Raw genomic sequence first — 57,671 nt, forward strand, 5'->3', positions numbered from 1 at the left:
CCGACGGCATTGATAAACACATCCTGGTCATAACAGGCCACCCCCGCATGCCGGTGCAACACCGCCAGCAACATAGCCAGCCGGTTCTGCTCCAGACCCACGCACAAGCGCTTGGGATTGGGGGCATGTGCCGTATCCACCAGCGCCTGAATTTCGACCAGCAAAGGCCGTGTGCCCTCTTGCGTGACCGTGATACAGGAGCCAGGTACTGGTGATTCATGGTGCGATAAAAACAAGGCGGAAGGATTGCTGACTTCGCGCAGACCCTTTTCGGTCATGGCAAACACACCGAGTTCATTGACCGCACCAAACCGGTTTTTAAACGCGCGAATCAGCCTGAAACTCGAATTCTGGTCGCCCTCAAAGTACAGCACGCTGTCGACAATGTGCTCCAGCACTCGCGGGCCCGCCAGCGAGCCTTCTTTGGTCACATGACCAACCAGAATCATGCTGATCCCAAGTTGCTTGGCCACCCGAGTGAGTTGCGCAGAACATTCACGCACTTGCGCCACCGAGCCTGGTGCAGACTGCAAAGCCTCGGAATACACGGTCTGAATCGAGTCTATCACCACCACGTCCGGCTGATGATGCTGCAATACCTGGCTGATTTTTTCGAGATTGATTTCCGCCAGCACATCGACCTGGCTCGCATCAAGCCCCAGGCGATGTGCCCGCATGGCAATCTGCTGCGCAGACTCCTCACCGCTGATATAAAACGCTTTGAGCGATTGTGAAACCTTGCACACGGTTTGCAGCAACAAGGTCGATTTACCAATGCCAGGATCGCCACCGATGAGCACCACACCGCCCGCCACCAGCCCGCCCCCCAGCACCCGATCAAACTCGGTAATGCCGGTCGCCTGACGGGACACATCCTGCGCTTCAACATCAGCCAGTTTTTGTAATTGGGCCGTTGGCGCCAGACTGGCAAACCGGCTTGTCGTTGCCGCTTCCGGCACCGTCTCTACCAGCGTGTTCCAGGCATGGCAACTCGGGCACTGCCCTTGCCACTTAGGCTCAGTGGCACCGCATTCGGTACAGGTGTATTGTGTTTTTGCTTTAGCCATAGTGCTTGAACGGGACCCTGGCGGTGACCGCACATAATAATTCGTAGCCTATCGTCCCCGCTGCTTGCGCAACCTCATCTACAGGGACTTGCTCACCCCATAATTCCACAATGCTGCCAACGGTTGCGTCAGGGATATCGGTGACATCTACCGCCAGCATATCCATAGACACGCGCCCCAGTGTACGGGTCAATTGACCATTAACGGCAATCGGCGTCCCTGTTGGCGCATGACGAGGATAGCCGTCGGCGTAACCACAAGCGACAATACCGACCTTGGTAGGCTGATCTGCGGTAAAGAAGCTGCCATATCCGACACTTTCCCCGGCCTGAATTGACTGCAAGGCAATAATAGCGGACTGCAAGGTCATGACAGGTTTCAGGCCCAGCATGGAAGCATACTGGTCGGCAATCGGCGAGGCACCATACAACATAATCCCAGGCCGCACCCAATCGGCATGGGTTTGCGGCTGTTGAATCACGGCGGCCGAATTCGCCAGGCAGCGCGCATAAGGCTGATTGGCCATGACCGCCTCCACGGTGTGCATGGCCTGCTCAACGCCATCCGCGAGATCCGCATTGGCAAAATGCGTCATCATGACGATCTCGCACACATTGGCGCATGCAGCAAGAGCAGATAACGCCTGCGGATACTCGGCTGGCGACAAGCCAAGCCTGTGCATGCCGCTATCCAGCTTGAGAAACACTCGAATGGGGGCACTCAATGCGGCCTGCTGCAACCAGGCAATCTGCTGCATCTGGTGCACGACAATATCCAGCCGGTACCTGTCTACCTCAAGCAATTGCTCGGGCGCAAACACCCCTTCAAGTAACAATATGGGCTGCGTATAACCCGCTTCACGCAAAGCGATGGCTTCACTAGGATTGAGCACAGCGAAAGCATCTGTTTCGCTGAGCCCTTGTGCAGCATTCAGCAAACCGTGACCATAAGCATTGGCTTTGACAACGGAGATGATCTTCGCAGCTGGCGCGTAACGTTTGACCTGCGCCAGGTTATGCCTCAGCGCAGCTAAAGACAGATGAGCAACAATCGGACGCATTAATACTCGTCCGGCATGTAAGCCGCATTGGCATAGTCGGCAAAGCGCGTATGCGCACCCATAAAGGTCAGGCGCACCCGGCCAATCGGGCCGTTACGCTGTTTGGCAATAATAATCTCCGCCGTGCCTTTTTCGGCACTGTCCGGGTTGTAATACTCATCGCGATATACGAACATGATCAAGTCAGCATCTTGTTCAATCGCGCCGGATTCGCGCAAGTCACTCATCACCGGGCGCTTATCTGGCCGTTGGTCCACGCTACGGTTAAGCTGCGAAATCGCAATCAGCGGCACATTGAGTTCTTTGGCCAATGCCTTCAGCGAACGTGAAATTTCTGAAATCTCGGTTGCACGGTTTTCGCCCTGACGGCCGGCTGGTGAGCTCATCAACTGCAAATAGTCGATCACAATCAGACCTAGTTCGCCTGTTTGCCGATGCAAGCGACGGGCACGCGCCCGCACGTCAAAACTGCTTAAACCGGCCCCTTCATCAATATAAATCGGCGCCTCGTTCAATTTGCCCAGCGCTGTGGTGAGCTTTTCCCAGTCCTCATCTTCAAGGTTACCGTTACGCATCTTGTGCTGGTCGAGGCGGCCAATTGAGCCGATCATACGCGTGGTCAACTGCGTCGCCCCCATCTCCATCGAGAAAATAGCGACCGCTTTATTGGTCTCAAGTGCCACATTCTCAGCAATATTAATTGCAAACGCGGTTTTACCCATGGACGGACGACCGGCAATAATCACCATGTCACCGCCTTGCAGGCCGGAGGTCATGGAGTCAAGATCGGTAAAGCCGGTGGGGATCCCCGTCACATCAGAATGATTTTCGCGTGAGTACAAGTAGTCAATGCGGTCAGCCACTTGTGGTAAAAGCACTTGCATGCCCAAAAAGCCCTGGCTCTTGCGGTTACCACCTTCGGCAATCTGGAAAATCTTGGCTTCGGCTTCATCCAGTAACTGCTGTGCATCGCGACCATTTGGTTGGTAAGCACTTTCGGCAATATCAGTGCCCACTGCGACCAGTTGGCGCATGACAAAGCGCTCATGCACAATTTCTGCATAGCGGCGGATATTGGCAGCAGTGGGCGTATTTTGCGCCAGCGCACCCAGATAAGCCACACCGCCAACCGTGGTCAACTCACCACTGTTTTCAAGCGATTCAGCAACCGTCACAATATCGGCTGGCTGGTTGCGCTCAATCAGCCGTGCGATATGTTCATAAATCAGTTTATGGTCATGCTGGTAGAAATCCTGCGGGGCCAGAATATCGGCAATCTTGTCCAGTGCTTCGTTATCCAGCAACAGGCCGCCCAGCACGGACTGCTCAGCTTCAATGGAATGTGGAGGGAGTTTTAAGAATTCGAGTTGTTCATCAGCCATCTGGCGATTATACCGAAAAGCTGACTGGCATTTTTGGGTTTCAGAACAGATGAAAGATTAAAAATACTTTAGCCACAGAGATCGTAGAGTAGATAGAGAAAAACCTCATGTACTTTATTGGTACGTTATCAAATAACGCTTTGTGGCAAAAAAGCAAAAAGGCTACCGAAGTAGCCTTTTCTTGTCATGCATGCAGATGCCTGATTAGGCTTCTGGCGTCACAGTCACAGTGATATCAACCACTACGTCGTGGTGCAATGCCACGCTCACAGCGAAATCACCAATGGTCTTCAGTGGGCCGTTTGGCAGGCGCACTTCAGCTTTTTTCACTTCGTGGCCTTGTGCTTGCAAGCCTTCAGCGATGTCCATGTTAGTCACGGAACCGAACAGACGGCCATCCACACCCGCTTTTTGAGCGACTGTCAGTACAAAACCAGCCAGTTTTTCGCCACGCGCTTGTGCTGCGGCCAACAGGTCTGCCTGTTGTTTTTCCAACTCGGCACGCTGAGCAGCAAACACTGCCTTGTTCGCTTCGGTAGCGCGTTTTGCTTTACCTTGTGGGATCAGGAAGTTGCGGCCGTAACCGTCTTTCACTTTAACCACGTCACCCAGGGAACCCAGGTTTGCTACTTTTTCCAATAAGATTACTTGCATGTTGTTCTCCTAAGCCGCCGATTAACCTGGGTGTTTGTCTGTGTAAGGCATCAGCGCCAGGAAACGTGCGCGTTTTACCGCGGTTGTCAATTGACGTTGGTATTTAGCCTTGGTACCAGTCATACGGGCTGGGATGATTTTGAAGTTTTCAGAAACGAAATCTTTCAACAGATCTACGTCTTTGTAGTCAACTTCTTTGATGCCTTCTGCGCTAAAACGGCAGTAACGGCGACGTTTGTACATATCTCTTGCCATTTGAAACTCCTTAAATTCTTTAATACTGTATTCGCTGTAACTCTTGTATGTGCAGTACCACTTGTGTGCTTTTTGCACTGCGCTGTGCCAGAAAACCCTTCACTTTGATCTGATCGCCGCTTTGCAATGGCAGATTGGCTTTTTCACCAATAATCACTGCGGGTAACTGACACTGCACCTTCCGATTCATCCCAGCCTCTAGCTGCTCTGAATCATGTTGCAATTGCAATTGCAACAAGGGCAAGCCCGCCGGTGTGTATCGCAACGTTTCAACTGCTTGAACCGTCGCTGCAATCACCAGCGTATTCACAACACTTAAGCAGCCGCCTCTGTGCTAGCAGCAGGTGCGTCACCAACGATGGTTTTGGATTTTTCCTCTTTCATCATTGGGCTTGGTGCGGTGACCGCTGTTTTCGTCGCGATGGTCAGGTGACGTAATACAGCATCATTAAATTTGAAGCCATGCTCCAACTCTTCCAGCACTTCTTGGCTGCACTCGATGTTCATCAACACGTAGTGTGCTTTGTGTACTTTTTGGATTGGATAGGCAAGTTGACGACGGCCCCAGTCTTCCAGACGGTGGATGTTGCCGCCATTACCTGTGATTTGTGCGCGGTAACGCTCAATCATCGCAGGCACTTGTTCACTCTGGTCAGGGTGAACAATAAACACGATTTCATAGTGTCGCATGAGATTTCCTTATGGTTAAAGCCACCTTCGGATCAAACTTAAGAATGCCTGATCAAAGTGTGGCAAGGTTGCAAAGCACGCGATTATAAACCCTTTTTTAAGGATTGATCAAGAACCGATTATGTTTTAGGCGGATTCTCTAGGGATTTGTCTTCTTTTGGCAGGTAATAAGGGTCAGCGACGTAGCCAGGCCCCTTCATGATAATGATCACGATCAGGCCTATCATGGCGGCACCGATAAAGAACCAGAAGGTAAACAGCAAGCCCAAAAACATGGAGTTGCGTTCCAGGTCATGAGCCAGCAAATCGCCTGACTGCCACCAGTCATAAGCAATGGGGGCAGCAAACACCACGCTCCCCAATAGCCACCATTTAGGCAGTTTCTTGAGCAGCTGCCATTCTTTATAGCTAGGGTAACGCACGCCACCAGGAAGTCTTTTCAAAATACCCATGAATGTCTGGACCTTAAAGCCATCTCATCACACCAGCCTTATTTTACCTTAAGGCCCCAAGTAGTAGGAAAACGATGTGGCCAAATCGTTCAACCCTTGCGCCATATCAAGTGCGCACTTTGCAAGGATTCCCACATGCATGGTTAAAGAATTGCCAGCCTATGCCGTAAAACCCTTAAACCATGAAACATCGGGCAATGCTGCCCTGCTCATTACCGTTTGAGGTCATTGCATGCTGGTACAAAAAAAACAAACCTATTGGGAAGGCATTTTGCAAGCCATACAGAAATCATATGCGATTAAACGGCATATTGAATTCTTTCAATGGCTGAAACAAGACATTCATCCACTGATGCGGCACGATGCGCTATTGGCAGCGTGGGGCGACTTCAGCACTGGCGAACTGCATTTTGATGTCTCTTCTGCAATCCCGGAAATGTCTACCCAGCGCTTACTGGAAGACTCTGCCATTGTGAACTACCTGATGTGCAACCTGTACAAACGCTGGGTAGAAAACGACGAAAAATGGTTTGTGATTAACCGTTTTGATGCCACGGGCATTCATGCACAGTCGCCCAACCCGTTCACGCAGCAGTTGATAAAAATGCATTCGCTCATGGTGTATGGCGTACGCGATACCCGTGGCAAATCAGACTGTATTTATGTGTTTTTTGACCGCACCAAAGAGTTTCATGTGCCAGACCAGATGCTGGGCATGATCATGCCGCACCTGGATGCGGCGATCCGCCGTATTGGACACCTGAAACCGGTGATTAAAGACGAGGACCTGCTGGACAGTATGGCGCAAGGCGGGTTATCAGACCGCGAGCAGGAGATTCTGCATTGGGTGCGTAGTGGCAAAACCAATCTGGAGATAGGCATGATCCTGCATATCAGTGCCAATACGGTCAAAAACCATCTCAAACGCATTTTCCAGAAACTGGATGTTTCTTGCCGGGCACAGGCGGTGGCAAAAACCGGCCTGAGCAATGGCGCCCGCAGGCCAAGCTAGACTAACCGCGTCCAATAAAGCGCTGAATCTCGCGCATCTGACGCTTGGTCGGACGCCCCATGCCACGGTCGCGCTCGGCAAAATGCTCCGCACCGCTCTCTTTCATCTGCTGGCGTATTCGTTGGCTTTCTTCAGTCTCGCGGTATAGCAAGGCGGCTTCGGGCGCGCCGCGCCGTACATTACTGAGCGCCAGCACTTCCACCTCTATCTGCATATCCTTGTTTTTAATACTCACGCGCATGCCAGGCTTCATTTCGCGTGCATTTTTGGCGCGGTCACCATCAATGCGCACCTTGCCGGCATCGACGGCGTCGGCCGCCAGACTGCGTGTTTTAAAAAAACGGGCGGCCCATAGCCATTTGTCTAGTCGGCAACCGTCGTCTTTTTCTGGCGGTGCCTCTTGCTTGCGGTGATGCGTGCGTGGCATAAATCAAAAATGTTGATGGTCTTGTTGTTGCTGGATATAGGCCATTCGCGCCTGATTACGTTCCAGCGTTTGCCGGTAGCTGGCGAGTGCAGCTTGCGCGCGTGCCATGAGCGTATCGCCCTGATAGGTGCCATCCGCCTCTTGCACGCCGGCTTCGCAGTCGGTCAGATGGGCAATGCCTTCCAGCACATGGTCAATGGCAATAATTTTGAACATGCCATTATTCACGGCCGTGACGACTGTCTCATCCAGCAACAGGTGACGCTGGTTACGTTTGGGGATAATGACGCCCTGCTCGCCGTTTAAGCCCAATGCCTGACAGACGCGGAAATAGCCCTCGATTTTTTCATTGACGCCACCAATCGGCATCACTTCGCCAAACTGGTTGAGGGCGCCGGTGACGGCCATGCCTTGCTTGATCGGCAAGCCGGTCAGCGCAGATAACAGCGCAAACAATTCGGCACAGGAGGCAGAGTCGCCTTCTACGCCATTATATTCTTGCTCAAACACCAGCGAAGCGTTCAGGCTCAACGGTGCCAACGCCCAAAAACTGGCACTTAGCCAGTTTTGCAGAATATAAATACCTTTGTCATGCGTGGGGCCACTCATATTCACTTCGCGGTCAATATTGATCACGCCACTGCGGCCAGGATAACAACGGGCGGTAATCCGGATAGGCGAACCGAAACTGGCATCGCCCAACTCGATGTGCGTGAGGCCATTGACCTGTCCGACCACACTGCCATGCACCTGAATCAATAACTCATTATCAATAATCGAGTCACGAATCTGTGTTTCAAAAAACTGTTGACGCAACAAGCGCGCAGACAGAGCCTGCTTGACATGCGCATCGGTCACGAGACGCGCTTCAGCCGCCACCGCAGCACTCTCATGCATGAGCTGGTCCAGATGCACAAAGCGTGTACTGATACGGCCTTGGTCCTCTTCCAGCCTGTGCATGAACTGCAACAACACATTGACCGCCGCACTCGTAAAATGCGGCATTTCTTGTTGCTGGCATTTACGCGCAATATAACCGGCCACCCAGGCATAATTGTCTAGTGTGGCGGCAACGCGGTCCTCAAATTCAACTTTTACCGGAAAGAAGTCAAAGAAATCCGGCTGTGCTTCAAGACAGTCGTAATAATCTTCGCGGCTGGCAATCATGACAATTTTGACATGGACCGGCAAGGCGCCATGACGATTGCCACCAGCCCCTTGCTGCGCATGGTTTGCCCAGTCTTCAATCTGCACCTCGCGGTTACGCATGAGACGGTAAAGCTTTTCGAGCAAGGCGCTGCCGTTGCCTTCGTCTTGCATCAGATCACGTAAATGCAGCAGCAACATGCCTCCATCGGCCTGGTGCACACTGCCGGCACGCAAGCGTAAGAACTCCGGCCATTGCGCCGACTCTCCTGCCGCGGTTTCCAGCATGCCAAACAAGGCGGCAAAGCCGGGGTCTTTGTCCTCAACCACAGGCTGCTTGATGCCGGAGGTGAGGTTAGCGCGCTGATCGACCAGCAGATTTACCCGAAAACGCGATAAGAAGCCGTCATTGACCAAGCCGTCAGTGCCGCTGTCGCCCTCACTGCCGACTTGCTGCCAGGCTTGCAGATACCCCAGCACCTCGGGTTTGATCAGATTAAAAAATGGCGATAACTTGGCGCTGCTTAATTGCGAGCGCAAACCATCGACGCGCTCCTCAAGCCAGGTTTCGGCCTGCGAAAAATTGACCTGGCCATTGGCATCCACCCATTGCTGCATCTCTGCCACCAGCGACTTGATAAACGATTCCATCACAGTCCGCAACTGGGCGCCCAGCCCGGCTGGCAGCTTGATGTAGTTGGCGCAGGATTGCTGGCTAAAATCATACAGCGCCACCAGGTCGGTAAGCGTGGTATCAATCCCGGTCATGGCAGAGGCTTTCATCGCCGCCAGTGTGAGTCCGGCACGACCGGAACCAGGCGTGCCCAGCACCAGCACATTACAACCATCCTGTTGCAGCGACAGGCCCATCATCAGTGTTTTCTGTGCTTCTGGCTGTAGTTTCCAGCCGTAGTCGGTCAGGCTAAGCTCACTCGCATCCAGCAGGTCGGCGGTGGACTCAAATGACATGGGTGACAGTTTGTAGGAAACGGTCATTTCTTCAGGACTGAGGACTTGCATCATTTAGGGCTGTTTCCATTGTTGTTTTGCTTGTTCATCAGAGGCACGGGCTTCTACCCAGTGTTCGCCAAACGCGCCGATTTCTTTTTTCCAGAACGGCGCATCGGTCTTTAAATAGTCCATCATAAAGGCACAGGCTTCAAAGGCTGCCTGGCGGTGCAAGCTGGTAGCGGCCACCAGCACAATCTGCGCCTGAGCAGCCAATAGGCCGACACGGTGGATGATACGCACCCCAAGCAATGGCCAGCGACTGGCCGCCTGTTGCGCAATACCCTGCAAGGCCTTTTCGGTCATGCCAGGATAATGTTCGATTAACATCTGGCTTAACTGACCTTCACTGGCGTGCTCTCTTACCCAACCGACAAAATTCACCAGCGCACCGGCTTCTGGCGAGGCTAGGCGCAAGCGCTGCAACTCGCTGGCCAGGTCAAAATCCTCAGACTGAACAGAAATATCCAGAAATGGTGGCTTGCTCAAATCAGCCTCCGGTCACAGGTGGAAAAAACGCCACCTCATCGCCTTCTTCAAAGGTTGCCATATCGTCGACCAGTTCATGATTGATAGCCGCACGCACTACCCCGCTGCCGTTAAACAGTTTTTGCCAGGTCTCGCCGCGGCCAGACAACCAGGACTTGAGTGCGACGATGGTTTCTATCTCATCCGGCAACTCTACGTCTTCAGAGGAGTAATTCACCACCTCTTTGATGCGTGCAAAATATAAAATGGTGATCTTCATGTAGGGGTGCTCTTTCCAACCTCGTCTAATTCATCCAGCAATTCCAGCGTTTCCAGACCAGCCTCTGCCAGCTCGACTTTTTCAATCTGGGCGAAGCGTCTGGAAATCTTCTGACTGCTGATATGCACGTCTTGCGCATTTTCATGCGCCTGCCGGATATTATCAGCCAGTTTTTTCATGCGGGTATCAAAGCGGTCAAAATCTTTACTTAATTTGCCCAGCTCGTCTTTGATGATATGCACCTGTTTGCGCATTTCCACATCTTTGAGCACTGCGCGTGCCGTATTGAGCACCGCCATCAGGGTGGTCGGCGACACCAGCCACACGCGTTTCTGCATCGCATAATCGACCACATCCCTATGATAGGCATGAATCTCGGCAAACACCGCTTCAGCCGGGATAAACATGACCGCGCCATCGGAGGTCTCGTTGGCGATGATGTATTTGCTGCTGATATCATCAATGTGTTTTCTGATGTCGGCCTTGAACAGCTTGGCGGCTTGCGCCTGCACCAGATCGCCCTGGCTGCTATCTATCATGCGATGGTAGTTTTCCAGGGGAAATTTACTGTCAACGGCCACTGTGCCAGTTGGCTCAGGCAAAAATAAAGCACAGTCCACGCGTGCGCCGTTACTCAGCGTATGTTGCATGGCAAAACTGCTATTGGGCAACACATTGCGGATCAGCCCTTCCAGTTGCACTTCCCCATAAGCACCGCGGCTACGCTTATCCCCCAACAGCTCCTGCAAACTGACCACATTCACACTGAGACCATCAATTTTCTTTTGGGCCTCATCAATGGTGGCCAGTCGCTCCATCACACTCACAAAGGTCTCATTGGTTTTTTTGAACCCTTCTTCCAGGCGAATAGACACCTTGCCACTCATTTCCTCCAGGCGGCCATCGACGACTTTGGTCAGTGCTTCAATGCTTTGCGTCAGGCTTTGAGTCGTTGTTTGCAAGGCGGTTTTAAGCAAGTTTTGCTGGGCAATGCCCTGCTCCGACAAGCCATTACGCAAGCTCAGGCTGAGTTGTTCAGTGCTCTGGCTCAAGTGGTCGCGCTGGGCAACCTGTAACGCCTGCATCGCTTCACGCGTCGCGGTCAGCTCTTGCGACAATTGCGCCCGCAAACGGTCTTGCTGGTCGGTATTCAGGCTTTGCAAGCGATCAGCCAGATGATTGAGTGACTGGTGCATCTCCTGCATCATCATGCGGTGTTTCTCTTCAAGCTGCTGCGCCAGTAACTGTGCCAGCGCCTGCTGCGCAGCCTGTTGTTGCCTGCGAGATTGCCACACCAGCATGGCAATAATCACCACTAATAAAAGAAGCTGAATAATTTGAAACGTCATGCAGGCATTATAGCCGATGACTGGGAGGGCCACACTGCCCGGCTGCAAATTCGGCCGCCGGGCGGCAGGCCCATCGCATGCGCCATGCGATCAGAGCAATCAACACCTATTCTTTGCGATGCCTGGGCATGCAGTCCAGACATCGCTAGCGATCAGGCCGACGCGACTAATGATGATGCGACTGCAAGCCAGGCGCATCGTGCGCTTTGGCCAGCCATTGCATTTCGGAAGGGTTGTGTTCCATATCGCCCAAATCGGCATAATCTACATGCTGGTACTGACTCAACGCCGTCAAAGAGGTTTTGGGCGCGACTTCGACGGGCTGACCAGGCTTGGCTGCCGGTTGCAGCGCCTGCAACTGTATGCTGACCGTGTGTTGTGGATAGGTATATTCGACCTTGTAGGGCAATTTTAAGGCTGGAATCCACCAGACCTGACTACGGATCCCGTTGCCCAAGGTGCCACTGTACTTCTCAATAGCATAGCCATACTGTTCGCTGGCTTCGTCTGCCACTTTTTGCAGGCTGGCCAACTCGCTATCGGTGACCAATTGCGTCTTCAGTTGCCATGTGGCTTCATCCATTTTGATCGCCAGCAGTTTTAAATCCACATCGCTGTAATCAATGGTGCGCTGCTCGTCATGCATCAGGTAAATATAGCTGAATTGCCCACCCGGTTTTTTCTGCCACAAGCTGCTGTGGTGTGCTGGCTCGCCATTTTGATACAACTGACGAATTTCCACCTCATCCTGGTCACGCATCAGCCACCATTGCAAGTGCTTGGCGGCATCGGCCTGGCATGGCAAGGCGCACTGCACGGTGTCATAGCGTGCATTGACGATCTCTTCGGCCTGCGCACCAGCGCTTGCCATCGCCATCACCAGCGCAAAACGGCCAGCGGTTTGTTTCAATCTCATGATGATTCCATTTCTTACTAAAGGCAGAGGGCAGCTTTCGCTGCCCTACTGTTAAAACAATTGATGTTCAGGTCTATTCTAAAGACAGTCGATTAAAAACCGAATGCATCTTTCATGACTTGATAAATGTAGCTTTGCTCTTGTACCCCATGGACCAGATAGGCTTTAGGGCCGACGGCATAAATCGCAACCTCTTCACCAGCATGCGTTTCAGAGCTCAGTGGCACCAGTGCCTCCTGGTGGAAATCTGGGTCCTCAGTATCTACGCCCGACATGTCGACCACGCGGCCTGCAGCAATCGCCTCATTGTAAACCGCATCACCTGGTGAGTTAGTGTGATAGCCTGGGCCGTTGGCAAAGCTCACGGTGGTGTAAGGCTTGCCATCAGCCGCCAGGGTTGGCGTGGTTTTACCTGGCTCAACCACTTTACCCAAAATCGGGTTACCACGTTTTGGATAGCCGCCTATGGTCAGGGTGTGGCTATGGTCAGCTGTGACAATAATCAAGGTGTCGTTCAGATTCACTTTGGAAGCCGCTTCACGCACCGCATCTGACAGCGCCACCGCATCTTTAAAGGTACGGTAAGCATTGCCTGCATGAGAAGCATGGTCAATCCGGCCACCTTCCACCATCAGGAAGAAGCCATTCTGGTTTTTCTTCAAAATGTCGATGGCCTTGCCCGTCATCTCTGCCAAAGAAGGCTCACCAGCGATATCGTTCGGACGGTCTTGCTCGTATTCCATGTGGGAGGGGTTGAACAAGCCCAAGACTTTATTGGTCGTGGCTGGATTCAAGGCATTGAATGCCGATTGATTTTCGATATAGACGCCACCAAACTTGTTCACATATTCTTGCGTCAGGTTACGGCCATCGGTACGGCGGCCTTTGGCGCCTTCGATATCCTTAATACTGTTAGGCAAAAAGTAGCTACGGCCACCGCCAAATACGACATCAACGCCATCGCCAAGCTTGCCATTGCCAAAGTTATCAATCAGTTGTGCGGCAATATCCTTGACGCCATTGCTAGCCGCCGCCGCTGACAGGTTAGCATTGGCTTCCCAGTCACGGTTGGAAATATGTGCATAGGTGGCTGCCGGGGTGGCATGCGTGATACGGGCAGTCGACACCACACCAGTGGCTTTGCCAGCTTGCTCGGCCTGTTCCAGCAGGGTGGTTACTTTATTCGCATTGATCACAGCAGGGTTAGCCTCATTGCGCGGAACAGACTGGTTCAATGAAATGATGCCGTCATTGGTTTTCACGCCAGAAATAATGGCGGTCATGGTCGGTGCAGAGTCAGAGGTCTGCTGGTTGGTCGAATAAGTTTTGGACAGGGCCACATAAGGGAACTCTTCAAAAGACAGTTTGTTGCGCTCACCATCCTTGCCTTTGAGCTGACCTTCAAAAATACGCGCGCCAGTGACTGTCGAAATCCCCATACCGTCGCCGACAAACAAAATCACGTTTTTGGCTTTGCGTGCATTCGGTACCAGTTTTTTACTGTCGCTCAGGCTGGCTGCGCCATCGTTGAGCCAGAACTGGGCGTTTTCCTCAGCCATCAAAGGTTGTGTCAGGGAGACTTGTGTCCCCAGCAGCATGGCCAACAGAGCAGTACGTTTTAAGTTAAACAGTTGCATGATTGTTTCCTCAAAGATATTCGTTATAAGTTATTGTGCGCGTCTACGCATGATGGCGGCAATCAAACCAAGCCCCACCAGCATCAAGGCATTGGTATCCGCTTCTGGGACTGCAGAAGCCGTTTGCAAGCTAATATTGTCTACGCCCAATTGAAGAGAACCCTGGTTGGCGACACTGGCGAAGCGCAACATGAATTGGCCACCGCCAGACAGGATGGAGGTCAGGTCAAACTGGTAGCTCAGGTAGTTGTTGGCAGCCAGCGTGCCATTGGCACCGCCCAGATACAGGCTCTGCAGGACATCGCCCTGGCTGGTAGAAAAAGGATCACTGCCCGCCTTTAAGATATCCACACGGATATGCTGGTTTGGATGATCGGTTGCGTCAACGGTGTAATCAAGGCCACCTGCATCGACAGCACTGCTGGCTGACTGATTGTTGACAAACATTTGGAAGGTCAAGGTCGCCTGGCTGACCGCCGACGTCGTAAAGTTTTGATACAAAATGTTGCTGGCCAGGCCGTTATTATCAAGCAAACCGTAATGTGTGCCCTGATAAGCGCCAACGGTGGTGTTTCCGGTGACTTCAGTCGTGGTGCCTTGCTGTGCCAGTACGCTCCCAAGGATGCCAGCTTCAGCCACTTGCCAGCCGACGATGTCATAGGCGTCTACACCCTGCACCTCGAAGCCACCATTTTGGATTAATTCAGCGGCGTGTGCTTGAGAGAGCAAAGTCGCTCCCATCAACCCAGCCATGAGCCAAGGTTTCAATGTCATCATTCATCCTCTCGCAGATGGTTATATTACGTTTTTGTACACGGTTAAGTGCCTGTCATGTCACAAGTCATTTGCTTGTGTTAGCCCATGCATTCTTGAAAAACTCTGTGTCAGACAGGTTACGGAAACATGAAATTTATGTGACATGCCTGACTAGTTTTGAGCTGTTCAACACCCGCTAAAACATTAAAAAATGTAAGCCAGTATTGGGTTCACGCAACCTTCATAAAACCATCACGCCCACTAGTCATGATGAGCTACGTTTCAGGCGCAGGACCACTGAATACCTGTTACACAGCCAGGTTAAGATTTCCGTGCTCAAGAATTGTTCTTGTGCTCTTGATATGGGGATGATTTATGAATTTTTTTCGTTTGTTACCAATTTCTGCTGCAGTATGGATGGCCTTAAGCGGATCAGCTTTCGCCGCGGCCAGCACCGCTGGTGTTGTGATCGGCTTGCATGGCGCCAAGCTTGCCAATACCCTGGTTTGCATTGACGCCAACCTGAATGCCCGCTGTGACAGCGGTGAAGTCAGCACACAGACCAATGCCAACGGCGAGTTTAACCTGGCAGGCCATGGTGCTCTGGTGGCGCAAGCAGGGAAGTCTGTGTACCGCGCAGCTGCCGAAAACACGACCGTTGTCAGTGCGTTGAGCACCGAAATCCTGGCGCTCATGGAAGGCAGCAATCTTGATTACATGACCGCACGCGATCGTCTGGCCGCCAGACTACACGTCAGCGGATCACAGCTCGAAGCTGACTTCACACAAACGAGCACTGGCGCCGACCTTGACAGCCTGATGACCGAAAACGATGAGCTGCAAAATCGCCTTGCCGAAGCGGTGCGTGAGGCTGGCAGCAAAGGCAATCTGAATAAAGCGCTGAGCAACCGTCTAAATCTGGACAAAATCGAGCATTTTGTCGTGATCTACCTCGAAAACCGCAGTTTTGACAATCTGTTTGGCAAATATCCAGGCGCCAACGGCCTGAATACACCGCAAGCTAAAGCGATCAAACAGGTAGACCGAGACTACACCACGACGCTGACCACCTTGCCACCGGCTTGGGGTGGCATGCTGGCCAATGGCCAGAAAAACACCGCTGGCCAGACCATCACCCAGGCACAAACCACTGGGGTGTGGCCCAATGCGCCCTTTCAGGTCGATGCCACGAGTGACCAGTTTGGCTATGGCCTGGTGACTGGTAACAACATCACCCGCGATCTGTATCACCGCTTTTTTGAGAACGCCATGCAAATCAATGACGGCCAGAATAACCTTTATGCGGCCTTTAGTGATGCCGGTGGTTTATCCATGGGTTATTTTGATGGTAGCAAAATGCAACTGTGGGGGCTGGCGAAAAAGTACACCCTGGCAGATAACTTTTACCAGGCCGCATACGGCGGTTCATTCTTGAACCACCAGTATCTGGTCTGCGCTTGCGCACCGGCAATTTCCGCTGATACCGTCGCCAATAACAAAGCTTCTCTCAACGTCTTGACTACCCCAGTCAACGGCGTGCCACAATTGGCCCGCAACAGCTCCATGAGCGCCTCTGCGATTGGCACCAACGCGACCAACACCTCATTCAAGAGCGGCAATATTGCCCCATTGGACTACTTTGGTGCGGGTGATGGCTATCGCGCCGTGAACACCATGCAGCCACCATTCCAACCCAGTGGCAATGCGCCGGTGACCAGCGCCTCAGGTAACCAGCTGCTGTACGCCAATCCATCGGCTTCCACCACCTTACCAGCACAAACCATCACCACCATTGCAGACCTGCTGGATAGCAAGCAAATCAGCTGGAAATGGTACTCAGGCGGCTGGAATGATGCGGTCAATGATCGCGGCAATGTCTACAAGTCAAACAGCTTTGGCGTGGCAGATGCGACCCATGGCGACTTTCAGGCCCATCACCAGCCATTTAACTACTATGCAAATTTTGACCCAGTGGCCCATGGCACCTACCGTAACAGCCACCTGCAAGACCGTGCAGATTTGTTGAATGACATTACACAAGGCACCTTGCCAGCCGTGTCGTTCTATAAACCGATTGGCAACCTGAACCAGCACCCAGGCTATACCAACGTCACCAATGCGGATGATGAAGTGATGACCATCATCAGCCAGTTGCAAAACAGCCCGCAATGGAATAACACCCTGGTATTGATTACCTATGATGAATTTGGCGGCCAGTTTGACCATGCCGTGCCTCCTAAAGGCGATTTGATCGGGCCAGGCACACGTATTCCGGCCTTGATCATTTCACCTTTTGCCAAAAAAGGCGCCGTGGATCATACCCAGTATGACACCGGTTCTGCCTTGCGTTTTATCACACACCGCTACTCACTGCCGCCATTGGACGGCCTGAAAAAGCGTGATGAAACCTTGCAAAGCAATGGTGCCAACATCATGGGCGACCTGACCAACGCCCTGGCATTCTAATCATTACAACATACGGCGCAGTTGGGTATCCCCAATTGCGCTGACTGAATCTTAACTTCTGGAGAAGAATCATGATCAAATCTTTGGGCTTTGCCACCCTGCTGGCCTTCACCTTCGCATCCAACAGCAGTGTTGCGGCCACCCCTACCATCGTGTTTTCAAGTGCTGACTATGTGAGCGAATCTGCCGCTTTCGGTAGTTACATCATCGATAACACGGATTATCTGGGTGTACGCCTTACCTTGAGCAGCAGCATGGATATTTCCTACATTGGCGGTAACTTCAGCCAATTCTCCGATGGCAATATCTTTGGGGCGATCGTCAGAGCCGGTGACTGGAATAGCAGCACCCTGGGCGCCAACAGCCTGGCACATACCGTCTTTGCAGCGACCGGTGGCGATCAACTCGCTTCACTGGGCAGCACCGTTCATCTGGCCGCAGGCAGCTATGACATCATCTTTGGTTCCGGTCAATTTGGCGCGACTGGCTACAGTGCACTGGTTGACACACAAGATGCCGCCAGTACCAGCAATATGTTCCAAAGTACCGATGCAGGTGTGACCATCAGCGCGCTGTCCGGCACGGCTGTACGCGTAACCGCCGCTGCAGTCCCAGAAGCCAGCAACACTGCGATGATGCTGGCCGGCCTGGGCTTGACTGGCCTGATGCTGCGCAGACGCCAGTCCAAATAATCACATTTCTGTGCCCAACAAAGCGGATGAGCAGCCTGTTTATCCGCTTTTTTACTCACCTCATTCACAGCCATGCTCAACTTGAAAACATTATTGCTGACCGTGCTTTGCTTCTCTTCTTTGCAATTGACAGCTCAGGAAGATGAAGCCTTAGTCCCGCCGCTGGTACAAGAACCCCAGGCGGCCATTAAACTGTCACCCACCTCACGCACTCAGGCATTGACGGCGCTGGGTAAACGTCTGTTTCATGATGCGCAACTATCGGCTTCGGGCAAGTTATCCTGTGCCAGCTGCCATCAGGCCCAGCACGCGTTTACGCCAGGCAACCCGCAGCCGGTTCAAAAGGGCGGTGACCATATACAGTTAATGGGGACGCGGGCAGTGCCTACCCTGATGTACTTGCAATCGACCCCGCCTTTCACAGAACACTACACGGAAGATGAAGGCTTACAGCCTGGCCTGGATAATGGTCCGGCAGGCGGTTTTACCTGGGATGGCCGCGTCAATACACTGGCCGAGCAAGCAAAAATCCCTTTGTTTTCGAGCAATGAAATGGCCTCGACACCGAGCCTGCTGACCAAAAGAATACGCAAGGCTTATCCCCAGGCGTTCAGCCAGTTGTTTGGCACGGCCAGCTTGCAATCCGACGCCGCCATCACGGATGCGGTTTTATTGGCACTGCAAACCTACCAGCAAGACGCGACAGAATTTGCGCCCTATTCCAGCAAGTTTGATCACGTCATGCAAGGCCAGGCCCGCTTTACCCCATTGGAAGAAAAAGGCCTGCGGCTATTTATGGATCCCAACAAAGGCAACTGTACCAGTTGTCACCAGGCAGCAGTCGTCCATGGTGCCCTGCCGCAATTTACCGATCATGGCTATGCTGCGCTGGGTCTGCCACGCAATCCACACATCGCGCAAAATCATGACCGGCACTATTACGACCTCGGCTTGTGCGGCCCGGCCAGACAGGATTTGAATGCAGAGTACTGTGGCTTGTTTAAGGTGCCGACGCTGCGCAATGTGGCGCGCAAAAAAAGCTTTTTCCATAATGGCGTGGTACACACCCTCAGAGATGCCGTGCGCTTTTATGCCGAACGCGATACCGCGCCAGAAAAATGGTATCCGCATGACCGTACCGGCAAGCGCCTCAAATTCAATGACCTGCCAGAAAAGTATCAAGACAATATCGAGATGAAAGCCCCATTTGGCCAGCAGCCTGGTGACCCCGCTCCGCTGGATGCAAAGGAGATCGACGCGATTGTGGCCTTTTTAAAAACGCTCAACGATGAAGCGCGCACTGGCAGCCGCCTGGCCAAAGCACCATAACCGCAGCGCGCTATCCCAAAAAGACAAAAAGAAAAAGCCCCGACGAGTCGGGGCCAAAGAGACTTTAAACTTGAAAAACACGCCACAATTACACAAAAGCATCCAAAATGCTGACAATGAGCAGGATGAGCAATCCAAACCATAATACTTTTAGATTAAACCCTGTCATTTCTTGTGTCCTTGCGATGTGTGTAGAATACTTGTCTGGTTAAGCCGCCACAATGGCCCGTTCGGGTCATCTGTTTCAACCTCCGACCACGTCAGGCCAGACTGACAAATCTGAGCATGACCGCCATGGCTGATTAATGTTTTTACCGAATATCCAGACATTGCAGCCCTTAAACCCACTCCCGTGCCCGACACTCGCTTTTAAGGTAGGCATAGTAAACCGGCGCAGCGACGATGCCCGGCAGCCCAAAGGTGGCCTCCATCAGTAACATGGCGACCAGCAACTCCCAGGCGTGCGCGCGGATTTGCCCGCCAACAATACGCGCGTTTAAAAAGTATTCCAGCTTGTGAATGACGATGAGAAAAGCCAGCGAGCCCATGGCGATCACAAAGGAATGACTGGTACTGACTATGACAATCACGGTATTGGACATCAGGTTGCCCACCACAGGCAGCAAGCCAACCAAAAAGGTAATCGCAATCATGGTCTTGGTGAATGGTAGATGTACACCGCACAACGGCAAAATCACGATCAGGTAAATCGCGGTCAGGCTGGCGTTGACCGCGGAAATTTTCACCTGCGCAAACACGATATTTTTAAACGCCAGCGCAAACAGCGTGATGCGATTGAGCAGGCTTTGCGCAAGCGGTTTATGGTTACCGTGTGTTTGCACATCATGCAAGGCGACCATGGCCCCGATCACCATGCCGATCAGAATATGCGCCAGATGATGCCCGGCCTCCTTGCCCAGCAATTGCCAATCTGCCGAATGTGAACGTAACCACTCAATCACGGTTTGCTGCAAGGTAATCGCATCATCAGGCAAACGCTCGTTGAGCCAGGGCGGCAACACTTTGCGCGAGTCTTCAATGATTTTAGCCAGTTGATCAAACAACATGGCCAAACCGCCGCTGTCACTGCGGATCAGCGTTACAATCCCCATGCCCAAGGCAACCAGCAGGCCGATCACTAGCGTGGCAATCAGCATGACTGCCAGCCATTTGGCATATTTACCCGGCAATTTGCGTGCAATCAGCGGCGAAATGACATGAATCAGCTCAAACACCAGCATGCCGACCAGTAACGCGGGCAATAATTGCACCTGCAATACCAGCCACATTAACCCTACCATGAGCAAACAGGTGGCAGTATCCAGTCGTTGGGTTTGGTTCACGTCGAACTCCGGTTCCTCAGTTGTTCAGTCTATTGCGCGACTAAAACTTGGCGCGTATTTGTTGGGCGGCATCCATGGGCAGCTTGAGTAGAAAATGCACAGCCTCATCAAACTGCTTGTCCAGAATTTCGCCCTGGCACTTTTGTACTTCGCGGGTCAGTTCATCTACCCGTTTATAACTGGTTGAGATCTTCAGTTGCACCATCTCGACGAAAGGCATGTTTCCGGCTTGATCCATGGCCTGCTTGGCCGTGCCACCATACGCCCGCACCAAGCCGCCAGTGCCTAAATTGATGCCACCATAATAGCGCACCACCGCCACACAGCAATTGACATAATTCTGCCCATCCAGCATTTGCATGATGGGTTTACCCGCCGTGCCTGCCGGCTCACCGGCATCTGAAAACCGCGCGACGATGCCCTCTGGAGTTTTCATGCGAAACGCATACGCCAAGTGGCCGGCAGTTTGATGCTCGCTGGCAAACTGACGTAAAAACAGGGCCAGTTCGCGCTCGTTTTCACAGCGCTTGGCGCGGGCGATAAAGCGGGATTTATTGATGGTTTGATCGGCTTGACCGAGTTGGCTAAACGTTTGCATGACACAGACTTCAGGATAACCCCTGTATTCTACCATCTGCATCGACGCTAATCCGGCTGCTGGCGGGCTGTTTGGGCAAGCCGGGCATGGTCATCACGTCTCCACAGATAGCGACGACAAAGCCTGCACCACGCGACAAACGCAGCTCTCGCACATGCAATACATGATCCGCGGGCACATTGCGCAACTTGGGGTCACACGAGAACGAATACTGCGTTTTGGCGACACACACCGGCAGGCCCTGGCTGACTTCTGCCAGACGGGCAAGTTGCTGTTGTGCCAGCACACTAAAGGTCACCCCGCTGGCGCCATAGAGTTTTTGCGCAATAGTGTCTAGCTTTTCAGTCAGGGACAAATCGTCTGCATACAATAACGAAGGCGTCGATGCTTGTTGGGCCTGGTCAGCCACCGCGTGCGCCAGCGCAATCGCCCCGGCGCCGCCCTGTGCCCAGTGATGGCAGACATGCAGACTGGCGCCCAAGGCTTGCACGGCTGCCTGTACTAACGCGATTTCGGCCTCGGTATCCGCGGTAAAATGATTCAGCGCCACCACCACCGGCAAATTGAAATGCTGGCGTAAATTCGTCACATGCTTGCGAAGGTTGGCCACGCCTACCTGTAGAGCGGCAAGGTTTTCGCGGTTCAAGTCCGCCACATCCACCCCCCCGTGATATTTCAAGGCGCGCACCGTGGCAACGATCACCGCCACATCCGGCCGCAGGCCAGACTGGCGGCATTTGATATCCATGAATTTTTCTGCACCGAGGTCGGCACCGAAGCCAGCTTCAGTCACCACATAATCCGCCAGGCGCAAGGCGGTCTTTGTCGCCACCAGAGAATTACATCCATGGGCAATATTGGCAAACGGTCCCCCATGTACCAGCGCCGGCGACCCTTCCAGGGTCTGTACCAGATTGGGTTGAAAAGCATCTTTAAGCAAGGCAGCCATGGCGCCCTCAGCCTGCAAGTCACTCGCCAGAATCGGGCTGCCTGCTGCACTCAAGCCGACCTGAATCCTTCCCAGTCTAGACGTCAAATCGGCCAGATCGGTCGCCAGGCAAAAAATGGCCATCACCTCACTGGCGACGGTGATATCAAAGCCGGTATGGGTATTATTTTCCAGCGTGAGCCGTCTTAAGGCGCGATCATTCATATCTATACAGCGGCGCCAGCTGACGGTGTCAAACTGCAGCGCATTGCCCTGATATATATGGTTATCTACAAGGGCAGCCAGCAAATTATTGGCGGCACTGATGGCATGAAAATCACCGGTAAAATGCAGGTTAATATTTTCCATTGGCACCACCTGCGCGTAGCCGCCGCCGGTCGCCCCGCCTTTCATCCCAAACACCGGGCCCAAAGAGGGTTCACGCAAACAAGCCATTGCCTGATACCCGGCCTGATTCAAGGCATCGGTCAATCCTATCGTGGTCGTGGTTTTGCCTTCGCCTGCCGGGGTCGGATTGATCGCCGTGACCAGGATCAGTTTGGCTTTGGCAGGTTGCGCCTGCAAGCGGTTGACGGTGGCCTGCGTCAGTTTGGCCATATGCTGACCATAGGCATGCACATCGTCCGCCACCAGCCCAAGTTTGCTGGCTATGTTAACGATGGGCGTTAGCGTGGCGGCCTGGGCGATCGCGATATCACTGAGCATGTCTCTTCCTGACTGACTTCACGGTTAACGCTTGCTTTTGCCATTCCCCATGATGGAGCCTAGCACGCCACGGATAATCGCCCGCCCTAGTTGTGAACCGATGGCGCGCGCGGCTGATTTGGCCGCAGACTCCAGCACCGAGTCTGAGCGGCTGGTTTTACCGCCTAGAATGCCGCCCAAATCAAAGCCTGAACTTTCTTCCTGTTGTTGTGCCTGCGTCGCAGCACTGGCCTGCTCTGCCCGCTGTTTGAGAATCTCATACGCAGATTCACGATCCACCAGCTTGTCGTAAACACCCGCCACCAGAGACAGCGCCATCACCTGCTTGCGCTCCACATCGGTCGCCGGTCCGATCCGGCTCTCGGGTGGACAGACAAACACGCGCTCAACCGGCGTCGGCGCGCCTTTTTCATCCAAAAATGATACCAGCGCCTCGCCCACGCCTAACTCGGTAATCGCTGTGGCGACATCCAGCTTGGGATTGGCACGAAAGGTTTGAGCCGCCACTTGTACCGCTTTCTGGTCGCGCGGGGTAAACGCGCGCAAGGCATGCTGCACCCGATTACCCAATTGACCCAACACCACATCTGGAATATCCAGCGGGTTTTGCGACACAAAGTAGACGCCCACGCCTTTGGAGCGCACCAGGCGCACTACCTGCTCGATTTTTTGCATCAGAATGGTCGGCGCATCATTAAACAGCAAATGCGCCTCATCAAAGAAAAACACCAGTTTTGGCTTATCCAGGTCACCGACTTCAGGCAGTTTTTCAAACAACTCGGAGAGCAACCACAGCAAAAGCGTCGCATACACACGCGGCGAATTCAGCAGCTTGTCCGCAGCCAGAATATTGATAAATCCCAATCCTTTGCCATCGGTTTGCATCATGTCTTCGAGATTCAAGGCCGGCTCACCAAACAGCACATCGCCACCTTCTGTCTCCAGTTGCAACAAGGCTCGCTGAATGGCACCAACACTGGCGGTAGAAATATTGCCGTACTGGGTCTGATAGGTGGCGGCATTTTCGGCACAATGTTGCGCCATGGCGCGCAAATCCTTTAAATCCAGCAGTAGCATGCCATTGTCATCGGCGATTTTGAAAATCGCATTCAAGACACCGCCCTGCACCTCATTAAGGTTCAGCATGCGTGCCAGCAGCAACGGCCCCATCTCACTCAAGGTGGTGCGCACCGGATGGCCTTTTTCACCAAACATATCCCAGAACATGACTGGATAGGCTTTATTCGCATAGCCAGTCAGCGCCAGCTGCTGCACACGCGCCTCCACCTTGGCGTTGCCACCGCCAACCTGACTCATGCCAGACAAATCGCCCTTCACATCAGCCATAAATACCGGCACACCAATGCGCGAAAACTGCTCCGCCAGACTTTGTAGGGTCACGGTTTTGCCCGTCCCGGTGGCCCCGGCAATGAGGCCATGACGGTTGGCCATTTTCGGCAGCATCACACTTTCGATGTCATTATTTTTTGCGATGAGCATAGGTTGAACCATGGAATGCACTCTTAACAATTAAAGTTAAGTTGAGTATAGGGGATGGCTCTAAAAAGGGGAAGATTGTTGTTTTGCCTTAAAGGAGAAATCGTTTAAAAAACTTTTAGCCACAGAGAACACCGAGAAAAGCGATGAGTGTGCACCACAGTAAATCAGAACATAGCGGATTGATGCTGCTCCCTCTGTGTTCTCTGTGGTTAAAAAATGTTTTTATAAGAACTATCAAAAATCCCCACGTCGGGCTTTTTCCATCAACTCAATCAAGGCATTTTCAAGCTGTTGTGCCGAGGCTTGCGCCCTGGCGGTGGGATGCTTGATATTTTTCAAGTCATGCGTGGGTCTGTCCAGCCCCAGGTAAAGTTGCCGCTTGCCGTGCGCATCCGGCTTTTCATAAATGGCCAGGCGGCAAGGCGCAAACACCAGAAATTCGGGGTGATCGAGGATAATTTCGGTGCCCATGCTCAGGTTACAAAAGGTGCGGACTTCTTTGATGCCTTGCGGATCCTGGCCGCGTTGTTTCATATGGTCACCAATCGGGAAGTTTGCAGGGTTTACAAAATTCATGCCCTCAGAGAGCGATTTAAGGCTATCCACCAGATCCTGGTAGCTCACGTCAGGCTGCACCGGCACTTCATAAATGGCGTTATCGAGATCGACGTCTGGCATGCCATGACCAATGACACGGACATGCGCCGGCGCGGCCCAAACCGAGCAATGGATCAAAAAACAGAGGCAACACCATCCCTTGAGGTGACTTAAACGCATGAAAGACCTCTCTATCTGTGAAGACTATGCAGCATTACAGCATGCCGCTACGCAGACCAATGTGACGCGCATCACAAGTCCTGATGCAAGGCCCGTTGCACACTGCGCTTGTCATATTGCGGTGACAGCATGGTAATAAAGTTAAGCATGTAATCACGCAAAAAAGCATCCCTGCGCACACCCAGATAAGTGGTGCTGTCAGGAAATAGATGGCTGCAGTCCAGGCTTTTTAGCGGTGCATCGCGGGTTTCCTCATAAGCCATATTGGCAATCAACCCAATACCCAGCCCCAGATTGACATAGGTTTTGATCACGTCGGCATCAATCGCCGTAAACACCACATTGGGCTGCAGACCGGCATCGTGAAAGACTTTAGACACCAGTGTGCCGCCAGTAAAGGCAAAGTCATAGGTGATCAGCGGATAGTTGACCAGATCTTTCAGGCTGATGGTTTTCTTTTCCAGCAAGGGATGTTGCGACGGCACGACCAGGCACCGGTTCCAGCTGTAGCATGGCAAGCACGACAAACGCTCATCCTTGCTGATGTTCTCGGTCGCAATGCCGATATCGGCTTCTCCGGCAGCAACCTGTTCGGTGACTTGCGACGGGTTGCCCTGATGAATCGTCAATTTCACATTGGGATACTGCGCCATGAACTGCTTGACCGCAGCAGGCAGGCGATAACGCGCTTGCGTATGGGTAGTGGCAATGGTCAGTTCACCACTGTCTTCGCGGCTGTATTCGTCGCCCACCCGTTTGATATTCTGCATATCCAGCATGACACGTGCGGCCAGCTCGACAATTTTACGGCCAGGCTCAGTCACGCCGATGAGGCGTTTGCCATTACGCTGAAAAATCTGCAATCCCAACTCTTCTTCTAACAGCTGGATTTGCTTGCTGACCCCAGGTTGGGAGGTATGCAATGCCTCAGAGGCAGCAGAAATATTCAAATGCTGCCGCACCACCTCATGCACATAGCGTAACTGGTGAAACTTCATAGACCACCCTTTATAACCAAAAGCTATATCATAGAAGAATTTATTATTAAATCAACACTTAAAAACTTGTTATGATGCCGCGCTTAACTTTTCAAGATACTCCTCATGGAATTCGGATACATATTGGCAGGCTTTGTCGTGGGCTTTTTGGTTGGTCTGACGGGCGTTGGCGGCGGCTCATTAATGACGCCGATTTTGTTGCTTATTTATAACATCAAGCCCGCCGTCGCCGTAGGGACAGACCTGCTCTATGCCTCGATCACAAAATCTGTGGGGATTTTTGCGCATGGCAAACTGGGGAATATTGACTGGCGTATCGTCAAACGCTTGGCCATGGGTAGCGTTCCAGCGTCTCTGTTAACCCTGTGGGCCTTGCACAGCATGGATTTACAGTCAGGCGAAGTGGTATCCACAATCAAATTCTGGTTAGGCATTGCCTTGATGGTAACCTCAGCGGCCGTGCTGTTACGTAACAAATTAATCGCCTTAGTCTCCAAAGACGAATGGATTCCAGCCCATTACGTACCTCCGGCCACCGTATTACTCGGGGTGGTACTGGGCGCACTGGTGACGCTGACCTCGGTCGGTGCAGGCGCGCTTGGGGTAACAGCGCTGATTCTGCTATATCCCAAGGAGAAAATCACCACGATTGTCGGCAGTGATATTGCGCATGCCGTCCCGCTGACGCTGGTGGCCGGTCTCGGCCATGCTTCCCTGGGCACCATAGACTACCAGTTACTCGGCACCTTGCTGATCGGTTCCATACCGGGCATTTACCTGGGTAGCCATATGAGCTCACGTGTTGCAGAACACTGGGTACGTATTGCCTTGGCTATGATATTGATTTATGTAGGCTTTAAGCTAGTTTTCCATTAAAATACTGCCTCTTCGCTTTTTGCGAACAAAGTGACTCAAGCATGTACAAATACGATCCTATAGACCAACAAATTGTTAATGAACGTGTCGCCCAGTACCGCGACCAGACCCGCCGCTATTTGGCAGGCGAACTCACGGATGAAGAGTTCCGCCCACTGCGTCTGCAAAACGGCCTGTATATTCAGCGCCATGCACCGATGCTGCGGATTGCCGTACCTTACGGACTCATGTCCAGCAAACAATTACGCAAACTGGCAGACATTGCCAAGCGCTATGACCGTGGCTATGGTCACTTTAGTACCCGTCAGAACTTGCAGCTCAACTGGCCCAAACTGGAAGACACCCCAGAGATTCTGGCTGAACTGGCGACCGTAGAAATGCACGCGATTCAAACCTCAGGCAACTGCATCCGTAATATCACGACCGACCAGTTTGCCGGCATTGCGCCAGATGAAATCATTGATCCGCGCGCCATCGCTGAAATCATGCGCCAGTGGAGTACCTTTCACCCTGAATTCGCCCTGTTGCCACGTAAGTTCAAGATTGCCGTCTCAGGCACTCAACAAGACCGTGCGATTGTGCAGGCGCATGACATTGGCCTCGAATTTTACAAAGACGCACAAGGCCAGATGGCGATCAAAGTCTGGGTGGGTGGTGGCTTGGGCCGTACACCGATCCTGGGCACTGTGATTCGCGAACATCTGGAATGGCAACATGTGTTGTCTTACTGCGAAGCGGTGATCCGTGTCTATAACATTCACGGCCGTCGTGACAACATCTACAAAGCCCGCATCAAGATTCTGGTGAAGGCGCTGGGCATTGATGAATTCAGACGCCAGGTAGATGAGGAATGGGCCCACCTCAAAGACGGTCCACTCACCATCACTCAAGCCGAACTAGACCGCGTGGCGCATTACTTTGAGCCCATGCCATACAAAACATTACCAGCGCATGATGCCTCTTTTGATGCTGCCGTAGCCAGCAATCCGGCATTTGCTGCCTGGGTCAAACGTTGTGTCCACGCACACCGTGTTGCAGGCTATCGCGCGGTGACCTTGTCACTGAAACCACACGGCAAAGCGCCTGGGGATATCACCAGCGAGCAAATGCACGTGGTGGCTGACTTGGCCGATGCCTACAGTTTTGGCGAGCTGCGCTCCTCTCACGAGCAAAACCTGATCCTGGCCGACGTGCAATTGTCCGACCTATTTGCCGTGTGGGAAAAAGCCCGCGCAGCCGGTCTGGCCACGCCTAACATCGGCTTGCTGACGGATATTATCTGCTGCCCTGGCGGTGACTTCTGCAGCCTGGCCAATGCCAAATCGATTCCGATTGCCGAAGCCATTCAGATGCAGTTCGACAATCTGGACTACCTGTATGAAATCGGTGACCTTGAGCTCAATATCTCTGGTTGCATGAATGCCTGTGGCCATCACCATGTCGGCCATATCGGCATTCTGGGTGTGGATAAGGATGGTTCGGAGTGGTACCAGGTCACCATTGGTGGCAAGCAAGGCAATGATGCCAGCATAGGTACCGTGATCGGCCCTTCATTCTCGGCAGAAGAAATGCCAGGCGTAGTCAAGCGCCTGATTGAGGTCTATGTGCGTGAGCGTAGCGACGAGGAGCGTTTTATCGACACGGTACGTCGTTTGGGCGTAGCGCCGTTCAAGGCCCACGTCTACGCTGAGAAGGAGTCTGCATAATGAGTCAATTAATTCAACTGGGCAGCAACGGCCAGGCCAGCATTGTGGCAGATACCTGGACCCGCGTGGTCCCACCGGCCCCGGCTGAAGAGTCTGTCCGCAAGCAGGCTGGGAAAGTCGTGCTGTTCAAACTGACTGGCGAGCAAACCTATAGTCCAGAACAAATTGCGAATACGCAGATTCCAGCCACGGGCAAAATTCTGGTGCCGCTCGCTGTCTGGCAGGCCCGCAAGGCAGAGTTGCAAGCGCGCCTGGCGGCTGGCGAGCTCGGCATTGTGCTGGCCACCAACGAAACAGCCGAGACACTGCAAGCCGAATTTGCAGATTTGAATACCTTGCCAATCATTGCGATTTATGTGGAACGCTTTGCCGATGGCCGCATTTTCACCTTGGGCAACTGGCTACGCACGCGTTACGGGTTTAAAAACGAATTGCGCGCGATTGGCGATGTATTGCGTGATCAATTGTTCTTTCACAAGCGCGCAGGCTTCACCAGCTTTTTAATTCGTGCTGACCGCTCGGCCGAAGATGCACTGGCCAGCCTGAATGACTTCAGCCAGCCCTATCAGGGCGCGGTAGGTGATGTGCCAGTGTGGAGAAGGATACAGCGCGCATGAGTTTCGGCGTCAGCATGCTCAAACCGGCAGCCAGCAATCCTGCGACACGCCCTGAGCTGACAGAAGCCCTGGTTGCTTCTGTCCAGGCCAAGCGCGTCCAAGTAGTAGCCCTGCTTCAGTCTGCTGCGGCAGAGTTTCCGGCCATCACTTTTGCCAATAGTTATGGCGCTGAAGATATGGTGTTGACTGACCTGATCGCCAAAGAGGCCCTGCCCATCGAGATTTTTTCACTGGACACGGGTCGACTGCCCGCAGAAACCTACACCCTGATGGGGGAAGTTGAGCACACCTACGCCACCAAACCGGTGGTGTTTTTCCCCAAGCATGAAGCCGTAGAGCAGTATGTGCGTAGCCAGGGCATCAATGCCTTCTATGACAGCATAGAACTGCGTAAGGCCTGCTGCCATATGCGCAAAGTGGAGCCGCTGCAACGTGCACTGGCTGGCAAACAAGCCTGGATCACCGGCATGCGTGCTGAACAAGCCACCACCCGCAGCAATTTGCCTGTCCGTGAATTTGACGCAGGCAACAAACTGGAAAAATTCAACCCGCTTAGTGACTGGACAGAAAAAGAAGTCTGGGCCTATATCCGGTTGCATGAAGTGCCTTACAACGCCCTGCATGACCAGTTTTACCCCAGCATTGGCTGTGCACCTTGTACGCGTGCCGTCGCCATGGGTGAAGATATCCGTGCCGGTCGCTGGTGGTGGGAAGATCCGACCAGCAAAGAGTGCGGTTTGCACGTAAAGAAATAGTTAACTGCCGGTAAAACGTTAAAGCAGTAATGAGCGTGTATCTACGTTGATCGGCGGTAAAAATTTGATTGGTAATAAATTAAGATGACAACGAAACAACCTTTATCACATCTCGACTGGCTCGAAGCTGAAGCCATTCATATCCTGCGTGAAGTGGCTGGTCAGTGCGCCAACCCTGTGTTGCTGTTCTCCGGTGGCAAGGATTCGTTGTGCATTTTGCGTCTGGCAGAAAAAGCCTTCCGCCCAGGTCGCTTCCCTTTCCCGCTCATGCATATCGACACCGGTCACAACTATCAGGAAGTGGTCAATTTCCGTGACCAGCGCGCTGCCGAGCTAGGCGAGCGCCTGATTGTGCGTTCAGTGGAAGACTCCATGAAGCGTGGCACTGTGGTGCTGAAAACGCCGGATGAGCCACGCAACAAACATCAGTCGGTGACCCTGCTGGAAGCCATTGAAGAGTTCGGTTTTGACTGCTGCATCGGCGGCGCCCGCCGTGATGAAGAAAAAGCGCGCGCCAAGGAACGGATCATGAGCTTCCGTGACGAGTTTGGCCAATGGGATCCGAAAAACCAGCGCCCGGAATTATGGAACCTGTACAACGCCCGTGTGCACAAAGGGGAAAACATCCGCGCCTTCCCGATCTCAAACTGGACGGAAATGGATGTCTGGCAATATATTGAGCGTGAAAAACTGGAGCTGCCTAGCATCTACTTTGCCCACCAGCGCGATGTGGTGATGCGTCATGGTGCGATTTTCCCGGTCAACGTGCCGCTGACTTCTGGCGAATTGATCAACCAGCCCAAGGCCGGTGAAGAAGTCATCAACATGCAGGTACGTTTCCGTACCGTCGGTGACGTCACCTGTACAGCGCCCGTCATTTCTGATGCCGATGATGTGAGCAAAATCGTGGTAGAAACCGCCACCACCACCATTACCGAGCGTGGCGCAACGCGTCTGGACGATCAAACTTCCGAGGCTTCGATGGAGCAGCGTAAGAAAGAAGGTTATTTCTAATATGACAACACAACACAACGACTCTTTGCTGCGCTTCATGACCTGCGGCAGCGTGGATGATGGCAAAAGCACGCTGATTGGCCGCTTGCTGTATGACACTAAAACCATCCTGGCAGATACGCTCAACAACATTGAACGTACTTCGAAAAAACGCGGTATGGAAGCCGTGGATCTCTCCTTGCTGACCGATGGTTTGCAAGCCGAGCGTGAACAAGGCATTACCATTGATGTGGCTTACCGCTATTTCAGCACCGGCACCCGCAAATACATCATCGCCGATGCCCCTGGTCACGAACAGTACACCCGCAACATGGTGACCGCCGCATCAACGGCTAATCTGGCCATTATCCTGATCGATGCGCGTAAAGGCGTACTGACCCAAACCCGCCGCCACAGTTATCTGGCGCATCTGGTCGGCATTCCCCATATTGTCGTGGCAGTGAACAAGATGGATCTGGTCAATTATGACCAAGCCGTCTTTGACAAAATCAAGGCGGATTACACGGCATTCGCCACCGAGATCGGTCTGGCGCAAGCGCGTGACATCAAATTCATTCCCATGTCTGCACTCAATGGTGACATGCTGGTAGACCGTCTGGAGAATCTGAACTGGTACCAGGGCGAAACCTTGCTGGAGCTGCTGGAAGCGGCCCCGGCTTCAAATAGTGAGGCATCAGAAGCCTTCCGCTTCCCGGTACAGTTTGTCTGCCGCCCACATGACTCAGCCAATCCCGACCTGCATGATTTCCGTGGCTTTATGGGGCGCGTTGAGTCCGGCGAAATCGCCGTCGGTGATGCGGTCACAGTATTGCCGAACGGTTACCAGTCTAAAGTCAAGGCGATTCAACTGGGTGCCGAGCAACTGCAACGTGCGCAAACGGAGCAAAGCGTAACCCTGCTGCTTGAAGATGAGATTGATACCTCACGTGGCGATATGATCGTGAAAACCAGTCAAGCGCCTGAAGCCGTCAAACACATTGAAGCACATGTCTGCTGGCTGTCAGAAACCCCATTGTCGCCGGCACGGACTTACATAGTGCGTCACACCACACGCGAATCCAAAGCGAAAATCGGCAGCATTCAATACAAGGTGGACGTCAACACGCTGGAACAACAGGCGACTACTGACCTCAAAATGAATGATATCGCCCGCGTAAGCTTTAAGCTGGCGCAGCCGCTGATGGTAGACAGCTATGATAAAAACCGTGCCACCGGCGCGTTTATCGTCATTGACGAGAGCACCAACAACACGGTTGGCGCAGGCATGATTGTCTAAACCAGCGCAAGCGGATGTCACACCAAGCCATCCATCGTCAATTTGGCTAAATTGCAATAAAATATCGTTTTGGCCCTAAAAGCCCACAAAGGATTTAAAACATGACTTATGTAGTAACCGAAAATTGTATTCAGTGCAAATATACCGACTGCGTAGATGTGTGCCCGGTAGACTGTTTTGTTGAAGGCCCTAACTTTCTGGCAATCAACCCGGATGAGTGCATTGACTGCACGCTGTGTGTGGCCGAATGCCCGGCAGAAGCCATTTTCTCTGAAGATGATGTGCCAGCCAACCAGCAGCACTTTATCGAACTCAATGCCCGTCTTGCAAAAGTCTGGCCGACCATTACCGCACGCAAAGAACCCTTGCCGAATGCCGATGAAATGAATGGCAAATCCGGCAAGACTGAACTGCTGGTCGAATAAGTTTTTCTGGCCTTGAGGTCACAAAAAAGCCGCTTTTTAAAAAGCGGCTTTTTTATTGCGACTGGCATCCAAGTGCTTAACTGTCCATGGCTATGAGCAGTTTTTTAACTGGTGCATAACTGCGCCTGTGGTCAGGCGTGACGCCATGTAAGGCCAGTCGCTCAAGATGCAACGCGGTGGGATAGCCTTTATGCTGGGCAAAGCCATACTCTGGATATTGCGCGTCTAATTCCAGCAATGAAGCATCTCTAGCCGTCTTGGCCAAAATAGAGGCTGCCGAAATTTCAGCCACTTTGCTATCGCCTTTGACAATGGCCTCACAAGGGATCTGGAATGCAGGTTTACGATTGCCGTCCACCTGGATCAGTGTGGCCTGTACATCAAACTGGTCGCACATGGCCTGGTAAGCACGCTGCATGGCGAGCAGGCTGGCCTGCAAGATATTGATCCGATCAATATCTTGCGCACTGACGCTGGCAATGCCCCAGGCCAAAGCCTGTTGTTTGATGGTGATCGCCAGTGCATCACGCTTGGCTTCAGATAACTTTTTCGAGTCTGCCAGGCCTGCGATAGGTCTGGACGGATCCAGAATGACTGCGGCGGCATACACTGCGCCAGCCAAAGGCCCCCTACCTGCTTCATCAATACCACACAGGATATGCATCACAGTTAAGCCTGTAGAAATTGTCTGATCACAGCCGCCGCTTTTTGCGCGCTGTTTTGCTTGAGCTGCGCGTGAATATGGCGATACTTTTCTTGTAGCGCACTCAAGCCAACTTTATCAGCCAGCAGATTGTAGAGTGTTTGCGCAATGCGCTCCGGAGTCGCGTCATCCTGTAACAATTCAGGCACAATAAACTCACCAGCCAGGATGTTAGGCAAGCCAACATAAGGCTGCAGACGCATACGTTTAAGCAATTGCCAGCTCATATTAGACATCTTGTAGGTAATGACCATCGGCTTCTTGAGCAACGCGGCTTCCAAGGTTGCTGTGCCTGAGGCGACCAGCACCGCATCTGCGGCTGTCATCGCATCATGTGCGTGGCCGAACATGATTTGCAGGTCTATGCTGGTCTCAGGTTTTTGCGTTAATAACTGGTGCCAGGCACTGGTAAAAATATCACGGGTTTCTCGCGTCACCAATGGCACCAGAAACTGCGCTTGCTGGCCGTTTTCACGCATCAGGCGATCAAATACAATCGCTGTTTCCAGAACAAGTTCTGCATGAAACGTCACCTCTGACTGGCGGCTACCAGGCAGCATCGCAATCACCACTGTGTCTTTTTTGAGTTTGAGTTTCTCGCGGGCTTGCTCAACAGGCGGCTCCATCGGTAGCGCATCCGCCAGAGGATGGCCGATATAGGTGACAGGCACGCCGACCTGCTGGTAAAGCGCAGGTTCAAACGGAAACAAGGCCAGCATATGTGAAACCGCCCGCTTGATTTTGTGAATCCGGTTTTTACGCCACGCCCAGATAGAGGGGCTGACATAATGCACAGTCGCGATGCCCTTGGCTTTGAGCTTACGCTCCAGCCAAAAGTTAAAGTCTGGGGCATCAATACCGATGAATACATCGGGCTTTTCAGTGAGAATCTGCTTGTACAACTGGCGGCGTAACTTGAGCAGGCCCCATAGATGCTTGAGCACTTCAAGATAGCCACGTACCGATAAACGTTCGATCGGGAATAAGGATTTGGCACCCAGGCTCATCATTTTAGGACCCGCAATGCCAAAAATCTCGACGTCAGGTTGCGCTGCTTTCAGCTCCTGAATCAAGTGATAGCCCAGCAAGTCTCCGGAGGCCTCTCCCGCCACCATTGCAATCTTAGCCATAATGTGTGTGAATTAACGGACAATGCCGCGCGTGGTCTGCGCGAGAAAACGGGTCATCAAGCCAATTTCCGGGCAGGATGTTTCCATGTCAGCCAAGGCCGCTTTTGCTTCTTCTAACGACAAGCCTTGGCGATAAAGCACTTTATAGGCGCGCTTGATTTGCTGTATGGTCTCAGCACTAAAGCCTCTACGCTTGAGGCCCTCGGCATTAATCCCATGCGGCTGCGCGTCATAACCCGCAGCCGTCACATAGGGCGGAATATCCTTGAACACCACAGACCCAACCGCAGTAATAATATGCTCACCGATCTGGCAATATTGGTGGATTAAGGTAAAGCCGCCAAGAATGGCATGATCATAAATAGTGACATGCCCTGCCAGCGAGGAGTTATTCGCCATGATGGTATGGTTGCCAACGATGCAATCATGGGCGATATGCACATAGGCCATAATCCAGTTATGGCTGCCGATTTTGGTCGTGCCTTTGTCCTGAACCGTGCCACGATTAAAGGTACAAAACTCACGGATGACATTGTGATCACCGATTTCAAGCAGCGTAGGCTCATCCTTGAATTTTTTGTCTTGTGGCTTTGCCCCTAGCGATGAGAATTGAAAAATCTCGTTATGCTTACCAATGGTGGTGGGGCCTTCAATCACCACATGTGAGGCGATTTTGGTACCCGCATCAATACGGACACCCGCACCTATGGTGCTATACGCGCCCACTTCGACCGAGCTATCCAGCTCGGCTTTGGGATCAATAATTGCGGTAGGATGAATCAAACTTTGCATGTTTCGCCTGCTACGCCCTCATGAGCGCAGTATCATATCGTTATTTTTCAATGGCTTTCAGGATACACATCATGTTGGCCTCGGCCACCACTTCGTCTCCTACTTTGGCCACGGCGACATATTTCCAGATACCCTTCAGGATACGGTCAATTTTGACATTGAGCACGATCTGATCACCTGGGGACACCGGCTTTTTAAAGCGCACATTGTCTATGCCAGCAAAATAATATACGGAGTCATTGGTCGGCTTGGTACCCATCGTTTTAAAAGACAGGATGGCTGCCGCCTGCGCCATGGCCTCAACAATCAAGACGCCAGGCATCACAGGGTGGTATGGAAAATGACCTGGAAAATAAGGCTCGTTGACCGAAACGTTTTTGACGGCGGTGATCTCTTTACCCAACTCCATAGACAGTACGCGGTCAACCAGCACAAACGGATAACGGTGCGGTAAATGTTCTAGTATCTCATGAATATCCATGCTATTCATTGGGTTCTCAGCCATAGTCTCTCTCAATCTTTTGAATGTCTCTGTATATTGCTAATTGCTTGCTCAAGCTGCTTGAGCTTGAGCTGATATTGTTCCAGATGCCGGATATTGGCCGCGGTCCGCAACCAGTCTGCATGTTTTTGGAATGGCATGAGCGCCGTATAAGTGCCTGCCTGCTGGATAGAGCGCATAATCATGGAACCAGGCGAGATGGTGACACCATCTGCAATCTGCAGATGGCCCAAAATCATGGCCGCGCCACCGATTTTGCAATGTTCACCGATCACTGCACTTCCTGCGATGCCCACGCAGCCAGCAATCACCGTATGCGCGCCAATGCGGACATTATGGGCGACCTGTATTAAATTGTCCAACTTCACACCGTCTGCAATCACAGTGTCATCCAAAGCGCCGCGATCGACTGTGGTATTTGCACCGATATCCACGTGATTTCCGATCACTACCCGGCCTATCTGCGGTATTTTAACCCATTCGCCCTGCGCTTCTGCGTAACCAAAGCCATCATTTCCAATAATACAGCCAGAAAACAAATGGCAATGGCTGCCAATCTGGCTGCCATGCTTGACCACCACACGCGGTTCCAGCACGGTATGCGCACCAATGCTTACATCGTCTTCGATCACGCAACCGGCACCAATTCTGACCCCTTCGCCCAGAACAACGCGGTCACCAATATAGACCTGCGCCTCAACGGTTAACTCGGACCCATGCTGCACCCCTTGCCCAAGCACGGCGGTTGCATGAATCTGGTTCTGGTAAGTACGCGGCGGATTCAATAGCGCGGACAGCCTTGCGAAGTAGGCATAAGGATTATCCGTCAGAATACACGGCAGAGCCGTTAAATGCTGATGCTCAGGCCGTAAAATGATGGCAGATGCCTGGGTGGCCTGTAAGGATTGCGTGTATTTGGTATCGTTAAAAAAAGCAATGCTGCCTGGCTGCGCCTGCGACAAGGAAGCCATGCGAGACACGGTCAGGGCGCTCGCATGTTGTGACTGCTCGCCTAGCCATAGCTCACCTCCCAGAGACGCAACAATCTCTTGTAATGTATAGTGTTGCGCCATAAAAAAACAACCCTAGAAAACAACTTTAGAAAAATAACTCGGAAACAACATGACTGAGCAGCGTACAACCCAAAGCCAGGCAAAATCTCTATTTTTTACCTAGCAATTTCAGCACTTTATCCGTGATATCAATACGCTTGCTGGCATAAGCAACTCCACTGTAGGCGACTAGATCATAGCCTTCGTTCTCAGCCACAGTCTGCACCGCTTTATTGATACGTTCTTGCAACAAGGCCAGCTCTTCATTTTTGCGCAAATTAATATCTTCACGCAATTCACGCTGCTTGCTCTGAAATTCAAGGCGTGAATTGTTCAATTGACGCTCTTTCAGGCGGCGATCTGACTCAGTCAAATTTGAACGATCATGATCGAGCTGCGTTTCCAACTCACGAATCTGTTTTTGCAGCTTATCAAGCTCGAGTGAGCGCGGACTAAACTCTTTTTCAAGCTTTTTACCCGTCTCGGCGGTTTGCGGTGCCTCTTGCAGAAGCTTGTCCACCTGTACATACCCGACTTTGTAATAATCGGCGGCTTGTGCATGTGCACAAGACAATACAATCGCTAGCACGCTAAACCAGATGCTTCTCATGAGAGTCCTCCTTTCCGCGCCAGCATGATGAGTGATTTGACACAGCATGCGTTAGAACTGCTGTCCAAACTGGAATTGCAGCACTTGTGTGTTGTCATAACTTTTACTATTCAAAGGCTTGGCCAGTACCAATTTCAACGGTCCAAATGGCGACACCCAGGTCACGCCTGCACCGGTTGAGAAACGCAAATATTCCGAGTTAATCGGATCATCTTGCCCGTAAACTCCCCCCGCATCCAAGAACACACTCAGACGGAACTGACTAGACTGGGTGACGAACGGCACTGGCATAAACAATTCCGCATTGCCTAAAACCTCTTTGGTGCCGCCCAGCGCATACGTTGAACCTGACGTTGGGTTTATACCTCTAGGGCCTAATGAAGAGTTCACAAAACCGCGGACACTGTTTACACCACCCAGATAAAAGTTTTTAAAGAAAGGATAGTTTTTACCACCATAACTGTTCGCATAGCCAACTTGCCCGTTTAGCATGAAGGTAAAGTTATCATTTAACTCTTTATACCAGGCATGCTGGTAAGTGGTTTTGTAATACTGCAGATTGAGCCCCGGCACACTGACCTCGCCAGAGAGTCTTTGTAACACACCGCGGTGCGGGAAAAGAATGCTGTCTCTGGAGTCAAAGGTCCAGCTGGCATTGGCCACTAAGGAGTTGCTGTCACAGCCACTGGTATTACCGCAGAAGTTAATGTATTGGATCGGACTGCTGCTACTCAAGCTGACATTGGTAAAGTCTAGCGTCAGCCCGGCATTGACAAAGTCCCTTTCTGACAGCGGCATACCAAAGTTAACACCCACGCCATAAGAACGGCTGCTATAGGTACCCACATTTAACAAACTACTATTGGTATTACCAGTGTTGACGTCACGCCGGTAAATATCAAAACCACGACTGATCCCGTCTGGGGTGAAGTATGGGTTGGTATAGGATAACGAGTAGGTTTTATTGTAGTTACTGGTATTAACCACCAACGCGACACGGTTACCGGTGCCGAGGAAGTTCGGCTGGTTGACGTTGAAGCCCAGAATCACGCCACTGCTACTGGACAAACCAGCACCGAACTGGACACTACCGGTGGCCTTTTCTGCAACCGTCACGTTCATATCGACCTGATCATTGATGCCAGGGACAGAAGGCGTCTCCAGCTCGACCGTGTCAAAGAAGTTCAAGCGCTGGATACGCTCTTTTGAACGCTTGATTTTATCGCCTGCATACCAGGCAGACTCCAGTTGACGCATCTCGCGTCTGACCACCGCGTCACGCGTACGTGTGTTCCCTTGTACGTTAATCCGTCTGACATAAACTTTACGGCCGGGATCAACAAAGAAGGTAAATGCAACAGTATGCTCTTGCTTGTTGATCTCGGGCACAGCGTTGACATTAGCAAAGGCATAGCCTTCTTCGCCCAGCTTGTCATTAATGTTTTTGCTGGCGTCGGTGACTTTTTGGCGATTGAATACTTCGCCATCCTGAATATTAATCAGTTTGCGCAGATCGTCTTCTGGCAGCAATGTCTCGCCAGCCAGCTTGGTTTTGCTGATATTGTATTTATCACCCTCGGTGATATTGATGGTGATATACACGTCCCGCTTGTCTGGCGAAATGGAAACTTGCGTGGAATCAATCGCAAACTCCAGATAGCCCTGGTTCATGTAAAACGAACGTAAGGCTTCCAGGTCCGCCGTCAGCTTTTGCTTGGAATACTGGTCATCCTTGTTCCACCAGCTCATCCAGTTTGGAGTCGTCAGTTGAAAGTTGGCACGCAAGTCCTGCGTGGTAAACAAATGATTACCCACGATATTAATATCGCGGATTTTGGCTGCAGGGCCTTCGGTAATCTCAAAGCGGATAGCGACGCGGTTACGCTCCAGCGGACTTGCCGTGGCTTTAACCTCTGCGCTGTACTTGCCTTGCGACAGATACTGGCGCTTGATTTCCTGTTCTGCGCGATCTAACTGGGCTTTATCAAAAATCTGCCCTTCGGCAATGCCGATCTGCTTCAGGCCCTCTTTGATTTTGTCCGTTTGAAACGATTTGTTTCCGCTAAAATCAATTTGTGAGATAGAGGGACGCTCCTGAACGGTGACAACCAGGACATCGCCTTCATTTTCAATACGCACATCCTTGAAAAATCCGGTGGCATAGAGGGATTTAATCGCTTGCGCAGCTTTTTCATCACTCATGACATCGCCCACCTGCATGGGCAGATAGTTAAATACAGTCCCAGCCTCGGTGCGTTGCAAACCTTCAACGCGGATATCTGAAATGACAAACGGTTCTGTGGCGTAAGCGCTGAAATGCATCACCCCAGCTAACAAACCCAACCACAATTTGGAACTTGATTTTATTCTCATTAACTATGCTTTCAACCAATCAGGTAGCGATTAATGTCGTTAAAAAAAGCAATTAACATTAACGCGCCCAATATACCCAAACCCAGTCGCTGACCAATCGCCAGCACACGTTCAGGTAACGGTTCTCCTCGTATCAACTCCGCCATATGATACAACAAATGACCGCCATCCAATACTGGAATCGGTAGCAGATTCATGACGGCAATACTGATACTGAGCAAAGCAATAAAGCCGATGTAAGGTTTAATGCCCATATCGGCCGACTCACCAGCCGCATCGGCAATACTGACCGGGCCACTGATCGCCTTGAGTGATGCCTGACCCGTGACCATTTTTCCCAGCATTTTGAGGGTGAAGGCAATGGTCTCCTGCATTTTTTCCAACGCCCGGCCCGCCGCCTGCATCAGACTAAAGTGCCTGACCACTTGATAAGGCGTCAAATCCACTGCTGCCATATCCACAGCCGCCCCCAGACGGCCAATTTTCTGACCACCTTGCAGAGTCAGTTCTGGCAAAAGTTTGACTTCATAGGATCTTTCAGCCCGCTGGTATTCCAGCTTTAGCGCTTGCTCGGGACTCGCACGGACCAGTTTGACGAATTGCTGCCAGTCTGCAATCGGCTTTTGATTCACCTTGAGGATACGATCCCCAGGCTGCAAGCCACTTTTCTCAGCCACCGAGCCAGGCAAGACTTCCCCAATCACTGCTGGCACCGTCGGCATCAATACGGCCAATCCCACTTTCTGCATCACCTCGCCATCTGGCTCGCCCGCTAACTGTTGCAGCGGCAACTGATGCTGATGCAGCTCGCCTTGCGGGGTTTTAGTCACGACACGCAGGCTATGGTGTGCCATCCATTGATCCAGCATTTGCCACTGCACCTCTTGCCATGTCGCCACCGCTTGACCATCCAGCGATACAATCAGATCGCCTTGGCGCAGTTTGGCGGCCGCAGCCAATGAGCCAGGCTCGACCGGACCAATCAAGGGTTTTAGGCCAGTCTCGCCTTGCGCAATCAATCCCCAATAACACACGAATGCCAGGAGCAGATTGGCCAGCGGGCCGGCAAATACGATCCACATTTTGGCCGCAATGGACTGACGATCAAAGGCCTGCGACCAATCCACATCGGGACGAGAAGGCATTTCAGTCGCTTCACGGCTATCCAGCATTTTGACGTAGCCGCCGAGCGGGATCCAGGAAAGCACCCATTCTGTGGCCTGGGGATGGGCTTGAAACTTGAAAATCGGCCGACCGAAGCCGATGGAAAATTTCAGGACACGCACGCCACAACTGCGGGCGGCCAAATAGTGGCCAAACTCATGGATAGTCACCAGCACGCCTATGGCGACAATAAAAGCCCAGACCGAAGTCATACACTCGCCACCTTGCGCAAGGGGCTGACCGCCTGCGCAGCCAGCGCATGCTCGACAAACTGTCTGGCTTGCTGATCAACCGCCAGCAATTGCTCAATAGAGCTGACTGTTTCGACCGGCAGCGATTGCAAGGTACGTTCTATCAGGCATGGAATATCCAGATAATGGATTTTTTCCTGCAAAAAGGCAGCGACCGCCACTTCGTTGGCGGCATTCAGGATTGCTGGCGCCGTGCCGGCTGCAGCCAAGGCCTCATAAGCCAGACGCAAACAGGGGAAACGTTGCGTATCAGGCGCCTCGAACTCCAGCTTGGCGACGTCAATCAAACTCAAGGGTTTGACCCCAGAGGCAATTCGGTCTGGATAGCCCAAGCCATAGGCAATTGGCGTACGCATGTCTGGATTACCCAGTTGCGCCAGAATGCTGCCATCCACATAAGAGACCATAGAGTGAATCACACTTTGTGGATGCACAACGACTTCTATCTGATCTGGACGCGCATCAAACAACCAGCGCGCCTCAATCACTTCCAGCCCCTTGTTCATCAAGGTTGAGGAGTCTATCGTAATTTTTGCACCCATCACCCAGTTCGGGTGCTTGAGCGCCAAGGCAGGCGTCACTTCCTGCAATTGTGTCTGTGTATACCCGCGGAACGGGCCGCCTGACGCGGTGAGAATAATCTGATTCACACCGACATCTGCCAGCGCTTGATAGCTCTGACGCGGCATGGCCTGAAAGATCGCGTTATGCTCGCTGTCAATCGGCAACAAAGTGGCCTGACCTTGCGTGACAGCATCCATAAACAATTGGCCAGCCATCACCAGGGTTTCTTTATTTGCCAGCAGGATTTTCTTACCCGCACGCGCCGCGGCCAAGGCAGGCAACAATCCGGCAGCCCCGACCACGGCCGCCATCACGATGCTGACGTCTTCATGCGCAGCGACTTCACTCAAACCATCTACGCCAGACAATACCTCCACCGGCAGTTGCTCGGCAGCCAGGCATTGTTTTAGTTGTCGCGCGGCTTCCGCATCCTGCATCACAGCAAATCTTGGCCGGTATTGGGCACACTGTTGCAACATGAGGTCGACCCGACTGTGTGCTGCCAGCGCGAACACGCCATAGCGCTCAGGATGCTGGGCAATCACATCCAGCGTCTGCTGACCGATGGTGCCAGTGCTGCCTAGTATGGTGACGTATTGCAAATCAACCTCTTAAAATGAATGAGCTTGCGCGCAGAAGTGAAACCAGAACAGCAGACACAGCCCGACCGGCAACGCTGGCACAACGCCATCGACCCGATCCAGCAAGCCGCCATGCCCAGGCAAAAACTGTCCACTATCCTTGAGGTTGGCTCGGCGCTTGAAAAATGACTCAAACAAATCGCCATAAATACCCACCACCGTCACCAGCCACAAGCCTGGGAAAATCCAGCCTGTAGCCACCCAGCCGCTGCCATACAAAATCCCCGCATAGCCTGTGACGGCGATTAACGCCCCAAGCACGCCTTCCCAGGTTTTGCCTGGACTGATGGCTGGCGCCAGTTTGTGACGGCCAAATTGTTTACCCGCAAAATAAGCCGCACTGTCAGCCAGCCAAATGGTGGAAATAATCACCAGCAGCACATAGGGATTCACCGCTTTTGCGACAACCAACGCCATCCATAACGACAGCATCAGTCCGGCACCCACCCATGCATTCACAAAGGCACTGTTAAAAAAAATATTGAAGTACAAGGCCACTGGCACAATCAATAGCCAGAATAGGCTGGCAAGTGCAAAGACCTGTAACGATTGATAAAAAAACCAGTGAAAGCCCAAGTTAAGCAGACCAAACAACAGGATTACGCCTGCCAGACTAGAAATTGCCAGATACAGCGCGGTTTGCACACGATTAAACTGCAAAAAGCCAGACCATTCACGCAGGCAGACTAGCGACAACCCCAACATAATCAGGGCCCAAGCCAGCAATGGCAGCAAAAATAAGGCTGGCAAAAACAATCCCAGCAAGATAACCGCAGTCACAATTCTTGTTTTTAGCATATCCTTGCTTTTAGTCTCTCTAGGCGTCGCTACCATCAACCAGTTGCTCACTGGTGCGGCCAAAGCGGCGTTCACGTTGACGGTATGAAGAGAGTGCGGCTTCAAAGGCGTCATCATCAAAATCGGGCCACAAGGTGGGCGTAAAGTACAATTCCGTGTAAGCCAACTGCCAGAGTAAAAAATTACTGATGCGGGTTTCACCACCAGTGCGGATAAACAAATCCGGCTCTGGCGCATATGGCATGGAAAGGTAAGGCAGCAGATCACACTCCTCGATCTGCTTGAGGTCGGGCCGTGTCTGCATTAACTGGTTCATGGCATTGACCACATCCCAGCGCCCACCGTAATTGACAGCAATCGTCAACACCAGTCCGGTATTGGCAGCCGTTTTCGCTTCGGCCTCGATCATTTTTTGCTGTAATGCCGCGTTAAAGGCACTACGATCACCAATCAGTTTCAGGATCACGTTGGCATCATGCAGTTTCTTGACTTCGCGGTCCAGGGCCTCCAGAAACAGGCTCATCAAAAAAGTCACTTCCTCCTGCGGGCGGCGCCAGTTTTCACTGCTAAACGCAAACAGGGTGAGGTAGTTGATTTGCAGCCGGACACAGGCCTTGACCATGGCGCGCACAGATTCCAGGCCACGTTGATGCCCGGCGACACGGGGCAAAAAACGTTTTTTGGCCCAGCGCCCATTGCCATCCATAATGACGGCGACGTGCTGGGGCACTTCCTGAACAGGCGGGACTTCTTTGGTAGAGCTGGAGAAAAAACCCAAAACAGTTTCCGTTCGCGCAAATGGCTGTTAAACAGCCATCAGGTCCGCTTCTTTTTGTTGCAGAATTTTATCGACTTCCGCCACAGCTTTGTCTGTCATTTTTTGCACTTCCTCTTGTGCGCGGCGCTCATCATCTTCAGAAATGGCTTTGTCTTTAATCAGTTTTTTCAGAGCATCGTTTGCATCACGGCGCACATTACGGATCGCCACTTTGGCGCCCTCGCCTTCCTGACGCACAATTTTGGCGAGGTCGCGGCGACGCTCTTCGGTCAACATAGGCATAGGTACGCGAATCAAATCACCATTGGTGGCCGGGTTCAGGCCTAAATCACAGTCTCTAATCGCTTTTTCAACTTTGGCAATCATGTTTTTCTCATAGGGCTGCACATTCAAGGTACGTGCATCACCCAAATTGACATTCGCAACTTGATTGACTGCCACCATAGAGCCGTAATACTCCACCATCACATGATCCAGCAAGCCGGTGTGTGCACGGCCAGTACGGATTTTTGCCAGATCCACTTTCAGGGATTCCAGCGATTTATGCATTTTCTGCTCGGCAGATTTTTTAATGTCTTCAACCATTTGATTCTCCAATCGACACGCGGGGCTTAAGCCATCACGCGTGTACCTTCATTTTCACCCAGAATGACACGCTTCAACGCGCCTTCTTTAAAGATACTGAATACCGCAATCGGCATTTTCTGATCTCGGCACAGCGTAAATGCAGTTGCATCCATCACTTTGAGGTTTTTATTGATCGCCTCGTCGTAGGTCACCATATCATAACGGGTCGCTGTCGGATCTTTTTTCGGATCTGCCGTGTAAATGCCATCGACCTTGGTCGCCTTCAATACAATTTCGGCATCAATCTCAACGCCGCGCAAAGCAGCTGCCGTGTCCGTGGTAAAAAACGGATTCCCGGTACCCGCGCCAAAAATCACCACCTTACCTTCTTCCAGGTAACGAATGGCTTTACCGCGGATATAAGGCTCAGCGACCGCCTCAATATTCAATGCACTCTGCACACGTGCTGGCAAGCCTGCGTGCTTCATGGCATCCTGCAAGGCCATCGCGTTCATCACCGTGGCCAGCATACCCATGTAATCCGCAGTTGCCCGGTCCATACCCTCTGCGGCAGGGGCAACACCGCGAAAAATATTGCCACCGCCGATGACTATGCCTACCTGTACGCCCATACTGACGATTTCTTTGACTTGCGCAACAATAGCCGTCACTGTTTCGCGATTAATGCCATATGCGTCATCGCCCATCAGCGCTTCACCTGATAACTTGAGTAATATGCGCTTGAAAACAGGTTGTGCCATAATTATTTTCCCAAACTCAAAAATGTGCCTATTTAATCACAAAAACGTCATTTTTTGGATGTTGCAGGCGCAATTAGAAATAAAACTAGTGATTCGCGGTAAAACCACAAGGCTGATCCATAAAAACCAAAATTCAGCCATAAAACAAAATTCAGCCATAAAAAAAGTGGAATCCTAAGATTCCACTTTTTGTGAGACGCTACTAGCCAGTCAATTAGACTTTTGCAGCAGCAGCCACTTCAGCCGCGTAATCGACTACGGCTTTTTCAATGCCTTCACCCACGATGTACATGCTGAAAGAAGCCACGCTTGCCCCTTTGGATTTCAGCAATTGCTCAATGCTCAGCTTGTCATCTTTCACAAAGGCCTGGCTCAGCAAAGTCACTTCTTTCAAGAACTTCTGCACCGTACCTTCTGCAATTTTTTCCAGCATGGCTTCTGGCTTGCCAGCTTCTTTGGCTTTTTCGATAGCCACACGACGCTCGGCTTCAATCAGCGCAGCATCCACACCACTGGCATCCAGCGATTTTGGTTTGGCTGCAGCAATATGCATTGCAATGTCTTTACCCAGCGCTTCGTCACCACCCACCAGATCAACCAGCACACCAATTTTGCTACCATGCACATAGCTGAACAATTGGCCTTGTGCTTGTGTACGCACAAAACGACGTGGGGTGATGTTTTCGCCAATTTTACCAACCAGTTGCGCACGCACAGACTCCGCTGTTTCGCCACGCAATGGTAAAGCCCCTACCGCGTCAATGTCAGCAGGATTGTTTTCGTTCACAGTTTGTGCCAAGTCGCTTACAAACTTGAGGAATTCTTCGTTCTTGGCGCAGAAGTCAGTTTCAGAGTTCACTTCGATCAGTGTACCCAGTTTGCCATCAGCGGTAATGCTGATGCCTACGGTGCCTTCTGCAGCCACACGACCAGCCGCTTTGCTTGCCTTGTTACCAAAGCGTACACGCAGAATTTCTTCCGCACGAGCCATATCGCCTTCAGCTTCTGTCAAAGCCTTTTTACAGTCCATCATTGGGGCATCGGTGCGCTCACGTAAGTCTTTCACCATGCTTGCGGTAATTTCAGCCATTTATTTGCTCCTTTTATTCAACGACCTGAGCGGCCGCCATCAATATTCTTTTCACTATACAGAGACTGTGTGACAGCCAGATTGCGCCAGACACCAGCGCATTTACGTGCCCATTCTGTCAGCCTATGCAACAGAAGACACAATAGAAAAAGGGGCGATGCGCCCCTTTTCATGCCACCGGGAATTACTCAGCCACTGCCTCAGCAGGTGCAGCTTCTTCCTGTGCAGCCTTCACGATTTCAGAAATCGCGTTTGCACGACCTTCCAACACGGCATCAGCCATGCCACGTGCGTACAAGCGGATTGCGCGTGAAGAGTCATCGTTACCAGGGATGACATAAGTGATGCCATCTGGTGAGTTGTTGGTATCCACGATACCAATCACTGGAATACCCAGTTTACGTGCTTCAGTAATCGCGCCGCTTTCATGACCAACGTCGATCACAAAAATCGCATCTGGCAAGCCACCCATCTCTTTAATACCACCGATGGAACGCTCCAGCTTTTCGATTTCACGCTTGATGCCCAAAGCTTCTTTTTTACCGAACTTGTCGATGCTGCCATCAATCATCATGGCTTCAAAGTCTTGCAAACGCTTGATAGATTGCTTCACGGTTTTGAAGTTGGTCAGCATACCACCCAACCAGCGATGGTTCACATACGAACAACCAGCGCGCTGTGCTTCTTCTTTCACGATATCGCGGGCTTGACGCTTGGTGCCCACAAACAGAATACGGCCCTTGTTTGCTGCCAAAGTGCGCACATATTTCTGTGCTTCTTCAAACAGTGGCAGGGTTTTTTCCAGGTTAACAATATGAATTTTGTTACGATCGCCAAAAATGAACTCTGCCATTTTCGGGTTCCAGTAACGAGTTTGGTGACCAAAGTGAACACCGGCCTCCAACATTTGACGCATAGTCACGGACATGATTTTATCTTTCCATTCAAAGGGTTATTCATAAACTTGCAATCAAAAACACCGTATTTAACGGCACCCAATGTGATTGCAAGCAAGTGTTTGACAAAAAAGTCAATCCAAAATTATAGCGCTTAATCCGAATACTATCAAGCACTTAAGCATTTCCAGCTAAGCTGGCGTCCCCGTCAGGACTCGAACCTGAAACTAGCCCTTAGGAGGGGCTGGTGATATCCTGTTTCACCACGAGGACAGCGGCGCTATTTTAAACGCTTGTCTGCAAAACGACCACCCTGTTATTCAAAATCGCTGACGCCTCCCTCAGCCAGCTTGCCGAGCCCGATGGCTGTGAGTAACATGCACCTACAAACTTTCTAACTGACAGACAGAGATATGGATACTAACTCTATCAATCGTTATGCCTCGGCGATACGCGAGGCAATTGTTGCGCATGAAGCGGATATCGAATGCCTGGACCGCGAAATAGGCGATGGCGACCACTACATTAATATGAAGCGTGGCTGTGAAGCGATTGCAGGACTGGCAAACGAACTCAATGGCCTAGACGCATCTGATGCCCTGAATAAAATTGGCATGAAATTACTGAGCACCATAGGCGGGGCATCTGGGCCGTTATTTGCAAGCTTTTTTATGGCCATGGGCAAATCGCTTAAAACCAGTGAAGCAATCAGCATCAACCACCTTGCCGCCGCATTTGACGCTGGTGTACAAGCCATTATGCAACGGGGCAAAGCCCAGACCGGTGAAAAAACCATGCTGGATGTGCTGGTCCCCGTCGCCCAGACCTTTAAACACATGGCAGAACAAGGCCACACCCGCCCGGAAATTGCAGCCGCCCTGAAAAAGACAGCCAGTGAAGGTCTTGAGTCCACGCGCAATATGCTGGCCACCAAAGGTCGCGCGGCTGGATTGGGTGAGCGCGCCATTGGTCATCTCGATGCGGGGGCAAAAAGCTGCCAGGTCATGATTCATGCAGTATGCGATCTCGTGCTTGCCGGTTAAGGGCATTGCAGATCAAGTTTGCCCCACTCACCCCTCTACGCGGCGCACTGGGTATCAGGCTTAGCTTAGCCAGCTGTGCACGGTTTTAATCACGGAGCGAAAAATGAAAAAATTTTTAAATCAGGTTGACCAGATGCTGACTGAAAGTCTGACTGGCTTTGCCACTGCACATCGCGAGCTGGTGCAAGTGCAATTTGAGCCGACCTTTGTCAGCCGCAAACAAAAAGCACAAAACAAGGTCGTGCTGATTTCCGGTGGCGGTTCAGGCCATGAACCTTTGCACGCGGGCTATGTGGGCAAAGGCATGCTGGATGCCGCCTGTCCAGGCCAGGTATTCACCTCACCTACCCCAGATCAGATGCTGGCGGCAGCCGAAGCGGTGCATGCGGATAAAGGCGTCCTGTTTATCGTGAAAAACTACGCCGGGGATGTCATGAATTTTGAAATGGCGGCTGAAATGCTGCCGTTTGAGCATGCCACGGTGCTGACCTCGGATGACTGTGCCGTCGTCAATAGCACCTATACCTCAGGTCGCCGCGGCGTGGCAGGCACCGTCATTGTCGAAAAATGCGTCGGTAGCCTGGCGGAAAGCGGCGCTGACCTCGCTGCCTGCAAGGCGCTTGGCGATAAAATCAATCTACGCACTTCCAGCATAGGCGTCGCCCTGACCAGCTGCACGGTTCCTGCGGCAGGGAGACCCACCTTCGATATCACTGAAGCTGAAATTGAAATGGGGGTAGGCATCCATGGTGAACCAGGTCGCCGCCGTGAAGCCATGCATGCAGCAGACGCCATCGTCACGGACATGGTCGCCGCGATTGTGCATGATATTGAAGCCAAGCAACTGCCTGGTGCGGGCGATATCCTGCTTTTGGTGAATGGCCTGGGCGCGACACCGCTAATGGAGTTATACCTGATTTATCACGCAGCCGCAGAACAGCTGACCGCCAAAGGTTATCAAGTCACCCGCAGTCTGGTTGGCAACTACACCACCGCCATTGACATGGCAGGCGCCTCAATCACGGTTTGCCTGCTGGATCAGGAAATCCTAAAGCACTGGGACAGCCCAGTGCATACCGCTGGCTTGCGCTGGGGCTGCTAACACGATTAGCTACCTTAAACGCTGACCATAGTCAGTCCGCTCACAGGCAGCAAAGGCACCTGCATTAATTTATTTTAAATCGCCACTTTCTCTCACATTATGATTGCTTCCTGCTTGCGGCAGGTGTATGTTAATCCAAGGGATGCAAATCCACTGTTCATATCAGTGTGGACATAACAATAAACAAAAGCAGTATATTTGAGTGATGATGCATGGCAGCAACAAACCTGTGGCAGACTTCCTGAATTCAGATTCAGTCTCGGCTTCATTTTTCTGCAAATCAGACTGGACCGCCTGATGAAGCGCCTGCTCAACCACAAACAATCGCTGACGCTGGATGTCATGTTGCAAATGGCGATCAGGGTCAGCATCGTCATCGTCGCGGTCAGTGCGCTCACTTACTGGCACATCTACAAAACGCTGGTGGCCTCCACCATTGATGGCCTAGAACATTACATTCAGGAACGCGGCCAGCGTGAAAGTGCCATTTTCAAGTTGGCCGAGTCCAATCACCAGATTTTCAGGGCCACCTTTCTCGCGCACTGGCAACAAGATTTTTTCTACAATGACCGCTTCTTCTGGCAAGTCTTCCAGCGCATGCCAGACCACACCATACACCTGCAAAAAAAAGCCTACGATGGCTTTTATAATCAATCCGGCCTGATCAGCAAAGACGTCACCGCATATATCGGCGCCAAGGCCCCGATTGCCAATAAGGATTTCAGGAAGAAATTACTTCTGTCGTATGTCATGGTCGATCACTTTGGCACGTCGTGGACCAAGCAGTTTGCCAACCTGTATGTCTCCATGCCAGAAAATGTCAATATTGTGTACTGGCCAGGCATGCGTTGGGCTGACAACGCCAGTAGCAAACTGGATGTTCTCACTGAAGAGTGGGTTTACATCACCACCCGGCAGCGCAATCCTGAGCGCAAGAGTGTCTGGACTGGCCTCTACTTTGACCCGACCGCCAATGAATGGATGGTGTCACTGGAGACCCCTATTGATATCACTGAGACAAACACGCTGAATGTGGGGCATGACATTTTGCTCAATGCCCTGTTTGACCGCGTGTTTAATGACCATCTGTCAGGGACCTACAATTTTATCTTCCGCGAAGATGGGCGCTTGATTGCGCACCCGGCCAAAGAGACAGAAATGAACCGTACACGGGGCATGCTGATGATCCCTGACCTCAAAGACGGGCATTTGAGCCAGCAGTTTCAGGTGCTGACTCAATCCATCAAAAACAGGCAGCAGGCTTATTTTATTGTTGAGGATGATGACGCATTTCTGGCAGCCACACAAATAGAAGGCCCTGGCTGGTGGTTTGTCACGGTCTACCCAAAATCTTTATTGTCTGCACCGTCCATGAGTGCCGCCAGGTTTATCCTGATTGTCAGTGTACTGGCATTGGTGATAGAGCTGATCATGCTGTATCTGGTGATGAAGAAAAAAGTCATTCAACCGCTGGAGACGTTTATGGCGGCCTCCAGCGCCATTGAAGCACAGCAGTATGAAAAAATCACCAACCATACCCTACCCTTGCCCTTTAAGTTGCAAAACGAGATTGGCAAGCTGGCGAGGATGTTCAAAAGCATGTCTGGCAGCTTGCAACAATACCGCAATGAGATGCAACGCCTGAACCATTCGCTGGAAGATCAAGTAAAAATCAGAACCCGGGCGTTGCAGCAGGCAAAAGACAAAGCAGAAAAAGAGGCTACCATAGACAGCCTGACGCAAATCCCCAACCGCCACTCTTTTTATAACCGTGCCAAAGCCATACTGCAACAAGCAGACCATACCGGTGCACCACTGTGCTTCCTGATGCTGGATATTGATTTCTTTAAAGTGATCAATGACTCTTACGGCCATCCGCAAGGCGACCAGGTGCTGATTGCCTGTTCACGGACGATTGAAAATGCCATCCGCGACAAGGACTTGCTAGGTAGACTGGGCGGTGAGGAGTTTGCCGTGGTCTTACCCGCCACAACAGCCGAAGAAGCGCGCGTGATTGCTGAACGCATCCGTACCTCGATCGCAGAGTTACGCTTTTTTACCCCACAGGGCGGCCATGAATTCAGCACGACGATCAGCATAGGTATTTCGTGCGCGAATGAAACGATTTATGCCTATGAATTGCTTTATAAGCATGCCGACCTGGCCCTTTATCAGGCCAAGCAAACCGGACGTAACCGGGTGATTTGCTACAACAGTCAATGGCAACCACCCGTCACAGACGCGCAAGCCTGGAATGCAGGCGAATAAAGCGTTTGTCAGTCAGACCTGGCCCAGCAACTGCTGCCCCAGTAACTGCTGCCAAAGTGCCTTGACCACGGTTCTCTGCGGTAACAATTCCGTATCCTCAACGATGGCTTCTTGCCCTTGCAATTTGGTGTGATGGATCAGTCTCCGGTATTCCCGGTAGGCTGTCGCCACCGCTTCCGCCATGGTTGCGGAGTCAATCAGCCCCAATTCGGCACAACGCTCCAGCAAGCCGATATTGCCAATATTTTCGGCCAGGCCGGGATGCTTAGCCCCGTGCAATAACACCAGATATTGCACCATAAACTCGACATCAATAATGCCGCCTGACCCTTGCTTGAGATCAAAGCGGCCAAGCTTGGACTTGTGGGCTTCGCGCATTTTCTCGCGCATGTGCACAATATCTTGCTTGAGCGCAGTTGCATCTCGCGGCTGCACGATGATCTCACGGCGGATCTGTTCAAAGGCCGCGCCGATGTGTTCCAAGCCCGCCACAAAACGTGCACGCGTCAGTGCCTGATGCTCCCATACCCAGGCTTTATGATGCTGATACTCCCTGAACGCGGCCACCGTACTGACCAGCAAACCACTATTGCCATCTGGGCGTAACTGCAAGTCGGTCTCATACAGCAAGCCGGCATTGGTCAGCGTGTTAAACCAGGTATTCAGGCGCTGAGCAAAGCGCGCATAGACCTCCGGGGCCTGCTCCGCGTCATCTTCATATAGAAAAATAATATCCAGATCCGAGAGATAGCCTAATTCTTTGCCGCCCAGCTTGCCGTAGCCGATCACGGCGAACTGGGGCGTATCGCGGTGTTTGATCGCCAGGTTTTGCCACACGGTCTGTAAACTGACCTGCAAGATCACGTCGGCCAGTGCGCTCAAGTCGTCCGAAATCGCCTCCAGCGACAACGCTGTCATCACATCCTGTGCCGCAATTTTAAGCACGCTGGCATGCTTGAAATGTCGCATCGCATCCATTTGCGCTTCCATATCGCCGTGCAAGGCTTGCATCTGGCTTAGCAGCTCGGTTTTCAATTGGGCTGCATCCAGTCGCTTGAACAAGGTCTGCTTATTGAGCAACTCATCCAGCAAAATGGGGTGGGCAGAGACATACTGTGCAATCCAAGGGCTGGCGGCACACAGTTTGACGATCAGCGACAGGGCATCAGGAAACTCTGCCAACAAGGCCAGATAGCTGGCACGGCGGCAAATACTTTCCAGCAAGTCCAGCGTACGAATGAGTGCGGTATCCGGCGAGGTACTCTGTTGCTGTGCAGCTTCCCGCAACAGTAAGGGCATCAGTTGATCCAGCCGGCGACGGCTTTGTTCGGGCAATTGCTGGATGCGTTGGCTCGCCCGCGTCTGCTGCAACAAATGCACGATATCGCTGCCACGCGTATAGCCTTGCGCAGCCAGCCATTGCTCACTGTCAGCGGCACTCAGCGTCCCTTGCCAAACAGCCGTTTCCTGTTGTAAATCCTGTTGCTGTTCGTCCTTAAAGGTTTCATCAAAAAAACGTTGTATGCGGTCTCTATGCAAATTGAGTTCGACTATAAAACTGGACCAGTCCGGCTGCTTGAGCATCTGCAGCAAGTAACCACGGTAGGTCTCAGACTCAGGCAAATCCTGGGTTTGCTGATCGTCGATGTACATGAGTCTATGCTCTAGGTTGCGCAGATAGACGTAACTTTGCTTGAGCGCAGAGACTTCGTCTGCGGGCAACATGCCGCGCATCGCCAAACAATCGAGCACCGCCAGCGTCGGCTTGATTTGCAAATCCGGCACTTGACCACCACGGATCAGCTGGAACAACTGCGCGATAAACTCGACCTCGCGGATGCCGCCCCGCCCCAGCTTGATATTGTCCGAGAGCTTGCGCTGCAGCACATCGCGCTGAATTTGCAGCTTGAGGTCGCGCATGGAGGCATAAGCGTTAAAATCCAGATATTTGCGGAACACAAACGGCTTGATCAGCCTGGTCAGTGCAGCGTCTGGCCCATGGACAACCCGGCCTTTAATCCAGGCGTAACGCTCCCACTCCCGCCCATAATTCTGGTAGTAATCCTCCAGCGCATCGAGGTTGCAAACCAGTGCGCCTTCCGAGCCAAACGGGCGCAAGCGCATATCCACGCGAAAGACAAAGCCTTCCGCCCTGACTTCATCCAGCGCCACAATGACCTTTTTACCCAGTCGCGTAAAAAAGTCCTGGTTACTGATGGACTTTTCTCCATTGGTGTTCCCTTCTTCTTCATAGGCAAAAATCAGGTCTATATCAGAGGAGACATTCAATTCACGCCCGCCCAGCTTGCCCATGCCGACCACGATCAGTTGCTGCGGCGCGCCCTTGGCTGAGCAAGGCTGACCATAGATATCAGCCAGGCGGGCGTGGTAGAAGGTGATAGCCGCAGCAATTGCCGACTCGGCCAGCGCGCTTGTGGTTTCCACCACCTCGGCAAAATCCGCCAGACCATTCAGGTCACGCACGATCAAATGTGCCATCAAGCGCTGCCTGATCAAGCGGATTTGTTGCAGAAAAACAGATTCTTCACTATTTTTTTCAATTAAAAACAGATCTTTGACATCTTGAGTCTTATATGTCTTATATAAGTTATCTAACAGATCAGTTACAAAATCTGGATGTTTTGTAACGAATCTGGCAAAAAAGGGGCTACAAGCAGCCGCATGCAGCAAATAGGCGGCCTCTGTAGACGCGACCTGCTTTTCTGTTAGAATTTGGGCAAGCTGTTGCATGGGCTGTGGCTCTAGTAACGGGATGTGTGCTCGGAGAGTTTGTCAATCAGAACCAAAATAATAACACCTGAGGTTCGCTCACACTTTCATTTTTTGACATTGATTTTTGGGGGACGCTATGTCTATCGAATCTGTACTTCATGAACACCGCGTATTCGCGCCGGGCAAAGAGTTTTCAAGCCAGGCCGCGATCGGCAGCATGGAGGAATACCAACGCCTGTGCCAGGAAGCGGCACAGGATTACGAAGGATTCTGGGCCAAACTGGCTCGCGAGCTATTAATCTGGCACAAACCGTTTACCAAGACACTCAATCAGGACCATGCCCCCTTCTACAAATGGTTTGAAGATGGCGAGTTAAATGTGTCCGCCAACTGCCTGGACAAGCACCTGCAAACCATCCCCAACAAAACCGCCATTATTTTTGAGGCGGATAACGGCGATGTGCGCAGTGTGAGCTACAAAGAACTCTACCACCAGGTCTGCCAGTTTGCGAATGGCCTCAAGTCACTCAAGCTGGTCAAGGGTGACCGCGTCATTATCTATCTGCCCATGGGCATTGAAGCCGTGGTCGCCATGCAGGCCTGTGCCCGTCTGGGCATTATTCACTCGGTGGTGTTTGGCGGCTTTTCTGCCAAAAGCCTCAATGAGCGGATTATCGATGCTGGCGCGGTGGCGGTGATTACCTCAGACGGCCAATACCGTGGCGGTAAAACGCTGCCGCTCAAACAAGCAGTCGACGAAGGCATTGCCATGGGCGGCTGTGACAGCATCCGCCATATGGTGGTGTTCAAGAAAACCGGCATGGACGTCGCCTGGGATAGCACCTGTGTCTGGTGGCATGACCTGATTGCAGGCCAAGCCGATACTTGTGAGCCGGTGATGGTCGACGCAGAACATCCGTTGTTCCTGCTCTACACCTCAGGTTCGACCGGTAAACCCAAAGGCGTACAACATAGCTCGGCGGGCTATCTGCTGCACGCGATGAACACCATGCGCTGGACCTTTGATATTAAGCCCAACGATATTTACTGGTGTACGGCCGATGTGGGCTGGATCACCGGTCACAGCTATGTCGCTTACGGCCCGCTTGCCGTGGGGGCGACCCAGATTGTGTTTGAAGGTATTCCGACCTATCCGAATGCAGGGCGTTTCTGGGAAATGATTCAGCGCCACAAAGTCAGCGTGTTCTACACCGCGCCTACCGCGATCCGCTCCCTGATCAAAGCCGGTGAAACCGACTTTACCACGCACCCCAACCATTTCGATTTAGCCAGCCTGCGTTTGCTGGGCACCGTCGGCGAGCCTATCAACCCCGAAGCCTGGATGTGGTACTACGAACAAGTGGGCGGCAATCGCTGCCCGATTGTCGATACCTTCTGGCAAACCGAAACCGGCGGCCATGTGATAACCCCGCTACCAGGCGCGACTCCCTTGGTGCCAGGTTCCTGCACCCTGCCCTTCCCTGGCATTGATATCGACGTCGTAGATGAAACCGGCAAAGCCATTGCCTGGGGCAATGGCGGTCTACTGGTGATCAAAAAGCCGTGGCCCTCCATGATCCGCACCATTTACAACGATCCCGAGCGTTACAAAGCCAGCTATTTCCCGACCGAACTGGGTGGCAACCTGTACTTGGCTGGGGATGGCGCCGTGCGTGACGCCGACACCGGTAATTTCACCATCATGGGCCGCATTGATGACGTATTGAACGTGTCGGGCCACCGCCTGGGTACCATGGAAATCGAGTCTGCGCTGGTCGCCAACCATTTGGTCGCCGAGTCTGCCGTGGTCGGCAAACCACATCCGATCAAAGGTGAGTCTGTGGTGGCTTACGTCGTACTGAAAGGCAAGCGCCCAGAAGGCGAAGAAGCCAAGAAGATCGTGGCCGAATTGCGTGACTGGGTCGGTAAAGAAATTGGCCCGATTGCCAAGCCGGATGAAATCCGCTTTGGCGACAACCTGCCCAAGACGCGTTCGGGCAAAATCATGCGCCGCTTGTTGCGTAGCCTGGCCAAGGGTGAGGAAATCACTTCTGATATTTCGACCCTGGATAACCCGGCCATCCTCGAACAGTTGAAACAGGCCGTCAATTAACCCTCTGCTGCCGATGGAAGGGTTAATTATTCTGATTATTTTCGCAGCGGTGGCGATCTTCCTCATGCGAAAATAATCCGGCTAAGTGTTTGATTAGCCAACCCAGATTTTATATCTGGGCGGCAGACCTACTTGAATGTCAACTTGCGCAGTTCGCGTCTTTTCTGCTTAATTTTTTTGGCAATAGAATGACTATTGCCAAAAAAATTGCACAAAAACCCATCAAACTGCACGTCGTTGCCTTTTCAAGTCCCAATATAAAATCTGGGTTAAAATAGCGCTTTTTTCCAAAGCGCTATTTTTTCATGTCCAGTCTGCAGCAAGAAGTTGAACGCCGCCGTACCTTTGCCATTATTTCGCACCCGGATGCGGGTAAAACCACCCTCACTGAAAAACTGCTGTGGTTTGGTGGCGCGATTCAGGTCGCAGGTGAAGTGCGTGGTCGTAAAGCCGCCCGTCATGCCACCTCGGACTGGATGGAACTGGAAAAACAACGCGGCATTTCCGTTACCTCATCTGTGATGCAGTTTCCCTATCGTGAACACATGGTGAATTTGCTGGATACCCCCGGCCACGATGACTTCTCCGAAGATACTTACCGCACCCTGACCGCCGTGGACTCGGCCGTCATGGTCATTGACTCGGTCAATGGCGTCGAAGCGCAAACCATCAAGCTGCTCAATGTCTGCCGCATGCGCGACACGCCCATCATTACCTTTATCAACAAGCTGGACCGTGAAAGCCGCGCACCGATAGAGTTACTTGATGAAATCGAGACCACCTTGGGGATGGAATGCGCGCCCATGACCTGGCCGATTGGCATGGGCAAGACCTTCCGCGGCGTCTACAGCCTGGTGAATGACAGCATCCTGTTCTTTGATCCCCGTGCTGAAAAAGGGACTTCTGAAACGATTCAAGGCCTGGATAATCCACGTCTGGACGAGCTGATTGGTTACCAGGCGCAAGAATTGCGCGTTGATATTGAGCTGGTCCGCGGTGCTTCCAACGAATTCAACAAAGAGCGCTATTTGAGCGGCAAGCAAACGCCAGTGTTTTTTGGCTCCGCGGTGAACAACTTTGGCGTGCAATCCTTGCTGGATGCAGTGGTAGATTTATCGCCACCGCCACAGGCACGCAACACGGCGACACGCGCAG

At 52.1% G+C, this 57,671-nt stretch carries 54 protein-coding genes and 1 tRNA gene (2 of these 55 only partly in view); 16 read left to right on the forward strand and 39 right to left on the reverse strand.

From position 1 onward, the window contains the following. The 8 genes from radA to INP77_RS05850 form a co-directional block, all read right to left on the reverse strand. Positions 1-1,067: the 5' portion of a DNA repair protein RadA gene (radA, locus tag INP77_RS05815; RefSeq protein WP_194748032.1), read on the reverse strand. 289 nt of this gene lie to the left of the window's left edge; 1,067 of the gene's 1,356 nt are visible here — the first part of the coding sequence; its start codon is at positions 1,065-1,067; the stop codon falls past the left edge of the window. Then, on the reverse strand, positions 1,060-2,127 hold the full coding sequence (gene alr / locus INP77_RS05820; RefSeq protein WP_194748034.1) for an alanine racemase: 1,068 nt from the start codon (positions 2,125-2,127) through the stop codon (positions 1,060-1,062). The genes radA and alr overlap by 8 nt, the downstream gene beginning before the upstream one ends. Continuing rightward, positions 2,127-3,509: a replicative DNA helicase gene (dnaB, locus tag INP77_RS05825; protein WP_194748036.1), complete on the reverse strand. Its 1,383-nt coding sequence runs from the start codon at positions 3,507-3,509 to the stop codon at positions 2,127-2,129. Before dnaB ends, alr begins: the two co-directional genes overlap by 1 nt. A 204-nt stretch (positions 3,510-3,713) precedes the next feature. After that, positions 3,714-4,163, reverse strand: a complete 450-nt coding sequence (rplI, locus tag INP77_RS05830) for a 50S ribosomal protein L9 (protein WP_194748038.1) — start codon at positions 4,161-4,163, stop codon at positions 3,714-3,716. 21 nt (positions 4,164-4,184) lie between these two features. After that, positions 4,185-4,418, reverse strand: a complete 234-nt coding sequence (gene rpsR, locus INP77_RS05835) for a 30S ribosomal protein S18 (protein ID WP_024929836.1) — start codon at positions 4,416-4,418, stop codon at positions 4,185-4,187. Positions 4,419-4,437: 19 nt separating this feature from the next. Then, entirely contained in the window at positions 4,438-4,728 is a 291-nt protein-coding gene (priB, locus tag INP77_RS05840; protein WP_194748040.1) for a primosomal replication protein N, read from the reverse strand. Between the two features lie 5 nt (positions 4,729-4,733). Continuing rightward, on the reverse strand, positions 4,734-5,108 hold the full coding sequence (rpsF, locus tag INP77_RS05845) for a 30S ribosomal protein S6 (RefSeq protein ID WP_194748042.1): 375 nt from the start codon (positions 5,106-5,108) through the stop codon (positions 4,734-4,736). Between the two features lie 119 nt (positions 5,109-5,227). Next, positions 5,228-5,560: a hypothetical protein gene (locus INP77_RS05850; RefSeq protein ID WP_194748044.1), complete on the reverse strand. Its 333-nt coding sequence runs from the start codon at positions 5,558-5,560 to the stop codon at positions 5,228-5,230. A gap of 232 nt (positions 5,561-5,792) precedes the next feature. Here INP77_RS05850 and epsA point away from each other — a divergent pair, with 232 nt between their 5' ends. Beyond that, positions 5,793-6,572, forward strand: a complete 780-nt coding sequence (gene epsA / locus INP77_RS05855; RefSeq protein ID WP_194748046.1) for an XrtB/PEP-CTERM-associated transcriptional regulator EpsA — start codon at positions 5,793-5,795, stop codon at positions 6,570-6,572. A 1-nt stretch (position 6,573) separates the two neighbouring features. Here epsA and INP77_RS05860 read toward each other — a convergent pair whose 3' ends face one another. The 8 genes from INP77_RS05860 to INP77_RS05895 form a co-directional block, all read right to left on the reverse strand. Then, positions 6,574-6,999: an RNA-binding S4 domain-containing protein gene (locus INP77_RS05860; RefSeq protein WP_194748048.1), complete on the reverse strand. Its 426-nt coding sequence runs from the start codon at positions 6,997-6,999 to the stop codon at positions 6,574-6,576. Between the two features lie 3 nt (positions 7,000-7,002). Beyond that, positions 7,003-9,168 (reverse strand): Lon protease family protein, encoded by a 2,166-nt coding sequence (locus INP77_RS05865; RefSeq protein WP_194748050.1) that lies wholly within the window; start codon positions 9,166-9,168, stop codon positions 7,003-7,005. Further along, the gene (locus INP77_RS05870) at positions 9,169-9,642 is read right to left on the reverse strand and encodes a molybdenum cofactor biosynthesis protein MoaE (protein ID WP_228518750.1); all 474 of its coding nucleotides are present in this window, start codon (positions 9,640-9,642) and stop codon (positions 9,169-9,171) included. A 1-nt stretch (position 9,643) separates the two neighbouring features. Then, complete coding sequence (gene moaD / locus INP77_RS05875) at positions 9,644-9,901, reverse strand: molybdopterin converting factor subunit 1 (RefSeq protein ID WP_194748052.1); 258 nt, start codon at positions 9,899-9,901, stop codon at positions 9,644-9,646. Continuing rightward, positions 9,898-11,250 carry a DNA recombination protein RmuC gene (locus INP77_RS05880; protein WP_194748054.1) on the reverse strand — a complete coding sequence of 451 codons (1,353 nt, stop codon included), beginning with the start codon at positions 11,248-11,250 and terminating at the stop codon, positions 9,898-9,900. The genes moaD and INP77_RS05880 overlap by 4 nt, the downstream gene beginning before the upstream one ends. Before the next feature lie 166 nt (positions 11,251-11,416). Further along, the gene (locus INP77_RS05885) at positions 11,417-12,166 is read right to left on the reverse strand and encodes a hypothetical protein (protein ID WP_194748056.1); all 750 of its coding nucleotides are present in this window, start codon (positions 12,164-12,166) and stop codon (positions 11,417-11,419) included. Between the two features lie 92 nt (positions 12,167-12,258). After that, a complete protein-coding gene (locus INP77_RS05890) occupies positions 12,259-13,803 on the reverse strand; it encodes an alkaline phosphatase (protein ID WP_194748058.1) in 1,545 nt (514 codons plus the stop codon). Positions 13,804-13,833: 30 nt separating this feature from the next. Then, complete coding sequence (locus INP77_RS05895; protein ID WP_228518751.1) at positions 13,834-14,580, reverse strand: PEP-CTERM sorting domain-containing protein; 747 nt, start codon at positions 14,578-14,580, stop codon at positions 13,834-13,836. Positions 14,581-14,934: 354 nt separating this feature from the next. On the opposite strand from INP77_RS05895, the gene acpA reads away from it, so the two are divergent. From acpA to INP77_RS05910, 3 genes are all read left to right on the forward strand, one after another. Continuing rightward, on the forward strand, positions 14,935-17,025 hold the full coding sequence (gene acpA / locus INP77_RS05900) for an acid phosphatase (RefSeq protein WP_194748060.1): 2,091 nt from the start codon (positions 14,935-14,937) through the stop codon (positions 17,023-17,025). Between the two features lie 71 nt (positions 17,026-17,096). Further along, positions 17,097-17,717, forward strand: coding sequence for a PEP-CTERM sorting domain-containing protein (locus tag INP77_RS05905; RefSeq protein ID WP_194748062.1), 621 nt, complete (start codon positions 17,097-17,099; stop codon positions 17,715-17,717). Positions 17,718-17,798: 81 nt separating this feature from the next. Further along, complete coding sequence (locus INP77_RS05910) at positions 17,799-19,046, forward strand: cytochrome-c peroxidase (protein ID WP_228518752.1); 1,248 nt, start codon at positions 17,799-17,801, stop codon at positions 19,044-19,046. Between the two features lie 338 nt (positions 19,047-19,384). Here the strand turns inward: INP77_RS05910 and INP77_RS05915 are convergent, their stop codons facing one another. The 6 genes from INP77_RS05915 to INP77_RS05940 form a co-directional block, all read right to left on the reverse strand. Further along, a complete protein-coding gene (locus tag INP77_RS05915) occupies positions 19,385-20,389 on the reverse strand; it encodes an AI-2E family transporter (protein ID WP_275355687.1) in 1,005 nt (334 codons plus the stop codon). A gap of 40 nt (positions 20,390-20,429) precedes the next feature. Further along, positions 20,430-20,987 (reverse strand): YigZ family protein, encoded by a 558-nt coding sequence (locus INP77_RS05920; protein WP_194748460.1) that lies wholly within the window; start codon positions 20,985-20,987, stop codon positions 20,430-20,432. Positions 20,988-20,997: 10 nt separating this feature from the next. Beyond that, complete coding sequence (locus INP77_RS05925; RefSeq protein ID WP_194748067.1) at positions 20,998-22,641, reverse strand: formate--tetrahydrofolate ligase; 1,644 nt, start codon at positions 22,639-22,641, stop codon at positions 20,998-21,000. A 24-nt stretch (positions 22,642-22,665) separates the two neighbouring features. After that, entirely contained in the window at positions 22,666-24,153 is a 1,488-nt protein-coding gene (locus tag INP77_RS05930; RefSeq protein ID WP_194748068.1) for a helicase HerA-like domain-containing protein, read from the reverse strand. 222 nt (positions 24,154-24,375) lie between these two features. Further along, positions 24,376-24,918: a DUF302 domain-containing protein gene (locus INP77_RS05935; RefSeq protein WP_194748070.1), complete on the reverse strand. Its 543-nt coding sequence runs from the start codon at positions 24,916-24,918 to the stop codon at positions 24,376-24,378. Positions 24,919-24,989: 71 nt separating this feature from the next. Next, positions 24,990-25,916 carry a CysB family HTH-type transcriptional regulator gene (locus INP77_RS05940; protein WP_194748072.1) on the reverse strand — a complete coding sequence of 309 codons (927 nt, stop codon included), beginning with the start codon at positions 25,914-25,916 and terminating at the stop codon, positions 24,990-24,992. Between the two features lie 105 nt (positions 25,917-26,021). Here INP77_RS05940 and INP77_RS05945 point away from each other — a divergent pair, with 105 nt between their 5' ends. The 7 genes from INP77_RS05945 to fdxA all read left to right on the forward strand — a co-directional run bounded on the left by INP77_RS05945 (position 26,022) and on the right by fdxA (position 32,585). Next, positions 26,022-26,792, forward strand: coding sequence for a sulfite exporter TauE/SafE family protein (locus INP77_RS05945; protein ID WP_194748074.1), 771 nt, complete (start codon positions 26,022-26,024; stop codon positions 26,790-26,792). A 41-nt stretch (positions 26,793-26,833) separates the two neighbouring features. Continuing rightward, positions 26,834-28,498 carry a nitrite/sulfite reductase gene (locus INP77_RS05950; protein WP_194748076.1) on the forward strand — a complete coding sequence of 555 codons (1,665 nt, stop codon included), beginning with the start codon at positions 26,834-26,836 and terminating at the stop codon, positions 28,496-28,498. After that, positions 28,498-29,115 (forward strand): DUF934 domain-containing protein, encoded by a 618-nt coding sequence (locus INP77_RS05955; protein ID WP_194748078.1) that lies wholly within the window; start codon positions 28,498-28,500, stop codon positions 29,113-29,115. Before INP77_RS05950 ends, INP77_RS05955 begins: the two co-directional genes overlap by 1 nt. Next, positions 29,112-29,870: a phosphoadenylyl-sulfate reductase gene (locus INP77_RS05960; RefSeq protein WP_194748080.1), complete on the forward strand. Its 759-nt coding sequence runs from the start codon at positions 29,112-29,114 to the stop codon at positions 29,868-29,870. The genes INP77_RS05955 and INP77_RS05960 overlap by 4 nt, the downstream gene beginning before the upstream one ends. Before the next feature lie 84 nt (positions 29,871-29,954). After that, positions 29,955-30,884: a sulfate adenylyltransferase subunit CysD gene (gene cysD, locus INP77_RS05965; protein WP_194748082.1), complete on the forward strand. Its 930-nt coding sequence runs from the start codon at positions 29,955-29,957 to the stop codon at positions 30,882-30,884. A gap of 1 nt (position 30,885) precedes the next feature. Then, positions 30,886-32,160 carry a sulfate adenylyltransferase subunit CysN gene (gene cysN / locus INP77_RS05970; protein ID WP_194748083.1) on the forward strand — a complete coding sequence of 425 codons (1,275 nt, stop codon included), beginning with the start codon at positions 30,886-30,888 and terminating at the stop codon, positions 32,158-32,160. Between the two features lie 101 nt (positions 32,161-32,261). Continuing rightward, positions 32,262-32,585, forward strand: coding sequence for a ferredoxin FdxA (gene fdxA / locus INP77_RS05975; protein WP_194748085.1), 324 nt, complete (start codon positions 32,262-32,264; stop codon positions 32,583-32,585). Between the two features lie 76 nt (positions 32,586-32,661). Here the strand turns inward: fdxA and rnhB are convergent, their stop codons facing one another. The 16 genes from rnhB to INP77_RS06055 all read right to left on the reverse strand — a co-directional run bounded on the left by rnhB (position 32,662) and on the right by INP77_RS06055 (position 47,530). Then, positions 32,662-33,249 carry a ribonuclease HII gene (gene rnhB / locus INP77_RS05980; protein ID WP_194748461.1) on the reverse strand — a complete coding sequence of 196 codons (588 nt, stop codon included), beginning with the start codon at positions 33,247-33,249 and terminating at the stop codon, positions 32,662-32,664. 5 nt (positions 33,250-33,254) lie between these two features. Continuing rightward, entirely contained in the window at positions 33,255-34,418 is a 1,164-nt protein-coding gene (lpxB, locus tag INP77_RS05985) for a lipid-A-disaccharide synthase (RefSeq protein ID WP_194748087.1), read from the reverse strand. A 12-nt stretch (positions 34,419-34,430) separates the two neighbouring features. Beyond that, entirely contained in the window at positions 34,431-35,210 is a 780-nt protein-coding gene (gene lpxA / locus INP77_RS05990; RefSeq protein WP_194748089.1) for an acyl-ACP--UDP-N-acetylglucosamine O-acyltransferase, read from the reverse strand. A gap of 40 nt (positions 35,211-35,250) precedes the next feature. Continuing rightward, positions 35,251-35,715: a 3-hydroxyacyl-ACP dehydratase FabZ gene (gene fabZ, locus INP77_RS05995; protein WP_194748091.1), complete on the reverse strand. Its 465-nt coding sequence runs from the start codon at positions 35,713-35,715 to the stop codon at positions 35,251-35,253. An 8-nt stretch (positions 35,716-35,723) separates the two neighbouring features. Then, positions 35,724-36,785: a UDP-3-O-(3-hydroxymyristoyl)glucosamine N-acyltransferase gene (lpxD, locus tag INP77_RS06000; protein ID WP_194748093.1), complete on the reverse strand. Its 1,062-nt coding sequence runs from the start codon at positions 36,783-36,785 to the stop codon at positions 35,724-35,726. Between the two features lie 88 nt (positions 36,786-36,873). Continuing rightward, positions 36,874-37,374 carry an OmpH family outer membrane protein gene (locus INP77_RS06005; RefSeq protein ID WP_194748095.1) on the reverse strand — a complete coding sequence of 167 codons (501 nt, stop codon included), beginning with the start codon at positions 37,372-37,374 and terminating at the stop codon, positions 36,874-36,876. 51 nt (positions 37,375-37,425) lie between these two features. Then, positions 37,426-39,696, reverse strand: coding sequence for an outer membrane protein assembly factor BamA (gene bamA, locus INP77_RS06010; RefSeq protein WP_194748462.1), 2,271 nt, complete (start codon positions 39,694-39,696; stop codon positions 37,426-37,428). 62 nt (positions 39,697-39,758) lie between these two features. After that, complete coding sequence (gene rseP, locus INP77_RS06015) at positions 39,759-41,123, reverse strand: RIP metalloprotease RseP (RefSeq protein ID WP_194748097.1); 1,365 nt, start codon at positions 41,121-41,123, stop codon at positions 39,759-39,761. Beyond that, a complete protein-coding gene (gene ispC / locus INP77_RS06020) occupies positions 41,120-42,328 on the reverse strand; it encodes a 1-deoxy-D-xylulose-5-phosphate reductoisomerase (protein WP_194748099.1) in 1,209 nt (402 codons plus the stop codon). Before ispC ends, rseP begins: the two co-directional genes overlap by 4 nt. 9 nt (positions 42,329-42,337) lie before the next feature. Next, positions 42,338-43,165: a phosphatidate cytidylyltransferase gene (locus INP77_RS06025; protein ID WP_194748101.1), complete on the reverse strand. Its 828-nt coding sequence runs from the start codon at positions 43,163-43,165 to the stop codon at positions 42,338-42,340. Between the two features lie 19 nt (positions 43,166-43,184). Beyond that, positions 43,185-43,943, reverse strand: coding sequence for a polyprenyl diphosphate synthase (gene uppS, locus INP77_RS06030; protein WP_194748103.1), 759 nt, complete (start codon positions 43,941-43,943; stop codon positions 43,185-43,187). 27 nt (positions 43,944-43,970) lie between these two features. Then, a complete protein-coding gene (frr, locus tag INP77_RS06035) occupies positions 43,971-44,528 on the reverse strand; it encodes a ribosome recycling factor (RefSeq protein ID WP_194748105.1) in 558 nt (185 codons plus the stop codon). A gap of 26 nt (positions 44,529-44,554) precedes the next feature. Beyond that, a complete protein-coding gene (pyrH, locus tag INP77_RS06040; protein WP_194748107.1) occupies positions 44,555-45,271 on the reverse strand; it encodes a UMP kinase in 717 nt (238 codons plus the stop codon). Between the two features lie 214 nt (positions 45,272-45,485). Then, complete coding sequence (gene tsf, locus INP77_RS06045) at positions 45,486-46,361, reverse strand: translation elongation factor Ts (RefSeq protein ID WP_194748109.1); 876 nt, start codon at positions 46,359-46,361, stop codon at positions 45,486-45,488. Between the two features lie 184 nt (positions 46,362-46,545). Next, the gene (gene rpsB, locus INP77_RS06050; protein WP_194748110.1) at positions 46,546-47,289 is read right to left on the reverse strand and encodes a 30S ribosomal protein S2; all 744 of its coding nucleotides are present in this window, start codon (positions 47,287-47,289) and stop codon (positions 46,546-46,548) included. A gap of 165 nt (positions 47,290-47,454) precedes the next feature. Next, positions 47,455-47,530 (reverse strand) — tRNA-Arg (locus tag INP77_RS06055). Between the two features lie 140 nt (positions 47,531-47,670). Here INP77_RS06055 and dhaL point away from each other — a divergent pair. The 3 genes from dhaL to INP77_RS06070 all read left to right on the forward strand — a co-directional run bounded on the left by dhaL (position 47,671) and on the right by INP77_RS06070 (position 51,670). Further along, the gene (dhaL, locus tag INP77_RS06060) at positions 47,671-48,300 is read left to right on the forward strand and encodes a dihydroxyacetone kinase subunit DhaL (RefSeq protein WP_194748112.1); all 630 of its coding nucleotides are present in this window, start codon (positions 47,671-47,673) and stop codon (positions 48,298-48,300) included. A 103-nt stretch (positions 48,301-48,403) separates the two neighbouring features. Beyond that, positions 48,404-49,402 carry a dihydroxyacetone kinase subunit DhaK gene (gene dhaK, locus INP77_RS06065; protein WP_194748114.1) on the forward strand — a complete coding sequence of 333 codons (999 nt, stop codon included), beginning with the start codon at positions 48,404-48,406 and terminating at the stop codon, positions 49,400-49,402. Positions 49,403-49,600: 198 nt separating this feature from the next. Next, positions 49,601-51,670, forward strand: coding sequence for a GGDEF domain-containing protein (locus INP77_RS06070; protein WP_228518753.1), 2,070 nt, complete (start codon positions 49,601-49,603; stop codon positions 51,668-51,670). A gap of 12 nt (positions 51,671-51,682) precedes the next feature. Here the strand turns inward: INP77_RS06070 and glnE are convergent, their stop codons facing one another. After that, positions 51,683-54,421: a bifunctional [glutamate--ammonia ligase]-adenylyl-L-tyrosine phosphorylase/[glutamate--ammonia-ligase] adenylyltransferase gene (gene glnE, locus INP77_RS06075; RefSeq protein ID WP_194748117.1), complete on the reverse strand. Its 2,739-nt coding sequence runs from the start codon at positions 54,419-54,421 to the stop codon at positions 51,683-51,685. A gap of 118 nt (positions 54,422-54,539) precedes the next feature. Here glnE and acs point away from each other — a divergent pair, with 118 nt between their 5' ends. Together acs and INP77_RS06085 are read left to right on the forward strand one after the other, a co-directional pair. After that, positions 54,540-56,516, forward strand: coding sequence for an acetate--CoA ligase (gene acs / locus INP77_RS06080; protein ID WP_194748119.1), 1,977 nt, complete (start codon positions 54,540-54,542; stop codon positions 56,514-56,516). Between the two features lie 305 nt (positions 56,517-56,821). Beyond that, a protein-coding gene (locus tag INP77_RS06085) for a peptide chain release factor 3 (protein WP_194748120.1) crosses the window boundary here: on the forward strand, positions 56,822-57,671 show its 5' portion. The gene runs 725 nt beyond the window's last position; the window shows 850 of its 1,575 coding nt (coding positions 1-850); the start codon lies at positions 56,822-56,824; its stop codon lies off the right edge, out of view.

The sequence above is a fragment of the Methylophilus sp. 13 genome (assembly GCF_015354335.1).
In the GTDB taxonomy this organism is placed as follows: Bacteria; Pseudomonadota; Gammaproteobacteria; order Burkholderiales; family Methylophilaceae; genus Methylophilus; species Methylophilus glucosoxydans.

Coding starts and splice junctions, on each gene's coding strand:
- INP77_RS05945 (WP_194748074.1), top strand. CDS start 26,022: ATGGAATTCGGATACATATTGGCAGGCTTTGTCGTGGGCTTTTTGGTT.
- acs (WP_194748119.1), top strand. CDS start 54,540: ATGTCTATCGAATCTGTACTTCATGAACACCGCGTATTCGCGCCGGGC.
- INP77_RS05935 (WP_194748070.1), bottom strand. CDS start 24,918: ATGCGTTTAAGTCACCTCAAGGGATGGTGTTGCCTCTGTTTTTTGATC.
- INP77_RS05940 (WP_194748072.1), bottom strand. CDS start 25,916: ATGAAGTTTCACCAGTTACGCTATGTGCATGAGGTGGTGCGGCAGCAT.
- rnhB (WP_194748461.1), bottom strand. CDS start 33,249: ATGCATATCCTGTGTGGTATTGATGAAGCAGGTAGGGGGCCTTTGGCT.
- INP77_RS05950 (WP_194748076.1), top strand. CDS start 26,834: ATGTACAAATACGATCCTATAGACCAACAAATTGTTAATGAACGTGTC.
- INP77_RS06025 (WP_194748101.1), bottom strand. CDS start 43,165: ATGCTAAAAACAAGAATTGTGACTGCGGTTATCTTGCTGGGATTGTTT.
- alr (WP_194748034.1), bottom strand. CDS start 2,127: ATGCGTCCGATTGTTGCTCATCTGTCTTTAGCTGCGCTGAGGCATAAC.
- frr (WP_194748105.1), bottom strand. CDS start 44,528: ATGGTTGAAGACATTAAAAAATCTGCCGAGCAGAAAATGCATAAATCG.
- rseP (WP_194748097.1), bottom strand. CDS start 41,123: ATGACTTCGGTCTGGGCTTTTATTGTCGCCATAGGCGTGCTGGTGACT.
- INP77_RS05850 (WP_194748044.1), bottom strand. CDS start 5,560: ATGGGTATTTTGAAAAGACTTCCTGGTGGCGTGCGTTACCCTAGCTAT.
- lpxB (WP_194748087.1), bottom strand. CDS start 34,418: ATGGCTAAGATTGCAATGGTGGCGGGAGAGGCCTCCGGAGACTTGCTG.
- dhaL (WP_194748112.1), top strand. CDS start 47,671: ATGGATACTAACTCTATCAATCGTTATGCCTCGGCGATACGCGAGGCA.
- glnE (WP_194748117.1), bottom strand. CDS start 54,421: ATGCAACAGCTTGCCCAAATTCTAACAGAAAAGCAGGTCGCGTCTACA.
- dhaK (WP_194748114.1), top strand. CDS start 48,404: ATGAAAAAATTTTTAAATCAGGTTGACCAGATGCTGACTGAAAGTCTG.
- bamA (WP_194748462.1), bottom strand. CDS start 39,696: ATGCATTTCAGCGCTTACGCCACAGAACCGTTTGTCATTTCAGATATC.
- cysN (WP_194748083.1), top strand. CDS start 30,886: ATGACAACACAACACAACGACTCTTTGCTGCGCTTCATGACCTGCGGC.
- rpsF (WP_194748042.1), bottom strand. CDS start 5,108: ATGCGACACTATGAAATCGTGTTTATTGTTCACCCTGACCAGAGTGAA.
- fabZ (WP_194748091.1), bottom strand. CDS start 35,715: ATGGCTGAGAACCCAATGAATAGCATGGATATTCATGAGATACTAGAA.
- pyrH (WP_194748107.1), bottom strand. CDS start 45,271: ATGGCACAACCTGTTTTCAAGCGCATATTACTCAAGTTATCAGGTGAA.
- INP77_RS05930 (WP_194748068.1), bottom strand. CDS start 24,153: ATGGTTCAACCTATGCTCATCGCAAAAAATAATGACATCGAAAGTGTG.
- INP77_RS05885 (WP_194748056.1), bottom strand. CDS start 12,166: ATGAGATTGAAACAAACCGCTGGCCGTTTTGCGCTGGTGATGGCGATG.
- INP77_RS05880 (WP_194748054.1), bottom strand. CDS start 11,250: ATGACGTTTCAAATTATTCAGCTTCTTTTATTAGTGGTGATTATTGCC.
- rplI (WP_194748038.1), bottom strand. CDS start 4,163: ATGCAAGTAATCTTATTGGAAAAAGTAGCAAACCTGGGTTCCCTGGGT.
- fdxA (WP_194748085.1), top strand. CDS start 32,262: ATGACTTATGTAGTAACCGAAAATTGTATTCAGTGCAAATATACCGAC.
- dnaB (WP_194748036.1), bottom strand. CDS start 3,509: ATGGCTGATGAACAACTCGAATTCTTAAAACTCCCTCCACATTCCATT.
- INP77_RS05860 (WP_194748048.1), bottom strand. CDS start 6,999: ATGCCACGCACGCATCACCGCAAGCAAGAGGCACCGCCAGAAAAAGAC.
- moaD (WP_194748052.1), bottom strand. CDS start 9,901: ATGAAGATCACCATTTTATATTTTGCACGCATCAAAGAGGTGGTGAAT.
- INP77_RS05865 (WP_194748050.1), bottom strand. CDS start 9,168: ATGATGCAAGTCCTCAGTCCTGAAGAAATGACCGTTTCCTACAAACTG.
- rpsB (WP_194748110.1), bottom strand. CDS start 47,289: ATGTCCGTGACTATGCGTCAAATGTTGGAGGCCGGTGTTCACTTTGGT.
- cysD (WP_194748082.1), top strand. CDS start 29,955: ATGACAACGAAACAACCTTTATCACATCTCGACTGGCTCGAAGCTGAA.
- acpA (WP_194748060.1), top strand. CDS start 14,935: ATGAATTTTTTTCGTTTGTTACCAATTTCTGCTGCAGTATGGATGGCC.
- INP77_RS05920 (WP_194748460.1), bottom strand. CDS start 20,987: ATGCAAACGTTTAGCCAACTCGGTCAAGCCGATCAAACCATCAATAAA.
- INP77_RS05905 (WP_194748062.1), top strand. CDS start 17,097: ATGATCAAATCTTTGGGCTTTGCCACCCTGCTGGCCTTCACCTTCGCA.
- INP77_RS05890 (WP_194748058.1), bottom strand. CDS start 13,803: ATGCAACTGTTTAACTTAAAACGTACTGCTCTGTTGGCCATGCTGCTG.
- lpxA (WP_194748089.1), bottom strand. CDS start 35,210: ATGCAAAGTTTGATTCATCCTACCGCAATTATTGATCCCAAAGCCGAG.
- INP77_RS06005 (WP_194748095.1), bottom strand. CDS start 37,374: ATGAGAAGCATCTGGTTTAGCGTGCTAGCGATTGTATTGTCTTGTGCA.
- rpsR (WP_024929836.1), bottom strand. CDS start 4,418: ATGGCAAGAGATATGTACAAACGTCGCCGTTACTGCCGTTTTAGCGCA.
- INP77_RS05955 (WP_194748078.1), top strand. CDS start 28,498: ATGAGTCAATTAATTCAACTGGGCAGCAACGGCCAGGCCAGCATTGTG.
- INP77_RS05960 (WP_194748080.1), top strand. CDS start 29,112: ATGAGTTTCGGCGTCAGCATGCTCAAACCGGCAGCCAGCAATCCTGCG.
- lpxD (WP_194748093.1), bottom strand. CDS start 36,785: ATGGCGCAACACTATACATTACAAGAGATTGTTGCGTCTCTGGGAGGT.
- INP77_RS05925 (WP_194748067.1), bottom strand. CDS start 22,641: ATGCTCAGTGATATCGCGATCGCCCAGGCCGCCACGCTAACGCCCATC.
- tsf (WP_194748109.1), bottom strand. CDS start 46,361: ATGGCTGAAATTACCGCAAGCATGGTGAAAGACTTACGTGAGCGCACC.
- INP77_RS05895 (WP_228518751.1), bottom strand. CDS start 14,580: ATGATGACATTGAAACCTTGGCTCATGGCTGGGTTGATGGGAGCGACT.
- epsA (WP_194748046.1), top strand. CDS start 5,793: ATGCTGGTACAAAAAAAACAAACCTATTGGGAAGGCATTTTGCAAGCC.